A 54216-nucleotide genomic window follows, 5' to 3' on the forward strand; every position below is an offset into this window, starting at 1 on the left:
CCCCGCCGTCGCGCCACGCGGCGAGGCCGCCGCCGTCGCGCTGGGCTATGACGGCGTGCTGCACTGGATCACGCCGTCCGGCATCGACGGCAGTTGGAGCACCTGGCAGGCGCTGCCCCCGCTGGAAGGCGCCTCGGGCTCACCGGCCGCCGCGCGCGGTTCGGATGGACGTTACGTGGTGTTTGCGGTCGCCGCCAAAGGCGAACTCTTCTATACCCGCCAGCTCCCGGCCGCCAAGGGCCAACGGTCGGAATGGCAAGGCTGGCGCCGCGTCGCCGCGCCGGAAGCGGCCGGCGGACTGGCTGCCATCCGCAACCACGAAGACCGCGTCGAGCTTTATTTCCGCCAGCGCGCCAACAACCACCTGACCAAGCTGGTCGAAGCCGGCGACACCACCGACCTGAACATGGACTGGAGCGCGCCGGCCGACTTGGGCGTGCCCTACATCGGCCGCCCCGCCATCCACGCCGACAACGCCGGCAACGTCGTGCTCGCGATCCTGGAGCGCGCGGGCGGACAGCTCTGGCTGCTTGAACACGGCAAGCTCGGCAAGCTGGACGCCGAAGCCGCATCGCCACCCGCCATCAGCCTGGTCGACGGCACGCTGTATCTGGTTGCACGCGCCGCCGGCGCACCGCAGCGCTATCAGGTGCTGTCGCGCCAACGTGGCGTCTGGGCTGCCAACCTGACGCTGGACGGCGTTCCGGCCAGCGGCGGCGGTCCGTTCACGGCAGTGGCCGCACGGCCGGCCGATCTGCCCAATCTGGGCGCCGCCAGCGCAAACAAGGCCGTCGTGGTCCGGCCATCCACGGCTGAACCGGCTGCGCTGACGGTCGAGCGCATGCCCGCCCAGACCTCGCGCGCGGCGACCCCCACCCGCGTGCAATGACAAAAATGCCCGCTGGGTGCGGGCATGCCGCTTGCTGACCTCCGGGGCGTCTCAACCCGGAGGATACGAATATGTCAGACGACCTGAGCAAGCGTGGTCCCCAGGACCGTTCCCGGATCAACGTCAACGAAACGCACGAGCTGCGCTACTGGACCCAGGAGCTTGGCGTCAGCGAGACGCAATTGCGCGACGCCGTGAAGGCGGTCGGGCCATCCGCCACGGCCGTGCGCGAGCATCTCCGGAAGTGATCTGGGACAGGCCCCGCTTGCGGGGCCTGTCCTTGCGTCCCCTCTTGTCGAATCGCTCAAGAGGCCATCCTGCCGCAGATGCCGGCGCATTCGCGGCACACGCGCGCGCAGTCGGCCATGCCTTCGATGCCCTCGCAACTGGCGGCGCAGTCGTCGCAGATCGCGGCACAGGCGCCGCAGATGACCTTGTGATTTTCCACGCCCACCAGCATTGCATGTGCGGCGGTGCGGCAGATTTCGCTACAGCCCATCATCAGCCGGAAATGATGCGGCTCAACGTGCTCGCCCCCGGCTTCCAGGCAGTGATTCATTGCCGTCTTCACGCATGTGCGATAGCAGGTCAGACAGCTATCGATACAGCGCTCCATCTCGTTCGCTTCGGCCATCATGTCGGCTCCTTGCACAGTGGCAGTCCTTGCGGGTCAGCACATGGCGTTCCCGTCCGGATGCACGAAGCACACGTGCGCAAGCACCGCGGCGGGTATCCTGCGCGCCCGACGCAGCCCGCTGCCTTCAAGCCTCGCGATGCCGCTTGCGCGCCAGAAATGGCGCCATGCACCGCCGCGGCTCGTCGGTGGTGAAGGCCTCACCGAAGGCCTCGACGCTACGGTCCAAACCGGCCTGGATCGACGATTCCGCCCAGTAACGCAGCAAGGCCTTCTGCGACCGCACGGCGCGCGGGCCGCTGGCGGCAATTGGCGCCACGGTCCGTTCGACCAGCGCATCCAGCCCGCCCGGCTCGCATACGAATTCCAGAAACCCCCAATCCCGCGCCTGCGCCGCATCCACCGTTTCACCGGTGAGCAGCAGCCAGTTGGTGCGGCCCTGGCCGATCAGCGCAGGCAATAGCAGCGCATGGATCACCGAAGGTATCCCGACGCGCACCTCCGGCATGCCAAAAACGCCGTCCGCCGATCCCAGACGGATGTCGCAGGCCGCCGCCAGCTCCATGCCAGCGCCGAGGCAAAAGCCCGGCAATCGGGCAATGGTCGGCACGGGAATGTCCGCCACCGCATCGCAAAGGTCGCGCAGCCGCGTGATGAAGGCACGTGCGCCGGGCGGGTCCAGCTCGGCCATTTCATGAATATTGGCCCCGCCCACGAATGCCTTCTCGCCCGTCCCGCGGATCACCACCGCGCGAGCGTCATCCTGCGCCGCAATCCAGCGCGCCGCCTCGGTCAAACTCAGTGTGACGGCCGACGCCAGGATGTTCAGGCTCTTGGCATCGTGGATCTGCAGGGTATAGACGCCGCGAGCGTCGCGCGTCACCACGGCATGGGTGAATTCAGGAATGGGCGCAGTCATGAAGTCTCCGGTTCTTTTTTTACGGGTAGCCGCCGATGCTAACGGCCGGGTCCGGACACGACAACCCACAGCCTGCTCAAACCGATCGATTACGGCCTCGCCTTCCAGTGGCCGCGGAACGCGTTCCTCTCGTACACTTGCCGCATGCTACGCATCGACAATCTCAGCAAGCGCTACGGCGACTACGACGTGTTCCAGGGACTGACGCACACCTTTGCGCCGGGCTGCGTGGCACTGTGCGAAGAAGACAGCACCGGCAAGTCCAGCCTGCTGAACATCATCGCCGGCGCCCTCGCACCGGACAGCGGCGACGTGCACATCGACGGCCACTCGCTGCGCGACGCGCCGCAAGCCGCGCAGTCTCGCCTGGCCTACGTGCCGGACAACTGCATGGCGTTTCCCGAGCAGACGGGACGCGGCCTCCTGGAACAGGCGGCCCAAGCCAAAGGCGTGACGCTGGACGACTCGATATGGGAGCTGGCGCGACAGCTGGGTCTTGAGCCCCATCTGGACAAGCGTTTCGAGCAGATGTCCACCGGTACACGGCGCAAGGTCTATCTGACCGCCGCCGCGCTGGGCAATCCGGCGGTCGTCGTGGCCGACGGCCCCAGCAATGGGCTGGACGCGCAGGCGCGCGGCGTGCTGGCAGACGTGTTCAAGCGCTGGGCGCAAGACCGCGTCGTGCTGTTTGCCAGCCACGACCCCGAACTGGTGCAGGCCTGCGGCGCCACCACCGTCAACGTGGCCGACCTGCGCTGAACGCCCTGCGGGTCACGTTGTTCAAAACCGGATCGTCAGCCCCGCGATCGGTCCCTGCAACACCACGTCGTACTTGAAGCCATTGCGTTCGTAGTCCACGCCCATCGCGCGGTATCCCACCGTGGCCGACACCGACTTGTTGAAGTTGTAGCCCACGCCAAGCCCCAGGTCCCAGTCCGCCTGCGCGCCCCCTGCTCCGATCATGCCCCAGCCCGTCAGATAGGCCCTGGAATGAAAGTTGTAGGTGCCGCGAACGCCCACCATGGCGTCCACCCACGTCGCGCTGTCGCTATATTTTGTGCCGCGTGTCAGCGGGCCATTGAATTTGATGCTGTTGTCCACCGACCAGACCCGCAGGCCGCCCACCACGTCCAGGCTGTGCTCTGACCGGTCCAGCACGGAATAGCCCGCGCCGATCATGCCCGTGAACGACTCGTTCTTCACGTCCGCGCTGTCGGCCAGAATGCCCCGCGGCGTGTCGCCTTGCGCGCCGACCTTCACGTACAGCAGGTCGCCAAAGATGCTGTACCGGCCTTTGCGCGCATCGCCCATCAGCATGGCCGCGAAATCGAGGTTGTCGAAGATCTTGTCGAAGCTCGCATCGACATCGACGGGTGGCAGCCGGCGATGCGTGATCTTCCCGGACAGCGCAGGCGCCCATAAATAGGGCGACACCGAGAACTTCCATTCGTCGGAAGCCACCGCGTCAACGGCGGGTGCCGACTGCGGCTCGGCCGCGATCGCGGTTCCGGCATGCAGCGCCGCGCATGCCGCACAGGCAAAGACGTGCATTTTCATCGCGTATCCTCCGGCCCGAAGGCATATGCAGACGGGCGGACCGCACCCCGGAAGGATCCGAGGCGCGTTCTGCCGCCATAACCGCGTCAGCTCACGCGCCGCACCGGCGGCACCGTCCACGAGCCATTGATGATGGAAGGATCGCTTTCGTTCGGCCAATACAGACGCATCATCAGGATGAACCGGCCCTTGGGCGCCGGCAGCCAGTTCGACTCCATCTCCGGACCCGGCGATTCGTTCTGGATCAGCAGATCTATCGACCCGTCCGGCTTGCGCTTGAGCGGCTGGCGCTCGCTGATGGAATAGCGGTTCAGCGGGTTATCGACAAAGAAGTAGTTCTGGTCATACATGGTCAGCGACCAGAACCCTGACACCGGCGGCGTCATCCCCTTGCGGAACGTCAGCACGTACTTTTCCGATCCGTTGTATTCGCGAAGGATCGCCCCATTGGAGGACCGCAACGAGGTCGGATAAACGGCGTCCTGCGGCCGGTTCGCGCCCAGCCCGATCGCGGTGATCAAGGCCCGTTGCAGATAATTCGTGCCATAGATCCCCGTCTTGGTCGTGAAGCCCCAGCCGTCAATGTGCTGGATGTCGCCATCGTTGGATCGGAAGTGCGCCATGATGCGTGCGAACCCGGTCTCGGGCACCCGCTTGGCAAAATCGGCGGGCAATTTCGACTTGTCGAAATCCTGGCCCGGCACGATGCCGATCGTCGCCAGTTTCTCGACCATGGGCGCGTCGGCCACCGTCGGCGGATTGCGCTTGAGCAGTTGCGCGAACAGCGAAAAATACTCGGCCGCATCCATGTTGTTGACCTGATCCCGCACCGGCGTCTTCATGTCGATGGCCGAATCGACCTTCCCCTGCGGCGCCTTCCAATCCTTGCCCCAGCCGCTTAGCGGCGCGAGCTTTACCTGGTCCTGCAGCTTGTGCACTTCGGCGTAGTCTTCGGGCGTGCCTGTGCAATAGATGCGGCCCAACATCCATACGATGCTGGTCGGCGACTTGTACTGCTTCATGCCCTGCGGCACCGTTCCTTCCCAGCCCGGACCCGTCACGATGAAGGTCTGCGCGCCCGTGCCTGTGGTGCGCTTGCCAGGTACGTCGAACACAGTCGTCCAACCGTCCAGCAGCGGAAACAGCGCGTAGCGGCCGTTCAGGTCGGGCAGGCTGACGACCCAGGGCTCGTCGCCCACATCAAAGAATGCCGTGGTGTACAGCGTGTCGGCGTTCGGCGCCGTCACGTCACGGAACTTGGCGTCGGGATACTGGCGCAGCTTGATGAGCTGGCCCATCGGCGCGCGCGTGCCCTTGGGTTCGGCGACGTTGGTGATCACCCGGCGGGTCATCTCCATGGTCACCAGCGGGTATGCGTAGATGTAGGCGTCGGTGGCTGTGACGAAACGGTCGTCGGCTTCCGGCAGATTGGCCACCAGCCCTTCGGAGGCAGCGGCCGAGGCCCGGAACGCCGGCCCCAGCGATCCTGCAGCCAGCAGGGCCAATCCCCCTGCGTTCAGTTTGCGGCGAGTTAGCTTCATTGTTGTCGCTCCTAATGGATGTGTTTGGCGAAGTTCACTGAGGGGACTTCCAACATGCACGACGTTCTTTTCCGAGCTAAAGCGCATTCGGTTTTGATGTGGCGGGGCACGCTCCGTTTATCGAGTTCGGAAAGACTGCGGGAAACTGCGGCAACGCGCCGTTAGCCCGGTCAGCAAGCTGCCCGGTACGGCACGAATTGGGAATGAGGGGATGCGCGCGGGTGCGCTAAAGGAAGGGACTGGACGGCGGACTTCCATGCATAAGCTCCGTGACTGAGACAGAGGAAACGCACCACTGAAAGACTTCGGCTACCGACCATCCATTCGGCCTTTCCGCACGGCGGTTTGGCCTTGTTCAATCTATTCGCAGTCATTCGACCGCTCAAGTAGCCGGAAAGATTACGCCCATAGGACATTGGTAGCAATCATGCATTCGCACTGATGCGTTCATCACTATTTCGACGCTTTTATTCGGGGCCAAATGGTCATCCGGCTGCAAGCAGGTTAGGTTTACTCCTGAATCACCCGGTTCAAAGGAGCGATGCCATGCACACGCACTACAAGAAGCGATCGACCGAACTGGTCGCGATCGGGTCAGACGGCACCACGTACATCATCGAGCGCCGCAGCAAGGCACTCCCCTGCGACGACGGGGAACAAGCCTTCTTCTATTGCTGCGTGCAGGATGGCCGGCCGGTATCGTGGTTGGGCGAAAGCCGCTATGCGCTTCCCGACGGCACGGAGCTTCGCGCCATCGCGTGCCGGCTCGCGGACGCGCCGCCCACGCAGTAGGCAACGGTTCGGGCGGGTTACCCGCGGCGATCCTCCCTCGGCTCGCGCTCCGCGCGGCGCCGCGACACAACGCGCGACCGCCGCTTCTTCCACCAGATCACCACACCGGTCACGCTCAGCATCGCGACCACCAGCCCCAGCCCGGCCACGGCGACGCGGCCGGCAAGGCCGCCGATCTGGCCGCTGTGCAGCGGAAACTGCATTTGCGTGAAGACGTCGGCCGCGGTGCCGCGGCCGGGTTGCGTGACACCCACCAGCGCGCCGGTGTGCGCGTCGTAGTACAGCATGGGCGCTCCCAGACCCCGCCCCCGGTCGTGGTGCGACGGCCAAAGCAACGCCAGGTATAAGCCCAGTTCGCTGAAGTGGCTGACGCCGCTTACGCGCTGCGGCCACCCCTGCGCCTGGGCGTGCGCGTTCGCGCGGGCGCGGATGGCGTCAAACCCCACTAGGGGCAGCGCATCGCGCTCCGCAACCGGCGTGCTGGCCGTGGGAATTGGCGTCAATGTCGACACAGCCGACAAAGCCGGCCGGAACAATTCTTCGCGCAGGTTCAGATACGCGCTGCTCAACGCCAACAGCGCCAGCGCCAGCCATAACCACAAGCCGAAGGCGCGGTGCAGGTCCAGGGTAAGCCGGTACGATCCCGCGCCGCGCTTGATAAGCCACGCGGGCTTCCATTTCGCCATGCGCAGCCCGCCGCGCGGCAACGTCAGGTAAACGCCCACAAAGCTGTCCACCAGCCAGATCAGCGCGATGCCGCCCATGAACCACCACCCCCACAAGCCCGGCACATACAGGCTGTGATGGATCTGCAGCATGAAGGGCACGAAGCTTTCGGCCTGCAGGCAACAGGCGCGGCGCGCGCGCCTGCCCTGGATCTCGCCGGTGCCGGGATCGAGGTACACCTCGTCATAGCCCAGCGGCGGACGTCCGGCCCGCGCCGACACGAACGCCAGCGCCGTGCGGCCTGGCGTGCCATCGTGCGTCACGTAGTCGACACGCAGCGCGGGATCCGATGCCTCGATGCGCGCCGCCAGCGCATCAAAGCCCAGCGGCGGCGCAGTGGAACGCGCCTGGTGAAAACCGGGATTGAGCCACGCGTCGATGTCGTGGCCAAACGCCAGGATGCTGCCGGTCAGCCCCGCCACCGTCAGGAACAGCGCAGTCAGCAACCCAGCGTAGCGGTGCAGCCAGACCCAGGTCTGGCGCTCGCCCAGCCAATGCCGGCCTGCGGCCATCAGAAGTCGACGCTGGCCGACAACATGTACGTGCGCGGCGCGGCGGACGTGACCATCTGGTACGCGGGCGACGAATCCCAGTAGCGGCGGTTGAACACGTTCTCCACAGCCGCGCGGAACACCACGTTGCGGTCCGCGATGCGGGTCGCGTAGCGGGCGCCCACGTCGAAACGCGTCCAGGCCGGCACGGTAGCGTTGTTGTCGGCGTCCCAGGGAATCGAAGACGTGTAGATCATGCGCGCCGTCGCGGTCAGGCCGCGCACCTGCGCGATGTCGTATTCCGCGCCCAGCTTGACCGACCACGTCGGCACGCCCGACGCCTTGGCGCCGTTGAATTCACCGCCCGGGGTTTCGGTCAGGATCGCACGCGTCCACGCCACGCCGCCCAGCAGCCGCAGGCCCCGCGTGGCTTCGCCGGCGACGGACAGCTCCAACCCGCGATTGCGCTGCTCGCCCGCCAGGCGATATACGTTGTCCGCGCCCAGGAACCCGCTGGGCCGTTTGATCTGGAAGGCGCTCAGAGACGTGAAGAACGTGCCCCAGTCCATCTTGGCGCCCACTTCAAACTGCTTGGATACGAACGGTTCAAACACCTCTCCCGCGTTCACCGCGGTGGCCGGCGCCACGGCGCCCTGCGCCAGCGCCTCGACGTAGTTGGTGTAGAGGGAAAGCTTGTCGGTCGGCTTGACGACGAGGCCCACTGCCGGCGTGTTGGCGCTGCGGGTGTAGTTGGACTGCCACGCGCCGGTATTCCAGACATAGGAATTTACGTCGATCTTCTGATGGCGCACGCCCAGCGTCAGGAGCACGCGCTCGTCCAGCATCGACAACGTGTCGGTGATGGCATAGCTGCGCAACGTCATGTCGTTCTGCGGCACCATCGTGCCGTCCAGGCTGAAGTTGTCGGGCTCGGACAGGCTGGTCGGATGATAGATGTTGCTGAACTCGTTCCACGACGACTGCGGCTGATAGCCGCTGACCTTCGAGTCATAGTCGGTCACCGCCAGCACAGCGCTGTGCTTGATGGGGCCGGTGTCGAACTGGATGCGCGTGTTCAGCTCGCCGCTGCGCGTCTTGTTGCGTTCCTTCAGCCCGAACGCCGTGAAATCCAGGTCGCCGGCGTCGTTGATGACGACGCCCCACGGCGAATTAGCCTTGCGCGTCGTCTCGGCCAGACCGAACGCGCCGCCGATGCTCCAGTTGCGGGTCAGGTCGTACTCGGCGCGCACCATGGCGAACGCATAATCCTTGTCCTGGTACGACCACGACGGATACGGATTGATGTCGCCGCGCGGCGCCGACGGCGGAAACGCGGTCGTGACAAAGTAGTTGTTCCGCGCGCCGCTGACCTTCTGGTTGCTGGCGCCCAGATCCGCGCTGGCGCGCAGCCGGTCACCACGGTAATCCAGCCCCAGCGTCACGTTCGAGGCGCGCGGCTTCTCGTTATCCACCGAGCCTTCGCCGTCGCGATAGGCCGCGTTCAGCCGTACGCCAAACTTGTTGTCCTGGCCGAAACGCCGGCCGATGTCCACGTTGGCGCCCAGATTGGCGTCGCCGACATAGCTGGTCGTAAAGCGCGTCAGCGGCGTGTCATCCGCCCGCTTGGGCACCAGGTTGATCGCGCCGCCCGCCGTGCCGCGCGGCGCGCTGCCATTGAGCAGCGTGCTCGGCCCCTTGAGGACTTCGATGCGTTCCAGCCCCTCGAGCTGCACGCCCTCGGAATTGGCGATGCCGTACAGGCCGTTGAAGCCGATCTCCGCGCGATTGACGACAAAGCCGCGGATATTGAAATTGTCGAAGAACCACGGCCCCGCACTGACGACGCCGGGATCGTTCGCCATCACGTCCGCCAGGCTGCGCGCCTGCTGGTTCAACACCAGCTCCGACGTGTACGACGTCACGTTGAACGGCGTGCTCATCATGTCGACATTGCCCAGCATACCCAGCCGCGCACCGCGCGCGATCTGGCCGCCCGCGTAAATCGGCGGCATTTCATCCGACTTGTTCTCGCTGGCGCCCGTCACGGTGACGGCGGGCAATTGGGGCACCGGCGGATTGGCGCCGGACGACTGCGCGAAGGCGGAGGGGCCGAAAGCGGTGGGCGCGCCCAGGGCGGCGGACAAGGCGATCGCGAGCTTGCGGCGACGGGTGGGGACAGGCATGCAGTGCTCCAGGTTCTGTACGAAGGACGGCGGGCGCGGCGGACGTTCGACGGTCAATCGTCGATGCGTCGTCGCTCGAAAATGCGCTTGGGTGATGCTGTCAATCGCGCTCGCCTGCGAGAAAACCTTCGATGGCCCGATGCGCTGCCGCCGGGCAAGCGCAATGCGCCCGCCCGCGCGCGACCGCGAGACGATGCCGGAACTTCCCTCTCGAAAAGCGAGCGGCCTTGCTGGTTTTTATTGTCTTTATGCGCCGGCCCGCCGGCGTACCGAAGCGTTCCGCCGAAGCCGAAACGCCCGCTGCATTGGTACGTAGACCGGAAATCCGCACGAACGGCATGACCGCCCGCACAGATGTGTCCGAGTATAACTAAGAATCAAACTCATTCAATATGAAATTGTCGCGATCTGCTTATGCGCGAAAACGGATGCCCTGCACTGCCGCTTGATTAGCGGCGCGCAGCTTTCGGAACGATGCGCCCTACTTCCGGTTGCCCAGCGACAGCGGCACGCCCCACACCGGATCCTGCATGCCCTGCTTGCCCAACGGCGTGATCTGCATCGGCTTGAGCTTGTTCAGCAGCTCTCGCTGCGCGTCGGTCAGGTTCGTGCGCTGGGCGAAATATTTCTGCGCGAAGTCCATCGGCGCGGGCCACGTGTACACCGTGAAGTCCTCCAGCGGGCATTCGATCATCTTCGGATCGACCGCGCGGCACGCGGACTGCTTGAACTTGTAGCTGGGCGTCTTCATGTGCATGCGCTGGCTCAGCACCAGGTCGCCGCCCTTGAGCGTGAAGCTGGCCAGCGCCAGCTTGGGCACCACGCGCGACTGCACCTTGATGGCGGGGATGTCGCGCGACGTGGTGTCTTCGTAATAGCCGGCACGCGATCCCGGCGTGGTCTCGGTAACCTGCTGCTCGCCCCAGGCCACGCAGGCGCCGGATGCGCGGTGCACGGCCGTGCAGACCTTCTCGGTTCGGGTCTGGCTGCCCGTCGTGCCTTCGTGCCAGTTGGTCTCTTTGTAGAACTCGCGATACAGCTCTGGCGACAGATAGGTGGTGCCGTTGGCGCCACGGCCCGAGCCCACCGCGCCGGCGCGCGCGCCGATGTCGTCCAGCTTGGCACTGAGTTTGTAGTCGTCCCCGCCCGTCAGCAGGTACTTGCCGGGCGGCAGGATGTGGACCTCGAAGGCCTTGAACAGGTACGTCGTGTCCTTGTCGCGTTGCAGCGAATTGTTCTGGAACTTGCGCCCGAACGTGATGCGCGGATCGGGCTCGAACATCCAGACCGTATTGCCAGTCCACGTCGTCATTTTCATGGCGTCCTTCAGTGTGGCGTGCGGCATCAGGTCCGCCACCAGCACCACCGCCATGCCGTCCTTCATCGCCTCGCCGATCAGATCGACCAGTTGCCCATAACGCTTGTCGTCCGCGGTGCCCGCACCGTTCGAATCCGGGATCGTGACGCAGCCCGACAGGGTCAGGGCGAGCATCAGGGCAGAAAGGGCAAGTCGCGGGCGCGGCAGGGACATGGGATCGATCCTCGGTGAAATGGGCTGGAGCAATGTGCGCGCATCCTACCGGGTTGCATACGGATCGCAACATCTGGATTGGCGGCTGAAACAGGTGGTGGCAGTTCAGAAGGAGGCGTCGTGGCCGGACTACGGGCCAGGCGTGCCGCGCCCGTCGTAAAACGTTGTTGCGAATGTTTCGCTTCCCCGCGCGGTCACAGGACTTCTCACCGGCTTGTCCGCCATCAACGCGCACGGCAGCGAAGGCCGTGCCACCGTGGCCCGGTTCGTTACACTCGCGCTCTTTGCGGCCGAGCGGCGCCGCCCGAGCGCCCGCCACAGAAGTCCTGGGACCGGACGAGGGGCTGGCCACGCTGACCGGCCGCATCGACGCCGCGCGCCAGGAAAAAGACCAGCACGTGGCGCGTCAGAAGGCGGCGTTGGCGCAATTGCAGGCGCTAGGCCTGCAGGGCGACGCGTTCTCGTTGCAGGCGACGTCGCTCTACGGCAGCGCGCGCTGGAAGGTGGCGGTCTTCGCGGATATGGATGCGTTGCGACAGGACGGCGCCATGCTGGACGACGCGGCGTGGCGGCGCTGGGCCGCATTGCGCACGCGGGTCTTGCCCCAGAACCGACGATCAGCCTGCTCCCCGTAGCGCAACGCGGCGAGTATCGGGCTGTGCTCGACAAGGGCTATCACGGGCGGATCGAGTTCGTCAGCGGCGAGCCGGCGACCGTCCTGCAAAGCCTGGAAGACGGGGCCGACGCATGGTGGATGGTCGATGCCGCCGCCCTGCCCGCACCGCATATCGTGACAGAGCGGCAAGCGAGCCTGCGCGAGGCCTGCTATCGGGCCATCGCCACGCTGCGCGCCGACAATCACTTCAAAGCGCGCCACGGCATCTATGTGCAGCCGCGCATGAACGTATTGCAGGCGTATCGCATCGCAGACCGGCTGCGCGACGCCGGTCTGCGCCAAGGCCACACGGCCTACGCCGTGCTGGACCGCGTCGATGGCCGCACTGTGCTGCGCGGCATCGTCGCGGAAGACGCGCCGCACGGCCCCGACGCCTACGCCATCGACGCCGTGTACGCGTACGAATTCGCCTTCGCCACTGGCACGCTGCAGGTCCGCCGCCTGCCGGGCTGATGGCGACAGGCTTTAACCGTCGGCGCGCACGAATAGCGCCAGGCGATTCCAATAATCAACCCCAAGCAGCAAGCGGTCACCCAGCGGCTTGAAGACGAAGTCCCCGCCCTGGTTGTGCTGCAGCTTGATCAGGCCGCCTTGCCGACGCACCTTCATGGTCAGCGATCCGTCGTCCTTGACGACGCCATCTGCCCCGAAGACCAGTTTGCGCAATGTGCCGATGGGACGCTTGAAGGTGCCCTGCGGCAGTTGGGCCGGCGCGGCCTGCGCCAACGCCTCGGCGGTCAGCGGCGCCAGGCTGTCGGCCAGCGTGCACGCATCGGAACTGGCGATCGGCGCCGCGCACGCATGTTGCAGCATGGGCCGGGCATCCAGGTAGCGACCCGCGGTCCAGGCTTCTTCGGCCGCCAGCGTGCACGTGCTGGCGGAGATGCCCTTCAGGCACGCGGCCTGCAGCGTCTTGTGCGCCGCCTCGCCCAGCGGCGCGGGCTGGCCGCCTTCGCCGGGTTCCAGTCCGGCGGCTTCGCGCCAGGCGTCCGGCAGCTTCTTGCACACGAACGGCAGGCCGCTCGCGCACATGCTTTCCAGTTCCTTGACGGACGTCTCGTTGTAGGCGTTCAGGCATTCCATCAAGCCGGCCTTCCAGCACAGCGGCCAGACCTTGCTCTGCGGCAGTTCCGTGGGCGCAGCGCACGGCGCGGGGGTCTTCAGCGCGTAGACCTGTTCAAAGCCCACGTCGATCGACTTGCCATCCGGGGCAAGCTTGTATTCATCGTCCAGGCCGAGATCCAGGTTATAGAAGCCCAGCTTGCCGTTTTCGACCTTGTAATAAAGCAGCTCAGGACCGTTCAACGCGCTCTTGCGGATCAGGTTGGAACTCAGCACCCGCATCTGGCCCTTTCCGCCGTCGTACTCGTACAGCCCGCATTGAAGCGGCGCGGAAGATTGCGCGTGCGCGGACGGCGCAAGCAGCGCCGCCAGCAGAAGGACAGGCAACACCGCGCAAAGACGATGGAGCGATTGCGCGATGCGGCTGCGCAAGCGGGGGTGACGGTACATGAGTGATCAAGCCTTTTAATGATTCGAGACGCGCGGCATGACCGCGCGCCGGGCGGTCTGCGCCCGCCGGCATTCTAATTAGGCTTGACATCTGTTTTCCGCAATGAGGCCCGACATTTTGATTTGGGTAGAACGGAGCCAATATTTGCGGGCACTAATTGATTTATGCAGATGAAAATGCGCCACGACACCTCAAGCGATATTCGCAACCCATCACGCCTCATCAGCTAGCATTCCGCGCTTTCTCACATGCGTGATACATCATTTCCATCGAATGGCGGCCAAAATGCGACACTTGGGTTTCAGTACTGCAAAAAAATAGATACACTTTGCACATTAACGAAATCGCAATTTGTATCGCACCTCTAACTAAGGCCGTGCTCGCTCAAACAGCAGCGAAGCGCAGCGGTCCTGGTCGATGCGCCAATTCTGCGTTTTTTTCGCTGGCCAAGTTACATCTCGGCAGCAAAACGCACAACGGTAAGCGCCGGCTGCATTATTGCTCGGCCCCTGCCCCTCGCAAAAGCAAATAATGAATAGACAATCCACGTCAAGTGGCACGTCCTCGCACTGCACATTTCAGCGTAAGGCCTGCGCCGGTCAGGGGCGCCGCAGCGCTCACCGTCTCTCGGCAGCGGCTCCGCGGCAAGCGCGTTGAAGCGAGCGCTTTCGCCCCAGCGTTACCCGTTCATTGTTTTCGCCGCCATGCCTTCGGCAGGTATGCGCGCGCGTGTTCCCCTCATTCGTAGTTGCTCCGTAGCGGACCGCCCCTTTGTGCGGCGCGCCCACCCATCGCGCGGAAGCAGCAAGGACAGTACATGGCAAAGCGTGTAGCAATCCTGGGACTCGCATTTCGATTCCCCGGAACCAACACCGAACAATATTGGCCCGACCTGTTGGAAGGCAAGGACCTGATCACCCAGGTCGACTCCTCGCGCTGGTCCGCCGACGCCTACTTGCATCCTGAGAAAGACCAGCCCGGCACGGCGTATACGCATGCAGCGGGTTCGCTGGGCGACGTTTCCGGCTTCGACGCCGACTTCTTCAGCATCTCGCCCCGCGAAGCATCCTTGATGGATCCGCAACAGCGCCTGTTGCTGGAAATGAGCTGGGAAGCCATGGAGGATGCGGGAATCAAACCGTCCGGGCTGCGGGGCACCGATTGTGGTGTTTACATTGGCATCTCCAGCGCGGACTACGCATACCGGCTGTCCGAAGACCTTGGCGCGGTCGAGGCTTCGACCGCCACCGGCAACACCTCCAGCATCGCCGCAAACCGCCTCTCGTACTTTTTTGACCTGCGCGGTCCCAGCATGGCCTTGGATACGGCGTGCTCCTCATCGCTGGTCGCATTTCACCAGGCGTGCAGTGCGATCCTGAACGGCGAGTGCACCTATGCCCTTACCGGCGGTATCAGCCTGCACCTGCATCCCTACGGCTTCATCATTTTCTCGAAGGCGTCGATGCTGTCGCGCCAGGGTCATTGCAACGTCTTCGATGCATCGGGCGACGGCTACGTCCGCTCAGAGGGCGGCGGCGTCTTTCTTCTGAAAGACTATGACCAGGCGATTTCCGATGGAGATCGCATTCTGGCGGTTGTCGCCGGCTCCTCGGTCAACACGGATGGCCGTAAATCCGGCCTGACCGTCCCCAGCGCCGACGCTCAAGCCGACCTGATGCGCCGCACGTACGAACGGGCGGGCATTTCCCCTGAGAAAATCGACTACCTGGAAGCGCACGGTACCGGCACCGCGGTCGGCGATCCCATTGAAACGCGCGCTATCGGCGCAGCGCTTGGTAAGGCGCGGCCGATGACCACGCCGCTTCCGATCGGTTCAGTCAAGAGCAACATGGGCCACCTTGAACCGGCGTCCGGCGTGGCCGGCCTGGTAAAAGCCATCTATGCGCTGAACCATCGCACCGTGCCCGCCACGATCGGCGTGCGCAATCCGAACCCGAAGATTCAATTCCAAGAGTGGAACATCCGGGTCGTCACGCAAAACCTCCCTCTAAAGCCTGAGGGCACGCTCGTCATCGGTGTGAACTCCTTTGGCTTTGGCGGCGCCAACGCCCACGTCATTCTTGAAAGCGCTCCGCCCTCCGCTCAAGCCACCACCTCTACGCCAGACAGCAATCCGCCCGTGCCCCTGGTGGTGACCGGCAAGACGGAAGAGGCGTTGAAAGAGGCCGCCGCCGCCTTGGCCGCCCGTTTGCGGGCGGACACCGGACACTCGCTGTACGACATCGCGTATCACGCCGTTCATCGCCGCGATTGGCACGCTGAGCGTGCGCTTGTGTTCGCTGACGACGCGAGTCGTGCAGCGGCCGATCTGCAGGCGTTCGCCCTCGGCAATTCGACCCGTCATCGTGTTTCCACTGCCTCTGCCGTCAAGAACGCCAGTGGCCCGGTCTTCGTCTACTCCGGCAACGGATCGCAATGGGCCGGCATGGGGAACCGACTGATGGCAGATCCCGTATTCGCCGCGGCCGTACAGGAGGTAGACGCACTGTTTTCCGCGTACACGGATTTTTCTCCCGCCGCGGAACTCTCAACCCGCAGCGCAGACCGCTACGACCGCACGGAGATCGCGCAACCTGCCCTGTTCGCGCTTCAAGTCGGGCTGACCCGGATGCTTGCCCACCGGGGTGTGATGCCCGTGGCCACCATGGGGCATAGCGTGGGCGAAGTCGCGGCCGTATGGGCAAGCGGCGCGCTATCGCTGCCTGAGGCGGTAAAAGTCATCTACCACCGCAGCCGCCTTCAAGGGCTGACCAAGGGCAAGGGCCGCATGACGGCAGTAGGTGTCAGCGGCGCCGAGACGCAAGCCCTGATCGACGAACTCGGCTTGGCCCACGGCATCGCCATGGCGGGCGCCAACAGCCATCGCGGCGCCACGGTGGCGGGTGACCCTGCACTGCTCGACATTCTGGAATCCACGCTGAACGAACGCGGCGTCTTCAACCGCCGCCTAAACCTGGATTACGCGTTCCACGGCCCCGCCATGGATGCCATCCAGGACGGCGTCCTGCAATCATTGGCCGGCCTCACGACGCAAGACGGCATTGTCCCGTTCTATTCCACCGTGGACGGGCATGTGCTGCCGGGCCAGACGCTCGACGCCGCTTACTGGTGGCGCAATGTGCGCCTGCCTGTTCAGTTCGAAGCCGCCGCCGGCGCAGCGATCGCCGACGGTCACACTGTCTTCGTGGAAGTGGGACCCCACTCGATCCTGCGTGGCTATCTGAAAGACGCGCTGGACCATGCCGCGTGCGCCGGTCTTGTTCTGTCGACGGCGACGCGCGGAGAAGACGACCCGGACCGCATCTACGACGCCGCGGGCCAGGCCATTCTGACTGGCGCGGCCGTGGATTGGACCACGCTGCTCCCCAATCGTGGCGAACACGCGTCCCTGCCCAGCTACCCTTGGCAACGCGAGCGCTATTGGCACGCGGTGACGCCCGAATCCCCATCCCTGCTGACGCGGCGCCTTGTCCACCCGTTGCTCGGTTATGCCCAGCAGCAGCAAGAGGGGCTGTGGGAAAGCCGACTGGATACCACGCTAGTACCGATGCTCGCCGATCACGTGGTCGGCGATGCGGTCGTTTTCCCTGGAACGGGCTTCGCCGAGTTGTCGTTGGCAGCCGCGCAGATCTGGCAGCCGGGTGAATACTCGGACATCGAAGAGCTCGAAATCCATGCGCCCCTCATCCTTGGCAGTTCGCCAAGCAAGCGCGTGCGCTTTGATCTGGACCACGAAGACGGGCGATTCCGGATCCTCGGGCGCGAGCAAGGAAGCGCTTCGCCTTGGACGGAGCATGCCAGCGGGCGCATCCGCGAGGCCAATGCCGTTCCCCTGCGTGACGGCGTCGCGCTGAACCTGCCGCAGCGTGCTCCCGATTTCGTCGAATCCGACCACCATCGACTGACTTGCGCGGTAGGCTTGGCCTATGGCCCCGCCTTCCGCGCCGTCCTGCATGGCTGGCGCGAATCCGCCGAAAGCGTGATCGCTGTCCTGCAACCTCATTCTTGCCTGGATGCGGAACTCGCTTCGACGCACATCCACCCCGCGCTGCTGGACTGCAGTTTCCAACTCATCGTCCAACTGCTCAAGGACGACCCGTCGATGGGTCAGGGCATCGCTTTCGTACCTGCCAAGATCGGTCGCCTTGTCTACCGCAGCGCTCTTGGCCAGCTCCGATACGCCCGGGCTCGCATCCGCCGGCGGGCGCCCCACTCTCTCACTGCGGACTTCGATCTGTTCGACGCCGACGGCACGCTGTTGGCCAGCGTGCGCGAAGCGCGCTTTCGCAGCATTCGCCTGCGCAAGGCCGCGGATGATCGGCTTGACTTCGTCGAGAGTGTTTTAACGCCACGCCCCCATCCCTTGGCGCCGGTACCGGAAAGCCCGGTAGCCGCGTCCGACCTTGTCCGTGCATTGCAGGAATTGGCTCAGGAGCTGGAACGTGCGGGCAACGACCGCTACAGCCTCGAAGTGGAGCCATTGCTTGAAAGCCTGTGTGATCGTCTGGCGGTCGAAGGTCTGCGCAGCCTGGCGTCATCGGGCAAGACACTATCGGCCTCTTTGATCGAACGCGAGCAACGCAGCCAGCCCGAAGCTGCGGGCATCTTCCAGCACATGATCGATCGTGCGCTTGCCGGCGGCTACGCACAAACATCGCCGAGCGGCTGGGAGTTGCTGCCCGACGAGGAAGGCCATCCTGCCGCCGTCCAAATCTGGAACAGTCTGCTACGCGAATACCCCGACTATTTCCCGGCAATTTACGCCGTCGGACGCATGGGTCTGCATCTGCCAGATCTGTTGCGGGGCCTAGCCGGCGTTGATCAGGTCATCCCCTCGGCCATGACGCCGGCTGCGGTGAGTCGCCTGACGCTTGGCGCCGAACGGGGCCAGCGCCTGGCCGCTGCGGTGGCCCAGGCGCTACGCGATGCAACCAACCGCCTGCAACCGGGCCAACGCCTCGCCATGCTGGAAATCGCCAAGGACGCGCCGCTGTTCGGACCTGCATGCTGCGCCGCGATGGACTTCAACGTGGCGGACTACCGCTATGCGTCCGTCGATGGCCAGGCTGTTGAAGACGCCCGGCATACCCAGCTCGACACCTATCCGCAAGCCAGCGCAATTCGGATCGGGGATGAGCCTGACGCATCCGATATTGGCCGCTACGACATCGTCGTTGTGCATGGCGAATTCGACACCCTGACCGACACGCTTCATGCGCTCAGCTATGCCCGCACCTGCATGAAACCCGGTGGCAAGCTCCTGTTGCGCGGCGCGCATCCGGCGCCGTGGTCCGACTTCATATTCGGCGCACGCACAAGCCGGCAACAGGGCGAAGATGTCTTGGGGTATAGCGCCCCTCCGGCCGCGGATTATTGCCAGACGTGGTTGCGCGAGCATGGCCTCGCCTGCGAACCCATCATTGAACTCACCACGGGATTGCAGTCCGGCCCCTTCCTGATCGTCGCCAGCGCCCCTGGTCTGACAGTTGCCGCCCCGGCTTGCGGGCCTCGCATCCGCTTGTTGCTGTCTGGCGCGGCGGGCGGTAGCGCCACGCTGACCGAAATGCTCAACCGGCATCTGAGGGATGCTGGCCAGCCAACCGCAGTGGCAACCGGCGCCACCCCCGAGCGCATGGACGCGATCCTTCGCGAAGCCCGCTCCCGCCACCAAACTGTGCACGACATCGTGCTCGTGGATGGCTGGGGTGGCGACGGCGAATCGGACGAGGCCATTCTGGAAGACCAGGTTCGCCGTTGCGCGTTGGCCGCTGCAATCATCCAGGCTTGCGAACGCGCGGATATCGCGGCGACCGTGTGGCTCGTCACCCGCAATGCAGGCGCGCCGATGCATGCCGCGCACGCCGGCGATGCATCCATTGCCGACGCCGCCCTCTGGGGCTATGGCCGAACGCTGGCCAATGAAGCATCCAACTATCGCGTTCGCCTCGTTGATCTTCCGGGCGGCGAGCTGGCGGTAGAGGCTTTTGCCCGCGAATTGCTCTACCCCGACGCAGAAGACGAAGTGTTCATCGGCGCCGGTGGGGAACGGCTGGCCCCGCGCCTGCGCATCGTCGAACGCCCTGCCGCCACGGCTCACGCAGTGCAGACGCCGGCCACCCGGCTCGGCTTCGACTTCCCGGGACAATTGCGCAATCTGCGCTGGGAATCCTGCGAAGCGCCCGAACCGGCAGACGATCAGATCGAGGTCAACATCAAGGCCACCGGCCTGAATTTCCGCGACGTCATGTATGCGCTTGGCCTCTTGTCCGACGAAGCCATCGAGAACGGCTTTGCGGGGCCGACGCTCGGGCTGGAATTTGCCGGCGTCGTGGAGCGCGTGGGTCGGGCAGTGACGGACTACCGCCCCGGCGATCGCGTGGTCGGTTTCGGCCCCGCCAGCTTTGGCGACCGCGCGCTCACGCGGGCGAGCGCCATCTCTCTAATTCCCGGTGGCTTCTCCTTTGAAGCGGCGGCCACGATTCCCAGCACGTTCTTCACGGTGTATTACGCATTGCACCATCTGGCGCGGCTGGAAGCGGGCGAAAAGATCCTGATCCACGGCGCGGCCGGCGGTGTTGGCATTGCCGCGATCCAATACGCGCAATGGGCTGGCGCCGAAATCCACGCAACGGCCGGCTCCGACGAAAAGCGCGACTTCCTGCGCATGATGGGCGTCACCCATGTCTATGACTCACGCTCACTGTCCTACAGCGACGAGATCCTCGCCGCCACGGATGGCAAGGGCGTCGATATCGTTCTGAATTCTCTGGCGGGCGAAGCCATCAACCGCAACCTCCAGGTACTTCGGCCCTTTGGACGCTTCCTGGAGCTCGGCAAGCGCGACTTCTACGAGAACACACGCATCGGACTGCGGCCCTTCCGCAACAACATCAGCTACTTCGGCATTGATGCCGACCAGTTGATGTGCGAGCGGCCCGACCTGACCCAGCGATTGTTCGGCGAAATGATGCAGCTTTTCGCCGACGGCGCATTGCATCCGCTGCCCTATTCGATATTTGATGCGAACGATGTCGTCGACGCCTTCCGCTACATGCAGCAGGCGCGGCAGATCGGCAAGATTGTCATCACCTACCGCAACGGCATCCACGAGTCGCGCCAGACCCGCCTCGCGCCGCCGAAGTCGCTGACGCTTTCCGACGACGGGACCTACCTGGTCACCGGCGGTCTGGGCGGCTTCGGTCTTCGCACCGCGCAATGGCTGGCCGACAAGGGTGCGCGCAACCTGGTGCTGATAAGCCGCTCCGGGCCCTCCAGCGACAGCGCGCGCAAGGCCGTCTCCGCGTTATCCGCGCGTGGTGTGCGCGTCCACGCGGTGGCTTGCGACGTCACCGACCGCAACGCCTTGGAACTGCTATTGGCGTACACAGCCCGCGATATGCCTCCATTGCGAGGAATCGTCCATGCCGCTGTGGTGATCGAGGACGGCCTGGCGCGCAATGCCACCGCGGCCAACATCGAGCGCACGATGCACGCAAAGGTATTGGGCGCATATCACCTGCACGCGCTCACGCGCGATCTGGACCTGGACTTCTGCATCTACTACTCCTCGGCCACCACCCTGTTTGGTAACCCTGGGCAGAGCAGCTACGTCGCCGCCAACAATTGGCTGGAAGCGTTGGCGGCTCACCGCCGCGCGCTTGGCTTGCCGGCCACTTGCGTACGCTGGGGCGCCATCGACGATGTGGGCTTTCTTGCCCGAAACCAGAAGATCAAGGAAGCGCTGCAGGGACGCATGGGCGGTTCCGCATTGGGATCGGACGTCGCACTGGACGCTCTGGAAAGTATGCTGTTGGCCGACGCCAGCGGCCTCGGGGTTCTGGAGCTCGACTGGAACGCGCTTGGACGTTTCCTGCCGTCGGCCGGTGCGCCAAAGTTTTCAGACCTGGCGGGCGACGACGCCGCCGGCGATGACGATCAGGGCAACGACATTGCCCTTCTCCTCGCCACGCTGGACACGTCGGCCCTGCACACCGCATTCAGCGATATTCTCAAAGCGGAGATCGGGGAGATCCTGCGTATCTCGCCGCAAAAGATCGACCCGGAGCGCCAGATCTACGACATGGGCCTCGATTCCCTGATGGGCGTGGAGCTCATCGTTGCGCTGGAAAGCCGCTTCGGCATACGTTTGCCGGTCATGGCGCTGTCCGAAAGTCCCACCGTGAACAAGCTGGCCACCCGCCTGATCCAGCTTCTGCGTGGCGAAGATACTGGCACTTCTGCCGATCAAGTCACATCCCTGGTCGAGAAGATGGTCGCAGATCATGCCGTGGAGGTATCGCCAGGCACCATCACGGAGTTTGTCGGCGAGATCAAGCGTGCCGAAGCCTCGTCCACGCACCGCATGATTCCCTGATCCAGACTAGCCACTTGCCTGGGCACGGTGATCCGTGCCCGGCAACCTATCGATTGCCACACCTGTCATCGTGATGAAACCGAAGCTCCCCGGCCTGGCGGCCGGCTTGAAAGACAAGCTGATTCAACAGGCATTGGAGCGCAAGCTGCGCCAAGCAGCCACACCGCCCCAGCAGACCACATCCACGGCATCGCCCGCGGGCGCACGCAGTGCGATTCCGGAAGCGTTCTACCGCTTTCATCTGCATCCCAGCTATCAGCAATTGCGCATTCTGAATGACGGCGCCGCCCGCATGGGCTTGCAGAACCCGTTCTTCAAACTGCACGAAGGCGCCGCCAGCGACACGACACGAATCGATGGCAGCACCTACGTCAACTACTCCAGCTACAACTACCTCGGCCTGTCCGGCGATCCCGTTGTCACCGAGGCCGCCAAGGCGGCGATCGACCGATATGGCACATCCGTGTCGGCAAGCCGGTTGGTATCGGGCGAGCGTCCCATCCACCGGGAGCTGGAGCTTGGTATCGCACAGCTTTATGAGGTGGACGATGCCATCACGTTCGTCAGCGGCCACGCCACCAACGTGTCCACGATCGGCCACCTCTTCGGCCCGCGCGATCTCGTGCTGCACGACGAGCTGATCCACAACAGTGTGCTGCAAGGCATTCAGCTATCCGGCGCGCGCCGCCTGCCGTTTCCGCACAACGACTGGAACGCGCTGGACGGTCTGCTCACCGAACAACGACACGAATTCGAACGTGTGCTTATCGTGTTGGAAGGCATCTACAGCATGGACGGCGATTATCCGGATCTCCCGAGATTCGTCGAGATCAAGCGCCGTCACCGTTGCTTTCTCATGGTCGACGAGGCCCACTCGCTCGGCGTCATGGGCGCGCGCGGCCACGGCATCCGAGAACACTTCGGGATCGCCGGCAGTGAGGTCGACATCTGGATGGGCACACTGAGCAAGACCTTGGCTGGTTGCGGCGGCTACATCGCCGGCGAAAGCGCCCTGGTGGAGCATCTGAAGTTTCTGGCGCCCGGCTTTTTATATAGTGTCGGCATGCCGCCTGCGGTTGCTGCGGCATCGCTTGCGGCATTGCAACGCTTGCAGGAGGTTCCCGAACGGGTAAAGGATCTTCAAGAGCGCGGCCGGTCATTTCTCAAACAGGCGCGGGAAGCCGGCATAGACACGGGCACCAGCGAAGGCCTGGCAGTTGTGCCCGCCATCGTCGGCAGCTCGCTCAAGGCAACTCGCCTGTCAGCCCAGCTCTTCGAACATGGCATCAACGTCCAGCCCATTCTCTATCCCGCTGTCCCCGAGAAGTCTGCGCGCCTGCGCTTTTTCATCTCGTGCACGCACACCGAAGCGCAGATCGGACAGACCATCAAGGCGCTGTCAGCGCTCATCTGATTTCCGCTGCCCCTCCTGCTTCACCTGCGGCCCGACGCTTCCTTCCACGACCAGAAAAGCGTCATGCCGAATCCCACGCACACGGTGAAGTTCAGCGGAAGGAGCACAAGATTGTGTTCCCGCACCGCGACAAACACCGCCGCCATCGAATAGAAAAAGGTGAAGGCATCGCCGGCCAGCAGCACGGTATTGATGCGGGGCATCCGCGAGGCCATCTCGTCCTGGCCTTTGGGCGTACGATGAAACTCCCCGTAGACGCCGCAAAGCGCGCGGATTCCCCCCGCGAAGTAATACCACGCCATGGGCAGAAACATGGCGATGTACAGATAGTTGTGCCATAGAGTGCGCAAGACACTGGGCCGATCCTCAAGACGCGCTCCCTTGCGCGCCCCAAAGGCGTTATCAAGCGACCAGACCGTCACCAGCACAAAAAAGACCAACGCGCCCCACTTGAAGATGTCCTGGTCGAAGTCCACCAGATAGTTCAAGGGCAGACTAAGCAGCACCAGCACATGGATCGACGCCAGCAGGACGGCTGAGAACATCATCGAGACCGCATGCAACCGCTTCATCACGGGCATGCGCTGGCGCAGCATGTGTCTTACGTGCTTGAATGCGCTGTGGATCAACCCCCTGCCCCAACGTTCGCGCTGAACGCGGAACGCACTGATCGTCTCCGGAAGAATCGACATGGAGACGACATCCCGCAAGTACGCATACTTCCATTCGCCGATCTGCGCGCGATATCCAAGGTCGACATCCTCCGTAACGGTGGACGCATTCCATCCTCCCAACGCCTCCACGCAAGTCCGGCGCCAGACGCAAGAACTACCGCTCAACGAAGCCATGTCGCCGTCTGCACTCAATCCGACGGTCATGTATTGCTGGTGTCCCATCTCCATCGCCTGAAAGCGGGTGAGGAACGACGCGTCGCGATTTTCGTAACCGATGCCCGTCTGCAGGAATCCAAGTTGGGGATCGCCGAAGCAAGGAATGGTCTTGAGCAGGAAGTCTTCTGGCGGCACAAAATCCGCGTCGAAGATGGCAAAAAAATCTCCGCAGGATTGCTGGATGCCATGCACCAGATTTCCGGCCTTGTAGCCAGCCCGATCGGACCGCCGGATCAAACGCACATTGATGCCCTTTGCCGCGTGCAGGTCTACCCGCGCCTGCGCAAGATCGGAAGTGATGTCGGAAGAGTCATCCAGGACCAGGATCTCCAGCGCCGGCGCCGGATAGCGCAACCGACATGCCGCATCCACCAACCGCTCCACCACCGCGGATTCATTGCAGATTGGCAACAGGACCGAGACCGTCGGCCACGAATCCACATCGCGCGTGTCCCGCGGCAACGCAAGGTCGGTCAGCTCGCGCCGCTCAGCCTTGCGCTGTTCGACGCTGCGGGAGATGAGCAGGACGCGCAGCTCCAGCAGGACGTACAGCGCGAAATACACCACCACCAGCAGAAATACGGCCTGGGCCAGATAGGAAAGCAAGGCAAGCATCGTCGTTGCGCGCCCCTCAGACCTTTACCACGGCACAAATCTCTTCCAGCCGGTGCTCCCACGTATGCAGCGCGCGGACATACGCCGCCCCCGCCTCCGCCCTGTCCATGTCTTCCTGCGACGGTCCATGGCGGAGTCTGGCGAACAGTTCGCTCGCTTGCTCGTGCGTATGCACCACGTGACAGTAGTCCCGGAAATGACGGTCTACCGCGCGGCTGGGATTCGTCACGGCAATTCCCCCGCACGCAAGAATCTCAAGCAGGCGGCGCGAACACATCGTGTCTGAGTCCGTGACGGAGTTCACGTTGACCGAGGCCACGTGCGATTTGTATACGCGTGCGGTCTCTCCGTGCGCCACCTTGCCGTGCAGGCGCAGGTGGCTCTTCTTGGGAAACCTGAACTCGAAATGCCGGGACAACCGATCATGGTTCCGGTCGTACACATTGAGCGCCAGATCCGCCGCTTCGCAGGCATCGAACACCAGATCCAGAAACCGCCGGCGCTCATTCAGGATGCGCCGATAGTAGCTACCCGTGAAACAGGCTTCCTTGCGCGTGAACGCAAACCCCGTGAAATTATGGAACAACGGCTGGTAGGGCATGATCAGCGAATTCACGGGAACATGAGGCGCTACATGCTTTCGGTATCCTTCGATGCACTCCGCGTCGGTGGTGAAGACAAAGTCAAAAACTTTGGCCACATCAATGAAAGCATCAAAGAACGCCCCATCGTCCTTATTCCAGAACACCGTCGGTATGCCCCGAGCCTTGGCCGCTTGCACGAGGTCGAAGATCGCAGTCGGCTTGCGCAACCGCAGCCACCGAGGCTGCTTGGCCAGCTCGTAACGCCAGCTTCCACCAGCACCATGAAACGCGGACTCCACGAAAACCAGATCCGGCTTCCATTGATCCATCACCTCGGCATAATTTGCCGGCGTGAGCGCCCGGACCCGGCATTCCGCCGACAGACAGTCGGTGGTGAAGTTGTCGGCGACCAACGCAATCTTCAGCCGGCCAAAAGGTCCCGGCTGCTGCACATCCTCCGCGACTTTTGGGTAGTCATACACCCAGGATCCCAGCTTCCTGATCGCCCTACCGACCATACAACCTCCCATTGGACGTTGATGGCAACGCCTTGATGACAAACTCGTGCCAACTGCGATGCGTCGTCGCATACGCCCGAGCGCGCGCACCCGTTGCCGCCAGCCCCTCGCGATCTTGCAACGCCGCCGAAAGCACTCGCGCCAGATCTGCCGCATCCCCCGCCTTGAAGAACCAGCCCGCGGGGCTGCCCCCCATTTCGTCCCGAAATACCGGCAAGTCCGGAATCACAACTGGCTTGCCCATTGCCATCGCCTCAACCAGCTTGATTGGAGGGACAATCCGGCAGACCTGGAACGGCTTGCGCGGAATGCAGATCAGCGCGCAGCGCCGGAGCCTGTCCTGCACGCTGTCCGGCGGCACTTTGCCGGCAAAGTGAACCTGCTTGTCCAGGCCAAGCTGCCGCACAAGAGCCTCAAGATGCGGCCTGGCTTCTCCGTCTCCAATCAGGGTGACTTTGACCGGGACCTTGGCGCGCACCAGAATCCCGGTAGCCTCGATCAGCGTGTCCAGCCCCTCATAGCCAATCAGCGTGCCGGCATATCCGATGGTCCATGGCTCGGCCTCGGACGCATCGGTATTCCTGAAGCGCCCGGCATCGACACAGTTCGGCAAGAGTGACATTCGTTCGGCGGGTACTCCCCACTTTTCGTGCGCGTACTTCCCCAGCTGCTCCGAAATAACGAACAGCCGATCGGCATGGCCGGCAACAAGACTTTCGAGCCTCAGGCCTTGCTTGTACGCCTGCCCATTCTCGTAAGCCGGCGTTCGCGAAACACGCGTCAGCTCCCACAATCCCCGCATCTCATATTGAAAGGGGATTCCCAACTGCCGGGCAGCCAACAACGCCGGCAACGCATTCACGTGATTGGACGCCGCGTGAATCACGGCAACGCGGTGCCGGGCCGCCACCTGCGCCACCGATGCTGCCGCCTGCAGCACGTACTGCAACGCAGGACGATTGTTCAACGGGCGGCTGGAATGCTGGTAGCGAACGTCGCCGACACAGGTTTCCTCTGCTTGGGCGTTCGATTGGCGATCCTTCCGGTCCCACGGATAGCCTGGCCGGGTCATCGCGTGCACGTCGGCGCCGGCGCTCATCAATGCACGGATGACCTCGTGGGTGCGCGTCGTATAGCCGCTGGTGTGATAGGGCAAGGCGCTGGCCGCCACATACAGCATGCTGCCGGAGCTCGGGTCATATTGCGCCTGCGACTGGCGCTTGCGCAGCCGCCACCTGAGCGTACTCACCGTCAAATGGCGGTTTACGGCAAGCCACGGTTCACTCAACGCGGCTTGAAAGGATCTCGTGATCATGCTCATGCCTTGGCGGGCGCTGCCCTGGCCAGGGACGTGTCAACCGTGTGCGTCGTCTGGATCTTGCCGCGCGCATGCAGATCGAGAAAGTCGGCCGTCGTGATGATGTCGTAGTCCTTGGACAGCTTTCGCATCAGCTTGCGGAAATCTTCATGGCGTTGATCATCCCGGTAGACGCCATGGCCGTTCTTGTCCCAGTACAGCAGCGACCAGGAGTGCAGCAACATCACCAGCACGTCGGTTCGGCGCCCCAACGTGTAGGGCCACAGTACGCGCCAAGGTGAATCGCGATGCCGATTGGACGAGGGAAAGGCCAATCGCCCCCACCAGACCCGCTTGTCGAAAGTCGGAAACTTGCGTTCCGTGATCGGAACCTCGATGACGCCGTTTGACCATCGGTACGGATGGTTGGCGCGCTCGGCGTGCGGGCATACGCCGTCGACCAAAGCGCGCATCGAGTTGTTGAACGACAGCGGGATGCCCAACTCGGCCTGGGCGCGCAGCGTGCCCGCATTCCAGCGGAATGAGCCCGCACGGAACGCCCTGACCGGTTCGCCGGTGATGCCGGCCAGATAGTCGCTGAAATAACGGATCGTGAAGGCCGAGCGGTCCTCGTCGTACTGATTCATGAGGCGCGGCCGAATGGGGTACCCGTGTTCAACCCAGAAGGAATCCGGCAGAAACTCGGAGTGCGTGTGCAACTGGACGTCGTGCCCCGCCTGGACCAGCCAGCGTGTGGCCTCGGCAAAAGGCTCGCCCAGCAAATAGATGCCGCAAGAATCGACAAAGTGCACCAGTTTGGCGCCCACGTCGTCCGCCGCCGCACACATCTCCCGGATGCCGGCGGTGCCGTTTTCGTGTTCGCCCCAGACCAATCGCTTTACGTGGTCTTCGGCGGCTCGCTTCGGCTGCGCCTCCACATCGATGGTTACCAGCGCATATCGTGACTTTGTAAACATGCAATCCAGTTAAAGAAGGTTCAGTGCAGATACTTCTGCAGAAAGAGGAGGTATTTGCCGCGGGCCGTTCGCTCCACCGACGGAACAAACTCCGTGCGATAGATCAGTTCTTCGCACAGATTGCGGCGCAGACTGTCTTCAATGAAACTCTTGAGCCGCACCCGATCGGTTCCAGGGAATGGCACGATCCGAACAGTTAACTCTTCGGCGCAAGTTTGTTCGAACTGAATCTGCCGGAACATTTCCGGCGCGTACCACAGCTCGTCATACACGTCGCCACCGAAGTAGACGGTGTCACCTCCTGGGAGTGCAACGCGGCTGCGCTTGCGGCCTGCCAGCCGCGCCAGGCGCCGGTGCTGCCGACCGCATGGGCATGCGCCGAAGTCCCACTCCGCCAGATCGCCGGTGCGGTAGCGGATCAGCGGCATCGCGTAGTTCAACAGCGAGGTGCCCACCACTTCGCCCATGCGTCCAGGTTCGGTGATTGGTTGGCCGTCGTCGTCCAAGATCTCGACATACGCGTAGCCGGGATACACGTGATATGCCTCGGACGCTTCACACTGCATTGCCAGCACGCAGTGCTCTGTTTGCCCATAGAATCCCAGGCACGGAACGGCGAATGCCCGTTCGATGACGGCGCGTTGATTTGGAAGAATGTCTTCGGAACTCAGCGATACACCCCGCAACGAAGGGAACGGCGGCACGCCCTGCTCAATCATCGCTTCGGCCATCTCAGCAACGATCGATGGAAAACCACGGACCAGCACCGGCTCATGCTGGCGAATCCGCGCCAGAATATCCGCCCAAGGTGGCGCAGCGTCGCGCGAAGGGCGATGAACCCACAACATCGCGTCCTTGACACGATGCGCGACATAGGTGCGCTCCGGCGAAGACGTATGCCCCATCCCCACCAGCGAAACAGAAGCTCCCCCTGGCTTCACCCCTAGCCGGCGCCACTGCGCCCAGTTGTAGGCATTCTGCACGCTGGGATCATCCCGTTCGGTAATGACGCGGAATGGCTCCCCGGTAGAACCTCCCGTCTGGACGACGCGCGAAGCAGCGTCGTCAAACAAGAACGATCTGAACTGCTGCGGTCTGCGCAGGATGCTTGACTTGTCCATCAATGGCAGCTTCCTGATATCGTCAAGCCGCCTCATGTGCGCTGGTTCGATGCCAGTCGACGTAAACGCAGCGGCATGGAAAGGCACAGAATCGCGCGCATGGCAAAGCAGCCTTCGAAGCATACTCAGCTCAAGCTCGTCGATCTCGGCGGCGGACATACTGTCGTAGGCTAAGACTGACTCGTAGGGAATCCGGTCAACCATGTCGTTAACGGCTGGCGTACTTCACGGTCATTTCCCCATCGGCGGGCCGCTCGATCGAAAGTTCGTGCGTTTTGTTCGAATCCCTCCAGCGAAACTGCCCCTTACGGCCGGACTGATTGACTTTCGACCACTCAGTGTCGGGCATCAACACATCCGAAAAGCTGAACAGCGTTGCGAAGGCGCCGGTCGCAGCGTCCGACACCGCATAGTTGAACGCGTAGTTCGGCACGATGTCGCGCTCCCGGGGCGACCACCAGCCCTGTATTGCCGGCTGTTCCTCACCGATGTGAGGATGCGACGGCTTTGGTCCGGCCAGCAGGGATGCAACGCGGAGAAACTGCGCACTTCCCGGCACCGACGCCAGAAACTGTTCCCGGTCGGCAAGCAACTGAAGCTCATGCCCAAGGTGAAACCACTGTTTCACGGCGTGCCGGGAATTGGCGTTGTCATGGAACCAGTCGAATACAACCAGCCACTGCCCTGGCATGAAGCAAAGCACGCGGGCATGACGAATGGAGGAGAACTGCTTGCATTCCGCCTCCGCCCAGACGAGACCAGACGCATCGCTTCCGGTTCGGCCCAGGGCGCTGCCATATGGCTTTGCGCCCTTGCGCACCGCATTGCGCCCATCGAACTCCAATGTATTGTGAGCGCGCGTCGACTCGCAATAGACGCGCCAGGGATCCGAGTACCAATGCCCCTCCTTCCAAAGCGCCGATCCCTGCTCGGTCTTGCCGATATAGCCATAGCGGCCGGCATCCACCAGCAGGTTCGCCTTCCGGTCGAACCACACGAAACTTAGATCATCTGCGTGCTTATGAGTGCGGGAATGGAACGCGGCATTCAGCGCTAGGTAGCTGTATGAAGACAGGTCGCTCGCATCTTCGCCAGGTTGTCTGGCGACCCAGTAGCCGCCTTCCTTGAACGCGCGAGTTACCTCTCCCGACAAACCACCGATCGCCCCGCCACTGACCCAGAAGCGCATTTCTGGCGTCGACCATTTTCCTTCCGCTTCGCGCGGTGTCCGGGTGAGCAGACGGTCATCGGAGTCACCGAAGTTGACGATATGCTGGTTCGGGTACACGAACCACGACAGCGCCTCCTCAATGCGCGATGCAAATGCGATAGTCGCCTCGTCCTCGACCAGACCCGAGTCGATCAAGGCCTTCAACGTGTCGTAGACCATGCGGTGATAGTCGGGAGAATGCTCGCGATGCACGCCGTCCGACGCGAACTGCTGCGCAAGCATCACGGTCAAGCGGGCGCGGCCCTGCTCCTGCGCCTGCGCCATGAGCGCAGACTGATCCGCAAAGCGCCTGCCCATCGCGATCTGGCCCGCCACTTGGTAATAGCCGTGGTTGTTGTGGAAGGCGATGTTGGCATCATCACCAAGGTAAGCGGCGTGCTGCTCAAGCGATGCCCAAAGCGAGCGGCGTGCGTCATCCGACAGCATTCCCGCCTCCAGACTCGCCTGAAACAAGTATGCGAGGCGAAACGCGCGCATGCCCACCGACATGTCATACCAGGCGAAGGGGGAAATGCCGACCCGATCAGGGTCGGAGTGCTGGCGCACCCACTCCTGCGCCACGGTCAGTGCCAGCCTCAGGAATCGCTGATCGCCGCTCTGGGAGTGAGCCCGCAACAATGGGTCGGTCATATCCAGGCATTGGATATAAAAGTTGTGCGACCTCTTCTCTTGGCTTTCGAGCGCCCACGGGATATCACCGCGAAGGTCAACGACTTCGTAGCCTCGCCGCTGCCAACCCTTCTTCAGGATTTCTTCCGCCTTCGGTATGACGCCCGACTTGGCAATGTTGTTATCCAGCTTTTCAAATGCGATCACTTCACGATTTCCGTAATGCTTACGCGGAAAATTCCGCGCTTGGCCGGATCCATCAATACCGCGCCCGAAGCGGGAAAGAATCCGACACCGCCCAAAAGATTCGCCGAACCCCGGGAGTCAGTCACGGTCTGACTTGTCTGGCCAAGATTGGGCAGCAACAACGACGTCAGCCGCTTGGTCGTCGCGTCATAGACGATGCAATCGGCCGAAGACCTGTCATATTTGGATTCGGAGAGCAGCAAGAAGGTCTGGCCGTTGCACGAGGCGATGTTCCTGACGCAGTCCTTTCCTAGCCATCCTTCATGAAAGAATTCGGGACGGCCAGACGCCAGTGACAACCGCATCAAGGCAGCCCGGTCCGCATGCGTGGTGTCATCGGTGCCCCAAATCAGATCGCCGTTCGCCAAGGTGGAAAACTGCGTGAACCGCAAGACGCGCGGGAGGCTTTCGACGGACACGCCGCCCATGATCGAATCCGGCAGCAGTATTTCGTTCCACGTTGTGCCGTCATCGACGCTGAACCATAGTCTGCAGTGCTCCCCGATGTCTCCCGAAGCGAGAACCCATTCATCGGGACGATGCGGATTTGGCCGGCATACGTGGAAGTGCCTCAACTGCCCCTGGGGCGGACGCGCAGCCGCGGGCAACGTCAACACCTTTTGCCAACCGTCCCCGCTCTGGCTTGGCCGATAGCGCCACACGCTGACCTCTTTCGTGCCATCCTCGACACGAAGGGGCGCGTACTCGGCATACATCACCGTGCCATTGCGCGATTCGCCGATGCCTTGCGAGCCGTGCCAGGGCCACGGCCCAGTCTCCAGGACATTGACAACTTCACCACGCGTATCCAGATGATGCATCTGGCCGGAAAGAGTCCGAACAATGCGCCCGCCCTCCGACAGGGAGAACACTGCTCTGATCTTGCTGTCGAACTCGATCCCATCACATTCCGGCGTCCATGATGCGCCGAGATCCCGGGACACCAGCAGCCGGTTCCGAGATCCGTTCGTTGCGACGACCTCCCGGATCTCGCCTCCGCCGTCCGGCGCCAGCACCTGATGATCTTCCAGAAAGATCAACGATGCGGAGGTGGACTCGATCAATTCGAACTTCAGGTTCGCCAGCCCCTCCGCGCCAAACGGAATTACCGATTGGAATGCAACGCTGGTTCGGGTAATCACAGGTTTGACCTGCGGCAATTCCCGCTGCTTGTTGTCGGACACAGACGCGATCGATCCCGGCTTTACCCCAATGAACCACTCCGAAACCATGCCGGGGGCAGCATCCTGCACTTTGAGCAACGTGGTCGCAAATCCGACTCGCCGCATGGCGTCGAGGAACCAATCCCGCCCCACGCGAACGTCAGGCAGCTCAGTCTTATCCGGCAAGTAATCAAAGTAACCTGGCCGGGACTTGATTGCGCCCTTCAGCGCCGGCTCCGCATTGCCGTCCAGCAACCGGTATGGCGCAATATGCGTGATGAAGACGCCACCCGGCGCGATGACTCGAAAACACTCCTCCAGCGCGCGTTCGTGTTCCGGGAAATAGTCGAACAGTAAACAACCAAAAACGCCGCAGAACGCGTTTTCAGCGTATCGGGACAAATCCCGCATGTCCACGCCGGATTCGTGCTGCGACGAATAGTTGCCGAACAGCGATGCTGACTTGAAGCTCTTGAAAAGTTTGGCAAGGATCTTCCGTTCTGCCCCCGTCATGGCGAAGCCGAGCAGCGGCTGGGGCGCGGCGCCCAACCCAGACATTTCCTTGCTCAGAAATTTATCGACCACGGGCACCATGGAACGCAACCGCGCGCGGCATCCGCACCCCTTGCAGTTCTGGCCAACCTCGACCTCGCGCAGAGAATCTCCGCACAACGGACATTCATTCACTGACAGATGTACTGCCTTATGCTCCGAGATCATCGGGTTTCCGCTCGCTTTGATAATGGAATCGACTGAGTACTTCTCGAACAAGCCAACGGATTCCCGGATACCATGGTTTTTTCCGTGGGTATCCTGAGGCCGCACCTCCAGGTAGAACCGGGCGCCGATTTCGTTCAGATGGGAAACGAACGCGAGCCCTTGCTCTTTGAAATAGTCATGCTTCTCAAGCTGGTTGAAGCATAGAAAGTACTGGCACCGGTTTTCCTTCACGACATGCTTGAGGTCGTTGAATTCGCCCAGCCGATTGCCCGGAATCTTCTGAAAATACCTCTTCATTCCCGCCTTTTCGGCGTAGGAGGATCCAAGCAGCACCGTCTGAGGGATATTTGCGTAAACGGCTTTCGCGTAGTTCAGGTAGCCATGCAGAATGGCGCCCCAGCCACCCATGCTGGAGCCCCAGAAATAAACGTCTTCCGCCCCGCTGTCACGAAACGCTTTGACGAGGGTCGCCATCGCTTCGATCCAGAAAAAATCGCCATCTTCTCCCAGCCACCAGCTCCCTGCCTGGTTAACGCCAAAGCGGTCCATCGGGCAGACAACGTGGTATTCCTCGCTTCTGAAGCTGGAAGGCGCTGCAGCATGATTATGGCCATGGAGGATGAACAGGACCGGCGCGTTGGCGCGCTTTGCTGGCTTGCAAAAATACTCGATTTCGCGGCCAGCAACGTCGAACGTGTGCCTGCCTTCGGCCGTCATTGCTTTGGACACTCAATACCTCCGCCTGTGCAGTCGCTCATGGAACTCAAGCCCTTGCGTTTTCGTCGCGCTCAGCCGCAAGGGCTGCGTAGACCATGCCGCACACGCTCCCGGCAACATCCCAGCTTCTTTCCCGCTGGATCCATGCCCGTGCGTCCGCGCCCAGGCGCGAACGAAGCAGTGGGCCGGCAAGCAGATCGTCCAGCTTTCTTTCAAGATCGGCAACGTCGCCCTTGGCGAACACCAGGCCGTTCTCGTCGTGGGTCACGATCTCCTTGAGCGCACGGGTGCCCGACACAACAACCGCCTTCTCCAGCGCCATGGCCTCATACGGCTTCAAAGGCGAAACAAGTTCGCAGACTTCCCACGGCTTGCGCGGGAAGGGAGCAATGTCGATCAACGAGTAGTAATCTTCGACCAGATCATGCGGGACGCGGCCGGTCATGATGGTCTTGTCTTGAAGACCCGAGGACGCCACCTGGCGCGTCAGGTCATCGAAAACGGCGCCGTCGCCCACGAGCAGCAACCGGAAATCGCGTCCCGCCGCCTTCAAGCCCGCAGCCGCGGTCACGAGATCGTCCAGACCCTCGTAGTCCACAAACGAGCCCACGTAGCCGATCACCGGCACGTCTGCCGGAATTCCCAGGGTCAGCGCCAGCTCCTGGCTGCGGCTGCGCGGCATGAAGCGGCCGGGATCAACGCTGTTGTAGGCAATGTCGACGCGATTTGCCGGGACGCCCCGGCTGACCAGTTCCTCTTTCATGGCCGTCGTAATCGTGATGACGCGGTCCGCGTGCGTTGCCGTCAGCGCCTCGAAAAGCTGCATGAAGCGATACTTCGCGGTGTGCTCGAATTTGTCATCGCGCGATGACCGCGTCACCTCCCAGAAGCCGCGCACCTCGTACACAAATGGAACGCCCAGCCGCCGCGCAGCAATCAGAGCCGGCAACGCCGTGACGTAGTTTGATGCGGCATGGACGATCTCCGGCTCTTCCCTGGTGATGATGCGTTCGTAGTGCTCGACCGCCGCCAGCGTGTACTCCACTTCGCTCATGCCTTTACGGTTGAAATCGAAGATGCGGCCATAGGTCACGCCATCGATGTCGTCTGCGGCGGGCAGGCTCTGTCCTTCAAGTTCCGTCTTGAAATCGTAGGGAAAGCCTGGACGCGTGTACGGCCGGATATCCCATCCCGCGTTCTTGACGCCCACGGCCAAACCATGCGAACGGGTGGCGTATCCCACCGATGTGTACGGCAGGCTGAACGCCAGAATGTTGAGTACCCGGCGCGGTTGCAGCGGCACCTTTCTCGTGCCCGCAGGTAAGGCTGCCAGCGCTGCAAGTTGCGCACGGCCAATGATCTCGTCGAGGAACTTCCTGTCGTTCGGCCGCACCTCGCCGAGTTCGTGCTCCAGTTCTTTGGCCAGCGCCAATGCGTTGTCCAACTGAGCGGCGTTCAGATACAGCCTGGCCGCACTGCGCAATGTCGTCACCGACCGATCCGCGGCAAGCGCGGCTTCGCCGAGCGTGATCGCCTCGGCTTGTCTGCCCGCATCCAGGCAGGCGTGAGCCGCGCGTAGTTGGACGAAGGCCTCAAGCCGCTTCGGCATGCCCAGGCACTGGGCCGACACGAAACTCAACAGCGCATCAATGCCGACGGCCAGCGCCTGCGCGAGCTTCTGGTCAAGCAGCAGCTTGGCTTGGTCATCGAAGCCGCCCTTCCCCGCCTTGACCGGCACCGGCGCCAGATCCGGGGTTGCCTTCTCTGGCGAATGAACCGCACGGTCCACAGGCTGGGACACAGCAAGTTCGCGATAAATGCGTGCAATGGTTTGCGCAACCTGGTCCCAGCGCCGATTCGCGGCAACATGCTGTCGCCCGTTCTCCGCAAGCTTTGCTTGAAGGTCGGCATCCTTGGCCAGCACCTCGATGCTGTCAGCGAGCGATCTCGCATTGCCGGCAAGATGCACCAACGCGGTCTCGCCATCCACCACCATTTCCTTCAGCGCCGCCACATCGGACACGACGAGGGGTATTCCCAGCGCCATCGCCTCAAGCGGCTTGAGCGGAGATACCAATTGGCAGACCGTCACGGGCTTTCTCGGCAGCGCAATGGCATTCATCATTGCGTAGTAGTCCCGAACCGAATCGGGCGCCACCTTGCCGCAGAACATGACTCGATCCACGACACCGCGATCCTCGGCCAGCTTGCGCAGGCTGGGCAAGGCATCGCCGTCGCCCACGATCAGCAAGCGCGCATGGGGCAGCCGGTCTTGCAGCAGAACCAGCGCTTCAATAAGGTCATCCAGACCTTCATAGCTGACCGCCGCTCCCGCATAGCCGATGACGAAGTCCCCGTCGGCCAGTCGCAAAGTCTGCGCGAGTTCGGCCTTGCGGGGCACGGGCGTGAAGGCGGAGGAGTCGATGGAGTTCGGTGCCAGCGCAATCCTGGACGCCTGCACGCCGCGCGAACCCAGTTCTGCGGCCAGCGCTTGCGTCAAGGTCAACACATGATCGGCATTCGCAGCAGTGAAAGATTCAAGCTGGCGATCGAGTGCAAAGCGTTCACTTTGTTCCCAGCCCGACTTCTTGGATGCCGACGTGTACTCCCACAGCCCTCGTACTTCATACACGAACGGGATGCCAAGCTTGCGTGCGGCCATGAGCGCGGGCAGCGCTGCCTCATAGTTGGATGCGGCGTGAATGGCCTCGACATTCTCGGCCATTGCCTTGCGCGCGATTATTTCCGCGGACTCCGACAGATAGGCGTCAAGGCCAAGCTTGCGGCGGTGCGGGCCGGGCAGCGATTCGTAGGCAATGCCGTCGATCGTCTGCACAGCGTTCCCATCCGCCGCTTTGCTATCGGACCTGTCAGCCGGATAGCCCGGACGGGTCACGCATCGTACATCCAGGCCTTCAGCATGCAAGGCGCGCAGCAGCGCATGCGTGCGCAGCGTGTAGCCCGTTGCGTGATAGGGCAATGAACTGGCCGCGACATAGAGCACTCGTCCGGACACCGGCGAGAAATCGGGACCCGGGTTCACGGCGGGCAATGTGAGACCGCCATGCGCGAGGCGATGGCACCCTGCGATGAACTCGCCTTTGTTCCTCTCAGAAGCTTTGAATTCGACGCTTTCCGGCAACGACGCCAGTAGTTCCTGCGCCGCGTCGATATGCCCTGCATCGAAGTACATGAACGCAAGCCATTTGCGCCGGAACGGGCGCGGATCGGCCTGAGCCGCGTCTATCGCCAATCGCAGGGCGATCGCGGGATCCTTGGCTGCCGTGAGACGCGCTAGCTTGGTCAGACCTGACGCCAGGTCGCTAGGATCTCCGGCATTGATCCGCACGAAGTCTTCGCTGGCACGTACGCCACCGTTGTCGAAAATTTCGTCGATTTGCGCCAGCCACACATCCGCCGGCGGACGGCCGTTTGCGCCGGCCGATCCCAGCGCGCGCCACACGGCCGACGGCAGTTTAATGAACCCTTTCCAACTGGTGAAGCCGGCTGCCACCGCGCTGCCGATCTGACGCCCGCGCCGTGCCTGCACCGCACGAAGCTGCCGCTCCGCCGCAACCATCGCGCCTCGATACGACTCTCGCTCGCGCTGAATCTGGTCTGCGTGCGCCGCAAGGAAATTCTTTTCGTCGCTCAACCGCAGCGCTTGCTGCTGGAGCTGACGTATCTCCGCACCCAGTCGGAGGCGATGCTGCTCCAGGCGGCCGGCCTCCTCGCGCAATTGCTCGTTCAGCTTAAGCCGCTGCCGTTCAAGGTCGTCGCATGACGCGGCCAGCGCCACCGCCTGAGCTTTCGATTCGGCGCGGGCAAGCTCCAACCTCTGCTTGGCTTGCTCCGCGCCAACCAGCGCTTGCTCCAAGCCTGCCACTTTCTCGGCCAGCGCGCGCTTGTCGATCTCGAGGGACTTGCGATCCTGCGCGCCACGCAGCTCATCGGCCCGCAGGCGCTCGAACAACGCACTGCGTTCCCGGTCCAATGCGTCGCGCAAGGCTTCGGCGCGCGACAATTTCTTTTCCTGCTCTCCGAACCGTTTGACGGATTCCAGAACTTCCTGCCGGACAGCATTGAGTTGCGCATTCAACGTGGCGACTTCGCCACGATGCAGTTCATCCTGTTCTGCGAACCTGTCCGCGAGCGTCTCAAGCTCGTCTTCCGCACGCAAACGACCGGACTCAATCTGACGGATGCGCTCAAAGTGCTGGAGCTGGATCCTATGAAGCTCTTCGCGATGCATCGCTTCCAGGCCCGAAGCCAGCAAGCTCAAGCGGTCCTCGGAATCTTTCTCGGGAGCCTCCGTCGTTTTGCGTGCGTCCATTGCTGCCTCAGCCGAGGAGCCCGACCGCATCCACTACGCACGCGTGTTGGGCGATCAGTTGTTGTTGCTCGATGAACTCACGATGCTTGACGAGGACGCACACCACATCCGCGTCAGCGACTGCATCCTTCAGCAAACCGAGTTGCAGATTTCCCTGCTTCAGACCGCTCGGCAGCTCGTCGATATTGGGCTCGACCGCAACAATCTGGCAGCCCAGTCCCATAAGCTTTCCGGTGATGCCCACGGCGGGGCTTTCGCGCAGGTCGTCGATGTCCGGCTTGAACGCAAGCCCAAGGCACGCAATCTTGATGTCGGCCATGCTGCTGCCCGGCTTACGACCCAAGGCGTCGGCCACCGCCGCCTTGATCTTGTCCACCACCCATTCCGGCTTGTGATCGTTGACTTCCCGGGCCATGCGAATAATGCGGGCCTCTTCCGGGCTGGTGTCGACGATGAACCACGGATCGACGGCGATGCAATGGCCGCCAACCCCGGCGCCCGGCTGCAGGATGTTGACGCGGGGGTGGCGGTTTGCCAGGCTGACGAGTTCCCAGACGTTGATGTCGAGCTTGTCGCAAATGATCGACAATTCGTTCGCGAAGGCAATATTGACGTCTCGAAAGCTGTTTTCAGTCAGCTTGCACATTTCGGCGGTGCGGGCGTTGGTGGCGACCAGTTCGCCTTGAACGAACGTCTTGTAAAGCGCCGCCGCCATGTAGTTCGCCATCCGCGTCATGCCGCCGATGATGCGATCGTTGGAAACCAATTCGTGCACCACACGTCCCGGCAGAACCCGTTCCGGGCAATAGGCGATCTGAATGTCCGCCGTCTCACCCGCCTGCTGCGGAAAGGTCAGGTCCGGCCGGGCATCGGCGAGCCACTGCGCGAGCTTTTCGGTGGTGCCCACCGGAGACGTCGATTCCAGAATGACGAGATTGCCTTGCTTGAGCACAGGGGCGATTGCCTGAGCGGCCGCCTCGATGTAGCTGAGGTCGGACTTGTACCCGTCGGTGAACGGCGTGGGCACTGCGATCAGAAATGCGTCGGCCGGCTCGGTCTTCGTCGTGGCGCGCAGATAGCCTTCGGTCACGACTGAGTGCACCAGCATGTCGAGCTCGGGCTCGACGATGTGGACGCGCCCCTGGTTGATCGTTTCCACCGCCTGCTGATTCACGTCGACGCCGATGACTTTCTTCTTGCGCGCAGCGAACAGGGTTGCAGTGGGCAGGCCGATGTAGCCGAGACCGATTGTGGAGATGGTGCCGAACATGGTTTCTCGTCAGTAGATTGATGTGAGGACGTCGCGAATCCGCAACGCCGCCGTCCCGTCGCCGTAAGGGTTATGGGCGCGTGACATCGCTTGGTAGGCGGCTGGGTCATCCAAAAGACGGAATGCCTCGGCCACGATGGAGTTGTGATTGGTGCCGACAAGCTTGACGGTCCCCGCCTCGACCGCCTCGGGGCGCTCGGTGGTGTCTCGCATCACCAGCACGGGTTTGCCCAGCGACGGCGCTTCTTCCTGCACCCCGCCGGAGTCGGTGATGATCAGGAACGCGCGGTCCATCAGGTAAACGAAAGGCAGGTAATCCAGAGGCGCGATCAAGTTGACGTTGGGCACGGCAGAGAGAATGCGCCGCACGGGCTCCTGCACGTTCGGATTCAGGTGCACCGGATATACAACCTGGACATCGGGACGCGACGCGATTTCCGCAAGCGCTCGGCAGATATTCTCGAAGCCCTGTCCGAAGTTTTCGCGGCGGTGTCCTGTAACGAGGATCAGGCGCTTGTGCGGATCAATGAAATTGAAGCGCGCCTCCAGAGCCTCACGCATTGCCGTGTCCTGCCGCAAGCGTTGCACCACGTCCAGCAGCGCGTCGATCACCGTGTTTCCCGTGACGTGAATCACGCTGTCGCCCACGCCCTCTCGTAACAGATTCGCCCGCGCCTGCGACGTCGGGGCGAAGTGGACGTCGGCAAGCCCGCCCGTGAGATGACGATTCATCTCCTCGGGCCAGGGCGAGTACTTGTTGAAGGTGCGCAGGCCCGCTTCGACGTGCCCGACCTTGATCTTGCCGTAGTACGCGGACAAGCTTGTCGCGAGCGTTGTCGTAGTGTCGCCGTGCACCAGCACGATGTCCGGCTGCCACTGCTTGTAGACCTCACGCATGCCCAGCAGGACGTTGCTGGTGATGTCGCTCAAATCCTGGCCCGGCTTCATGAGGTCAAGATCGAAATCGGGGCGGATGCCGAAGATCTCGAGTACCTGGTCAAGCATCTGCCGATGCTGGGCAGTCACGCAGACCTTGGTGTCGAATGACGGGTCGGCGGCCAGCGCCTTGACCACAGGCGCCATCTTGATGGCCTCTGGTCGGGTTCCAAAAACGTTGAGGACTCTCGTCACAGCTATCAATCCACGTGGTCGAGAACAATGCTCTCGAGCAGCTTGAGAATGCCGACAATCAGCAGCGCGACCAGCAGCGTGACCACGATGTTGTAAAGCCGGCGCGGCTCCAGGGGATACTCGGGCAGCGTCGGCGCTTGCAGCACCGACACTTTTTCGAGCATGCGGGTAGCGTCCATCCGCCCCTTTTCGAGACCGGCAAGGGCCGCCTTGTACATATCCTGGGCGAACGCGACCTCCATCTCGAGCCGATGGAACTGCTCGACCGTGTAGTTCAGCGTCTGCCCGGTGGGCGAAGCCAGCCTGGCCCTCTCCTGGGATATCTGCTTGTCCAGTGCCTGAATCGACTGGGTCAACATCAGGATGTTGGGATGGTCGCGCGCAAGATTCTTGGGCAGCGACGCCAGTTGCGTCTGAAGTTGGGAGCGCTGCTCTTCCAGCTTGCCGACGATCACGCTGATGCTTTCGGCAGTAGCTTGCGGCGACACAAGTCCCTTGGCGTTCTGAAACGAGAGCAACGCTTCGCTGGCCTTCTGAAAGCGCTTCTGCGCCTCGTCGACCTGGTCCGTGAGAAAGGAGACTTGAACCTGCGCCATCTCATGGCCAATCTGGTTCATGTAACGCTCGCCTTCCTGGACCAGCATGCTGACGATGGCTTTGGCCGTGGCCGGGTCGTACGCTTGGGCGCTGATGCGCAGGACACCGGCAAAGTCGTCATAATCGACCGCCGTACGCGACAGATAGTGGCGATGGAACCATTCCATGGAGCCATCCTTGAACCACATACGCGATACGAGGTCGTGTCCCGAGCCGCTGTAATGCGCACGCAAATCGAGCTTTTCATCAAGCTTTCTGAGCATGTCGACTGACAGCAGATACTCCCTCAACAGAAGCTGGTCTGCCCGATTCACGCTAGGCACACCGGCGACCATCATCGGGATGTCCAGCGACGCAACGCCCACCGAATCCGTCTTGCGGATGATGACGTTCGATTCCGACACGTAGCGGTCGGATGCCACGAGCAGCCAGTAGATGGTCGCCAGCAAGGCCAATAAGAAGATCAGGCGGATCGTGCGGCGGAACGCGGCGATGGAGAACAGCCCACCCCGCACGCCCTGATATGCCGCATCGAGCGCGGAAGAGAATTTTCCGGTGAAAGTCACTTTTAAATACTGTCCTTGTAAGCTCTTAGTCCATCGTCGATCTGGTCGAACCAGTGCGCCTGGCCATTCGTGATCCAGATTCCCGCTTGGCAGAACTGCTTGAGCGTCGATTCATCGTGCGCAACCATGATCAAGCCAGCGCGGCTGGCCATGTCCTTGAACGCCGCCGCGGTCTTCTTTCTGAAACCTGCATCGCCCGCCGCCGTTACCTCGTCCGAGATGTACACGTCGAAGTCGAAGGCGAGAGACAACGCAAACTGCAGCCGCGAGCGCATGCCGGACGAATAGGTGCTGACGGGTTCGTCAAACGCCACGCCCAGTTCCGAAAAATCCTTGATGAAGGCAAGCCTGTCGGCCAGATCGTCCTGATGCCCGTGCACGCGGCAGACGAACTTGGCGTTCTGGCGTCCCGAAAGCGTGCCTTCCAGCCCCCCCTGCCCCATGGGCCAGGAAACGCGGCACTGGCGTTGGACTCGCCCCTTGGTGGGATAGTCCACGCCGCCAATGATGCGGAGCAGCGTCGATTTGCCTGCGCCATTCACACCAATGAGGCCGACGCTGACCTTTGACGGTATGGTCAGGCTGATCCCTTTGAGAACCCACCTTCCCATCCCGTGCTCGGTCTTGTACCGCTTGTGGATGTCTTCGACGACGATCATTGCATCACCAGCCGCAAAGCAAATCGCCGGTAGAGCAGCAGCCCGATGAAGACGTACACCAGCGCCGAGCCGTAGAGATACGCGAGGCTCGTTTCAGGCGCGGCATGGTAGTAGGGAACAAAACCTTGACGAACCGTCTCGAGGCCGTGCGTGATGGGATTAAGCATCAGCAACTCGCGCCACGCCGCAGGCACTGTGGCCAAGGGCCAGATGACGCCTGAAATCAGATACAGCGGCAACATGAGGATGTTCAGGATGTGCTCGAGTTCGGGAACCAGCTCCATCAGCACCGATGCGATCAGGCCATATCCAAGGGCGAACATCCACAAGCCGAAGACGGCGGCCAGCACCAGCAGCGGGTCCGCGGGAATCGCATCGTGGCCGAGCAGGTTCGCTACCACCAGTATCGTGATGGCAACCAACGCCATCAAGAAGGCTTCCAGCACGCCGCGAACGATGGCCGGGTCGAAGGGCTTGACCTGCCGGTAGTTGAACAGCGGGCGATTGCAGTCGATGGCATACATCACCTGAATGGCCGTACGCCGGAACAGGAAGAACGACAGCAGGCCGACCATCAACCAGATCACGACGTCAATCCCGCCCATCGTATGAACCCGCACGACCGTCCAGATCCACGCCAGAAATCCTATATGCAGGATCGGCTCGATCAGAAGCCAGAACCAGGCGGCCCGCTCACCAAAAAGGCGATCGAGCGACTCACGCAGGAAGATGGCGCGCCAGACCGAAAAGGTGATGGATAGCGAACTACGCATGATTACGCGATCAACCGATCGCTACTGCAAGGCGCGGTTGATGGTGACATAGGGATTCAGAGGCATGACCACAAGCCTCAAGAACTTTTCAAATTCCGCAGAGGGCGAATTGGCGACATAGATGACATCCCGGTTCTGGACTGGGAAGTTCTGCGTCACGAAGAAGGACGCCGGATCTCGCAGATCGATTTGATAAACCACGGGTACCGTGCCATCCGCCGCCTTGGTGGCTTCTTGCTGCCCATCAACCAGCGCCGCATCCTCAAACCGGAACACGAACACGCCTCGCGCGTCGGCGCGGGCGTCGTTGAGTCCGCCGGAGCGAGCCAGCGCCTGCGCCAGCGAAATCCCCTGCGCCTCGAACGGAATTTCCTCATTCTTGCCGGTGGCGCCCAGCACGGAGAAGCTCTGCGGCTGGAAGAGCGCGGTGACCACATCGCCCGGCTTGAGCAGAATGTTCTGCTTCGGGTCGCGGATCACGGCATCCAACGGCATGATGGCCGTCACATTCTCCCTGGAGAGCTGAATTGCCATGCGATTCACGGGCTGTTTGACGCCACCGCCCGCTGCCAATGCATCGAGCAGCCGCTCGCCCTTGGGCGTAAGCGGCAGCAGCAAGCTGTTGCTGACCTCGCCCACTACGGTGACGTTGGATGTGTTGTTCTTGATGACGCGAACCAGCACCTGGGCCTGGTTCGCCTTGCCTTCCAGACGCCGGGCGATGTCCGCCTCGATTTGCTGCGTCGTGCGGCCTCGCACCAGGACGCGGCCGGCAAACGGCATGGTGATCATGCCGTCGGGCGTGACCATCTGCTCAGGGAAGGTAACCGCGCGCGATGCCGTGGGGCCAGCCGTGGGATCGAGAACGACTGAACCGAAAAGCATCGCCGGCGGCGCTTCCCAGATTGACACCTCGACAATGTCGCCCGGACCGATCAGGTAGTTGTTGCTGCCTGCAGCCGGAAAGATCTTGTCGAACTCCCCCAACTGCTTACCGTGCGCCAGCTTCCGCGCCAGCGCGTCATTGACGTCGATGATCTGGATGCCTTCGACCCGCCCCGAGACGCTGGCTTCCTGCGCTTCTTGCACCTGCTGCCGGCTGGCGCCCGACGATGCGAGCCATCCCGGATACGTCCCACACGCCGTCAAGGCGATCAGCAGACTCAAACTACCCAGCGCCTTGCACGTTCTGGTAATGCGACTATTCGAATTCATTGGCGACGTCTTGCTAAAGCCCGTGTCGCATGTCTTTGCATGCATCTCTAAAAAACCTGCGGCACATCGCCGGCAAGCCAGCTGATTCACTTCCCGACTTCGGCAAAACGTTGTCGGCCCAATTTCAATTGCCTTTTTTCACTGCCCGGTGCGATATCGCCGAAAAATACCAATGGCATTCGCCGGGCAATATCCGCCCGCGATACTCGAGGTTTGAAAACTCCGAGGTTTCTCGGCGAGACTGCGTCGACTCTCGCCGCGCGATGTTATTTGTCCAATAGCCGGAGATAATCCGGCTGGATGTCGAAAGCTGAAACGGGAATATCACGGCCAATACCGCTTAAACCGATTCCCGATTCCCGCATTGAACGGGGAGCCCACGATTCCAAATCAAACCAGACCAAAAAACCCATACCCAATCGAGAAAACTTTAATTACAATTAGGCATTCGCGCTATACGCAACTTCGCGCACATTGAGCTAAGTACCTGAGACTCCAGGCAATTGGCAGAAAATTTTTGTGACGATTATCCGCGATTTACCCGGCGTTGGCAACGACGAGGGTTTCAAATTCTCACGAGCGAAATAATGCGTTGGAGAAAGGCAACCCTGCCAGCCAAGCCCGTCGGATAAACGACTTTAGAATCAACCGGTTATTGCGGATGCCTGTGAGGCTCGAAGTTTTTGTTTGGTCCGCCATTGACATGCCCTGAAAGAACCTTCTTCCAGAGGCGCCCGCCCGCAGAACGGGTATTCCGGGGAACACACGCCCGAAATCCCGGCTGATCAGTGGATCGGATTATTCGGGGAGATGTCGTTAACCTGGTACCAACATTTAGCCGATCTCAGCCCATACCCTCGATCGGTGACGTGGCCCTTCAGATCAAGCCAAGCCGGCTGAGAAAGTCGCGAGCGAGTCGGGTGATGCCGTGCGGACCCGTCTCGCCGTCCGCGCTCTGCTCCCCCGTCGTCCAGATCACCATGTCCGTCGCCCCGCTGACCGCGCCCAAACTGCCATAGACCTTGGGCATGATCGGAACGTGATCGCCGTAGATGCACAAACCGGCCGGCCGGCCATTGGTCAGCAGGGTTCGCCGTAGATCGGAGAACATTGCATCGGCATTGCGTAGGTGTCGCGCATAGGCCACCAGGTCCTCACAGCCTTTCGGCAGTGGTCCTGAAAGGAATTCTTCCGCATCCTCATCCGTCACCGGCTCCCAGTGAAGCGGGCCATGGTTCTCCATCGTGATGACGTGGATGTACAGGGGCTGCTGGCCATTCCGCTTGAGCAGGGACGAGACGAATTCGCCCAACGCGCGATCGCTGACGTAGGCGCCGGCCTTCTCGGCGCCTTCGAATGCCTTCAGATCGAAGAACTCATCAAACCCCAACTTGGGCAAGACCTTGTCCCTGCGGTAAAAGCTGCCATGGAAAGGGTGCACGCAGATGGTTCGATAGCCCAGGTTTTTCAGATAGGACGCCACCGTCGGGACCCCCTCGCCTGCGAAGCGCCGGTAGGGGTTGTATCGATGCACGCCCAGTGCGTCCACATCCATTCCTGAGAGAAAGGCGAACTCAGTGCGGACCGTGTTGGCGCCCCGGGCAGCTACGTCCAGCTCACCCCAAAGCAATGATTCCTGCCGCAAAGCGTCGAAGCCGGCCAGCACCTCGTTTTTTACCAGGGGGTAGGACCGGCGGACGTCGAAAAAGGATTCGCTCTGCACGCTGACCAGATCCGGGAGTGAGCTCGGCAACCAGGATGGGCGGCGCGGTTGGAAGGGAGCGGCAGCACGCGCCGTGGCGGTACATTGCCGTTCGGCCCGGCCGTACGCCCACAGCGCTGAAAAAATTCCCAATCGTCGAAGGTCCGAGGCTGCGTCGAAATCGACTTTCAGACCCTTTGCCGCCCACGCAGCCAAAGCGGTGCCGGCGGCAACCGTCAAGGCGATCCCTGGGAAAAACAGAGGTCCAGCCTGCGTGGCGATTTCCGGCTCGACCGATAACCCAACCCACAGCGCGCCACCGAAGCCGGCTGCCGTGGCCAGCGCGTTGCCCCACCCAAAAAAGGGCAGATACAGCCTCGGATGCCGAATGGCGTCGGTGAAGTATTCAAAATCGGGAAAGACGAACGGTTCCTGCAGCGCGTGGTCCTTTGCCCGGCTCACAAGCACCACGACGAGTTCCAATGCCAGGACATTGGCCATCGCGAAATAGGGCCTGCGAAAGAGCGCGAGCTCCAGGGAGAACCCGATCAGTAACACCCCCACATGCGTGAGGTTGGCCCGAAAGGGGCGGCGCCAGGCCATCACCGGACGCGGACGCAGCAGCCCCTCGATTGCCCAGCTAGCGGCAAGGCCGATGAAAAATGCCGGCAATATTCCCCAGCCAAGAACCTCAGCCACCGTAACCCAACCTCCTCAGGATCCAACCTGAGACCGCGGGATGAATCACAGAAAGCAGAAACGTGCCCAGATTGAGTGGGAATGGAAAGCTGATCCGGGCTCGGTTGGCCTGCAAGCCCCGCCGGATTGCGGAAGCTGCCCGTTCCGCGCTCCACAGGAATGGCTTGGGACCGGGCATGTCGAAGCACATCTGCGATTCGACGTAGCCGGGCATGATGACGTTGACGCGAACGCCCCGCTTGGCCAGGCTGTCGCGCATGGCTTCACCATATGCCTTGACCGCCGCCTTGCTGGCGCAGTAGCTCGGGGTATCCGGAAGACCGCGCCACGCTGCCAGGGAGCTGACCAGGGCAATCTGGCCGTCACCGCGCGCCTGCATCGCGGGCAGAAGGCCGTGCACGGTGGCCAAGACGGCGCGAACATTCACATCCAGCAGACGCTGCACATCGTCCCAGGACTCGCCCGCCTGATCCGGTCCCGTATTGATGTTCACGCCTGCATTGGCAATGACAAGATCGGGAGCTTCGCTGTGGCCGATAGCCTCCAGCCATTCAATCAGCGCGGGCAGATCGCGCAGATCCAGAGGCTGAGCGATGACCCGCACGCCCAGTGCGGCGCATCGCGCCTCGATTTGATTCAGGCGCGCCTTGTCGCGGCCTTGAAGTATGAGCGTGCGCGTACCCGCGCGCGCATATTCGTAGGCCAGCGCGGCGCCGATTCCGCCTGTGGCGCCAGTGATCAGTACGCAGCGGGGAACTGCCCCCTTGCCGTTTGCAGCTTTTTTCATACCGTCGGCAAAAGGAGGGCAGTTTACGGCGAATCGACGAACCGCGTCTTTTCACTTCTCCCGAGCGCCAGCCAGTATGCGCGGCAGATCCGTACCGTAATCGTCATGGGCATACACCATCGCCGGCAAGGGCGACACGAGGCGGCCGCCTTGCTCCCATAGCGATTCAACCCAATCGGCCGCCACGTCGGCAATCGCGTCCTGCACGCAGAACGCCGGCTCGCTGGAGAACATGGGCACCGGCGGCTCCAATCCCGCTTCGCCGTGCACGACGTCAAAGAGATCGCGGTAGCCCTCGATGGCCTTGTTCAGCACGTACAGGTCCGGCCCTTCCAGGCCGATCACCACCGAGAAGGTCCCCTCGCCGCCCTGGTCGGGAAAGATGCCGAACTGGATTTCGCGCGCCTTCTCGGGCAATCGCGCAAACATCCCGGCCAGCGTGCGCAGAGCGTCCGCCGTTTGCGCGTCCAGGATGCGGCGCAGTGCGTCTTGATAGTCGTGTTTCGTCATCGCGCCAGCATAGCGCATGGCGGCATCGCATCACGCGTCGGACGGCATCTGCGCCAACAGCTTGTCCAGCGTCACCGGATAGTCCCGCACACGCACGCCGGTCGCGTTGTACACCGCATTGGCAATCGCCGCCGCCACACCGCACAGCCCCAATTCGCCGACGCCCTTGGCTTTCATGGGCGAAGACACCGGATCGTCTTCGTCCAGAAAGATGACCTCCTGGCGCGGAATGTCGGCATGGACGGGGACCTCGTAACTTGCCAGGTCATGATTGACGAAGAATCCCGCGCGATGGTCGACCGCCAGCTCCTCCATCAACGCCGCGCCCACGCCCATGGTCATGGCGCCGATGACCTGGCTGCGCGCGGTTTTGGGATTGAGGATGCGGCCAGCGGCGCAGACGGCCAGCATGCGGCGCACGCGGGTCTCGCCGGTGGCGGCGTCCACGGCCACTTCCACGAAGTGTGCGCCGAACGTGGATTGCTGGAATTTCTTGTCCAGGTCGCCGAACTCGATCGCGTCTTCCGCGATGAGCTCGCCGCCCGACACCGCGCGCGTCAGCGGCGCGCTGCGCCCGCTGGCGTCCGTGACCACGCCGTTGGCGAACACCGCGCCCTGCTCGTCGAATCCCAATCGCTCCACGACCAGCGTCCGCAGTTTTTCGCAGGCGGCATACACGCCCGCCGTGGAACTGTTCGCGCCCCACTGCCCGCCCGAGCCTGCGGATACGGGAAAGGCCGAATCGCCCAGCCGCACCACCACGCGGGACAGCGGCACGCCCAGCATCTCGGCGGCGGTCTGCGCAATGATGGTGTAGCTGCCCGTGCCAATGTCGGTCATGTCGGTCTCGACGATGACGCGCCCCGCCGCATCCAGCCGCACGCGTGCGGCCGACTTGGTCACCAGATTGTTGCGAAAGGCGCTGGCGACGCCCAGCCCGATGAGCCAACGCCCTTCGCGCCGCGTGCCGGGCTTGGGATCGCGCTGGTCCCAGCCGAAATGCCGGGCGCCCGTCTGCAGGCATTCGACGAAACGCCGCTGGGAGAACGGCCGGGATGGATCGGTGGGATCAACCTGCGTGTCGTTGAGCACGCGAAACTGCACGGGGTCCATGTCCAGCGCTTGCGCCATCTCGTCGATGGCAATTTCCAGCGCCATCATGCCGGGCGCCTCGCCGGGTGCGCGCATCGCATTGCCTTCGGGCAGATCCAGCGTCATCAGGTTCAGCGCGGTGCGCTGATTAGCGCCGGCGTATAGCAGCTTGGTCTGCTGCACGGCCTCTTCGGGCTGGCCGTCCGGCAGGTCGCCGGACCAGCTCTCGTGCGAGATCGCCGTCAGCTTGCCGTCGCGCCCCGCGCCCAGCCGGATGCGCTGGATCGTGGCGGGCCGGTGCGTCGTGTTGTTGATGATCAGCGGACGCGGCAACGCCACCTTCACCGGCCTGCCGGCCGCTCGCGCGCCCAGCGCAGCCAGCAAGGCGTCCGCCCGCACGAACAGCTTGCCGCCGAAGCCGCCGCCGATGTAGGGCGAGATCAGGCGCACATTCTCCTTGGGAATGCCCAGCGTCCTGGCCACATCGGACCGCCCCCAGGCGATCATCTGATTCGAAGTCCATATCGTGAGCTTGTCGCCCTTCCAGACTGCAAGCGAGGCGTGCGGTTCCATCATCGCGTGCGACTGGTCGGGCGTGGTGTAGGTGTGATCGACCGTGACCGGCGCCGCGGTGAACGCAGCGTCGAAGTCGCCCGCGTCGGTCTTCGGGATGTGCTTGCCGGATGCGCCGTGGTCCCGCTTCTGCGCTGCCAGGTCGAACGCGCCTTGCCGCCGCTCGTACTGCACACGGATCAGTTTGGCGGCCGCGCGGGCCTGCTCGAACGTGTTGGCGACCACCAACGCAATCGCCTGGTGATAGTGCTGGATGTCCGGACCGCCCAGCAGCGTGGCCGTGTTCATCTTGCCCTTGCCCAGCTTGCCGGCATTCTGCGCGGTCACGATGGCCAGTACACCCGGCGCCCGGCTCGCAAGCTCGGTATCAATGGCCGTGATGGCGCCCTTGGCAATCCCCGCGCCCACGACGTAGCCGACCGCGGGATTGGGCGCGATGTCGTGGTGCTCATACGCGTAAGGGGCCTGGCCGCTGGTCTTGAGCGGTCCATCGATGCGATCGACGGGCTGGCCCACGACCTTGAGCTGATCGATCGGGTTCTGTGTCGCGGGAGTATCGAATTTCATGAGTTCACGCCCTCGCTTCCATCAAGACCGAACCGAGCGCGCGGCGCGCCAGCGTCAATTTGAAACCGTTATCCGGCGTCGGCTTGGCGCCGGACAGCAGCGCATCGGTCACGCGCGCCGCGCCGTCCGGCAAATACGCTTCCGCCGCTTCGCTGCGCCAGGGCTGCGGCGCCACGCCGCCCAGCGCCACCCTGCCGGTGCCATCGTCTTGCACGACGGCGGCCACCGCCACCAGCGCGAAGGCGAACGACGCGCGATCGCGCACCTTGCGGTAGAGGTGTTTGCCGCCCAGCGGTTTGGGCAGCACCACCGCGGTGATCAGTTCGCCGGCCGCCAGATGGGTCTCGATGTGCGGCGTGCCTTCCGGCGGGCGATAGAAATCGGCAATGGGAATCACCCGCCGCGTGGCGTCGGGCCGAACCGTCTCGATCTTCGCGTCCAGCAGGCGCATGGCCACAGCCATGTCGCTGGGATGCGTGGCGATGCAGGCGTCGCTGGCGCCGATCACCGCCAACTGGCGCGAGACGCCGCCGATTGCGGAACAGCCGCTGCCGGGCACGCGCTTGTTACAGGGTTGGTTGGTGTCGTAGAAATACGGGCAGCGCGTGCGTTGCAGCAGATTGCCGGCGGTCGTGGCGCGGTTGCGGATCTGCCCCGACGCGCCAGCCAGCAGCGCGCGCGCCAGCACCGCGTAATCGCGCCGCACCACCTCGTGGGCGGCAAGGTCCGCATTGCGTACGACGGCGCCGATGCGTAGCCCGCCGTCGTCCGTGGGTTCGATGCTGTCCAGACCCAGGCCGTTGACATCGACCAGGTGGACGGGCGTTTCGACTTCAATCTTCATCAGGTCCAGCAGATTGGTGCCGCCTGCAATGAACCGCGCGCGCGGCTCGCGTGCCGCGCTGGCAGCGGCCTCGGCATCGGTGCCGGGACGCTCGTACGTGAACGATCTCATGCCTTGCCCTCCGCGACGTCTTCAATGGCGTCCAGGATGTTGGAATACGCCCCGCAACGGCAGATGTTGCCGCTCATGCGTTCGCGGATCTCCTCGGGCGTCAGCAACGGGCGCTCGGTCAACGAGTCGGTGACATGGCTGGGCATCCCGCTTGCGGCCTCGTCCAGCATGCCGACGGCAGAGCAGATCTGCCCCGGCGTGCAGTAACCGCACTGGTAACCGTCATGCTTGACGAACGCGGCCTGCAGCGGATGCAGCGCGCCGGGCGTGCCCAACCCCTCGATGGTCGTGATCTGCTGGCCGTCGTGCATGACGGCCAGCGTCAGACAGGCATTGATCCGCCTGCCATCCAGCAGCACCGTACAGGCGCCGCACTGGCCATGATCGCAACCCTTTTTGGTGCCGGTCATGTGCAGGTGCTCGCGCAGCGCGTCCAGCAGGCTGGTGCGCACATCCAGCGCCAATTCATGCGTGCGGCCGTTCACATTCAGCGTGACCGTGGTGGTCAGGTTGTGCGCCGGCGCGGCGCTTTGGGCTGCGGACATGGTTGTTGTCCCGAGTGCGGTGGCTGAGGCGGCGCCCGCTTTGAGCAGGTTGCGCCGCGAAATCTTGATATCGATGGAATTTTCCAAGGCTGGAACTCCTTTGAGCATTCGGCGGGCCGCAGCTCGCCATCAGCGCGCGCTATCAGCAAACCGTGTTCCTGGCGGCGCCGGCCACGGCATGCCGGGTGCCGCGCTACCGCGCGCGTGAAAACGGGGCGGATTTCCCGATAAGATCGTCGTCAATCGATGATAGCGACGGGAACCGCCCGGCCGCCACGCCCGTTTGACAAGAAAATGTTCGATCTCGAAACCAATCCGGACAACGCCGATCGCAACCGCTGCGTGGGCATCCTGCTAGCTGCCGGACACGGCCGGCGCTTTGCCAGCGCAGCCGCGGGCCAGGACAAGCTGCTCGCGCCCCTTGCAGACGGCACACCTGTCGTCATGGCGGCCGCGTCGTCCCTGCTGGCTGCGGCGGCCGGCGTTGTGGCGGTCGTCCGCGCGGGCAACGACCGCGTCGCGGCATTACTGGCGCAAGCCGGATGCGAGGTGGTCACAATCGGCCCGAACGCCGAGGGTAAGAACGCAGGCATGGGCGACAGTCTGGCCGCGGCCGCACGGCACGTCATGCGCACCGCAAGCCCGGACGTGGAATCCTGCCTTGTCGCGCTTGGCGACATGCCCTGGATCCGCGCGGATACCTTTCTGCGCGTTGCAGAAGCGGCTAGTGTGCATCCCATCGTCGCGCCGACATGGCAGGGCCAGCGCGGCCACCCGGTCGCGTTTCAGCGATCGATCTGGCCGGCGCTTGCGGCGCTGGCGGGGGATGTGGGCGCACGTTCCGTATTGGCCCGTCATGGTGTGACCGAGCTGGCGGTCGATGATGCGGGCGTATGTGCCGATGTGGATACGCCGGATGATCTGTCCACCGCAGAATGCGGTGGACGATCTGCGACGCCCTAGGCGGGCGTCGCGTCGCCGCGTGGCCGGGCGATCACCGCCGCGCCGGCCGAAGCCGCCCGCCGCGGCAGGACCACGCGGAAACTCGTCACGTCGTCGCGCGAGTCCGCGCTGATGCAGCCGCCATGCGACACCACGATCTGCTGCGCAATGAAAAGCCCCAAGCCCAACCCGTGGTGACCGCCGGGTCGCCGCGCGCCGCTGCGGAATGGGTTGAACAGATGGGGCAGCAGCTCCGGCGGAATGGTGCCGCCATTGGAAACAGTGATGACCACCTCGCCGGCGTCCTCGCCATTGACCTCGACTTGCACCGGGGCGGTCTTGCTGCCATGGTGCAAGGCGTTGCCCACCAGGTTGGCGATCACCTGCGAAATGCGCTGGCCGTCCCATGCGCCGGCCGCGTCGCCACGGCAGTGCGACGCGACCTGGCGATCGGGAAAGCCCGTGCGCACCTCGTCCAGCGTGCGCTCGACCAGCGCCCCCATGTTCAGTTCCGAGGGCGCCAGCGTCAGCCCGCCCGCCTGGCGAATGCGCGTCACATCAAGCAAGTCTTCGATCAGACACGACATGCGCTCACTGCTTTGCAGCATGCGCCGCGCCAGGCTCGAAGTGCGTTCGTCGTCGCCCTGGCGCTGCAGCACGGTGGCGCCCATGATGATGGCCTGCAAGGGCGTGCGCAGATCGTGGCTCAGCACCGCCATGAACATTTCGTTGACCCGCAGCGCTTCGGTGCGCTCTTCGAGTTGCTGCGCCAGCGCACGCTTGCGCTCGTGCAATTCGAAGAACACGTTGGCCTTCGTGCGCAGCATGTACGGGTCGACGGGCTTGTACAGAAAGTCCACCGCGCCGCTTTCGTAGCCGCGAAACTGCCAGTTCTGTTCGCGCGAACCGGCGGTGATGAAGATCAGCGGAATGTGGCGCGTGCGCTCGCTGCCGCGGATCAGCTCGGCGAGTTCGAAGCCGTTCATGTCGGGCATCTGCACGTCCAGCAGCGCCAGCGCAACGTCGCCGTGGCGCAGCAGCAGTTCCAGCGCCTGCGGGCCGGACTGGGCCTTCAGCACTTCGACACGGTCGCTGGCGAGCAGCGCCTCTAGCGCAATCAGATTCTCCGGAACGTCGTCGACCAGCAGGCACTTGATGCGGTCGTCGTGAGATAGGGCTGATGTCGGGATCATGGTGTCAATGCGTTTGGGTTTCAGGGCAGCCGCCTTGTGGGCAACTGCGCGAACACGGCGGCAATCTCGTCGGGCGTCAGCGCCCTTGCCGCCGGAACCAGCGCCAGTGCGGCGTCGGGCATCGTGGGCGCCGCTGCCGACGCCGCCGCCTGCACCAG

General features: G+C 62.9%; 37 protein-coding genes and 1 pseudogene. 9 read left to right on the forward strand and 29 right to left on the reverse strand.

Annotated features, from left to right (window positions below; genetic code table 11):
• Together B3446_RS22495 and B3446_RS22500 are read left to right on the forward strand one after the other, a co-directional pair.
• Nucleotides 1-889 (forward strand): annotated as a pseudogene (locus B3446_RS22495) (PIG-L family deacetylase); the annotation flags it as partial.
• 71 nt (nt 890-960) lie between these two features.
• Nucleotides 961-1137 (forward strand): DUF3606 domain-containing protein, encoded by a 177-nt coding sequence (locus B3446_RS22500; protein ID WP_286897668.1) that lies wholly within the window; start codon nt 961-963, stop codon nt 1135-1137.
• A 56-nt stretch (nt 1138-1193) separates the two neighbouring features.
• On the opposite strand, the gene B3446_RS22505 is transcribed toward B3446_RS22500, so the two are convergent.
• Both B3446_RS22505 and B3446_RS22510 read right to left on the reverse strand, forming a co-directional pair.
• Entirely contained in the window at nt 1194-1526 is a 333-nt protein-coding gene (locus B3446_RS22505; RefSeq protein ID WP_291385141.1) for a four-helix bundle copper-binding protein, read from the reverse strand.
• Between the two features lie 124 nt (nt 1527-1650).
• Nucleotides 1651-2442: an enoyl-CoA hydratase gene (locus B3446_RS22510; protein ID WP_291385143.1), complete on the reverse strand. Its 792-nt coding sequence runs from the start codon at nt 2440-2442 to the stop codon at nt 1651-1653.
• A gap of 144 nt (nt 2443-2586) precedes the next feature.
• Between B3446_RS22510 and B3446_RS22515 the strand changes: the two genes are divergently transcribed.
• The gene (locus B3446_RS22515) at nt 2587-3201 is read left to right on the forward strand and encodes an ABC transporter ATP-binding protein (RefSeq protein WP_291385145.1); all 615 of its coding nucleotides are present in this window, start codon (nt 2587-2589) and stop codon (nt 3199-3201) included.
• A 21-nt stretch (nt 3202-3222) separates the two neighbouring features.
• On the opposite strand, the gene B3446_RS22520 is transcribed toward B3446_RS22515, so the two are convergent.
• Nucleotides 3223-3999, reverse strand: a complete 777-nt coding sequence (locus tag B3446_RS22520) for a hypothetical protein (RefSeq protein ID WP_291385147.1) — start codon at nt 3997-3999, stop codon at nt 3223-3225.
• 86 nt (nt 4000-4085) lie between these two features.
• Complete coding sequence (locus B3446_RS22525; protein ID WP_175184514.1) at nt 4086-5540, reverse strand: DUF1254 domain-containing protein; 1455 nt, start codon at nt 5538-5540, stop codon at nt 4086-4088.
• Between the two features lie 546 nt (nt 5541-6086).
• Between B3446_RS22525 and B3446_RS22530 the strand changes: the two genes are divergently transcribed.
• Nucleotides 6087-6332: a hypothetical protein gene (locus B3446_RS22530; RefSeq protein WP_175184515.1), complete on the forward strand. Its 246-nt coding sequence runs from the start codon at nt 6087-6089 to the stop codon at nt 6330-6332.
• A gap of 17 nt (nt 6333-6349) precedes the next feature.
• Here B3446_RS22530 and B3446_RS22535 read toward each other — a convergent pair whose 3' ends face one another.
• The 3 genes from B3446_RS22535 to B3446_RS22545 all read right to left on the reverse strand — a co-directional run bounded on the left by B3446_RS22535 (nt 6350) and on the right by B3446_RS22545 (nt 11263).
• Nucleotides 6350-7570 (reverse strand): PepSY-associated TM helix domain-containing protein, encoded by a 1221-nt coding sequence (locus tag B3446_RS22535; protein ID WP_291385151.1) that lies wholly within the window; start codon nt 7568-7570, stop codon nt 6350-6352.
• Nucleotides 7570-9732: a TonB-dependent receptor gene (locus tag B3446_RS22540; RefSeq protein WP_291385153.1), complete on the reverse strand. Its 2163-nt coding sequence runs from the start codon at nt 9730-9732 to the stop codon at nt 7570-7572. Before B3446_RS22540 ends, B3446_RS22535 begins: the two co-directional genes overlap by 1 nt.
• 481 nt (nt 9733-10213) lie before the next feature.
• Nucleotides 10214-11263: a hypothetical protein gene (locus tag B3446_RS22545; protein ID WP_291385155.1), complete on the reverse strand. Its 1050-nt coding sequence runs from the start codon at nt 11261-11263 to the stop codon at nt 10214-10216.
• Between the two features lie 284 nt (nt 11264-11547).
• Here B3446_RS22545 and B3446_RS22550 point away from each other — a divergent pair, with 284 nt between their 5' ends.
• On the forward strand, nt 11548-11898 hold the full coding sequence (locus tag B3446_RS22550) for a hypothetical protein (protein ID WP_291385157.1): 351 nt from the start codon (nt 11548-11550) through the stop codon (nt 11896-11898).
• Nucleotides 11899-11921: 23 nt separating this feature from the next.
• On the forward strand, nt 11922-12392 hold the full coding sequence (locus B3446_RS22555) for a hypothetical protein (RefSeq protein WP_291385159.1): 471 nt from the start codon (nt 11922-11924) through the stop codon (nt 12390-12392).
• Nucleotides 12393-12404: 12 nt separating this feature from the next.
• On the opposite strand, the gene B3446_RS22560 is transcribed toward B3446_RS22555, so the two are convergent.
• Complete coding sequence (locus B3446_RS22560; RefSeq protein WP_291385161.1) at nt 12405-13451, reverse strand: hypothetical protein; 1047 nt, start codon at nt 13449-13451, stop codon at nt 12405-12407.
• A gap of 818 nt (nt 13452-14269) precedes the next feature.
• Between B3446_RS22560 and B3446_RS22565 the strand changes: the two genes are divergently transcribed.
• Both B3446_RS22565 and B3446_RS22570 read left to right on the forward strand, forming a co-directional pair.
• Nucleotides 14270-21847, forward strand: a complete 7578-nt coding sequence (locus tag B3446_RS22565; RefSeq protein WP_291385163.1) for a type I polyketide synthase — start codon at nt 14270-14272, stop codon at nt 21845-21847.
• A 73-nt stretch (nt 21848-21920) separates the two neighbouring features.
• Complete coding sequence (locus B3446_RS22570; RefSeq protein WP_291385165.1) at nt 21921-23261, forward strand: aminotransferase class I/II-fold pyridoxal phosphate-dependent enzyme; 1341 nt, start codon at nt 21921-21923, stop codon at nt 23259-23261.
• Between the two features lie 20 nt (nt 23262-23281).
• Here the strand turns inward: B3446_RS22570 and B3446_RS22575 are convergent, their stop codons facing one another.
• From B3446_RS22575 to paoA, 20 genes are all read right to left on the reverse strand, one after another.
• Complete coding sequence (locus tag B3446_RS22575) at nt 23282-24766, reverse strand: glycosyltransferase (RefSeq protein ID WP_291385167.1); 1485 nt, start codon at nt 24764-24766, stop codon at nt 23282-23284.
• A 16-nt stretch (nt 24767-24782) separates the two neighbouring features.
• Nucleotides 24783-25832, reverse strand: coding sequence for a CgeB family protein (locus B3446_RS22580; protein WP_291385169.1), 1050 nt, complete (start codon nt 25830-25832; stop codon nt 24783-24785).
• A gap of 25 nt (nt 25833-25857) precedes the next feature.
• Nucleotides 25858-27183 carry a glycosyltransferase family 4 protein gene (locus B3446_RS22585; protein ID WP_291385171.1) on the reverse strand — a complete coding sequence of 442 codons (1326 nt, stop codon included), beginning with the start codon at nt 27181-27183 and terminating at the stop codon, nt 25858-25860.
• A gap of 2 nt (nt 27184-27185) precedes the next feature.
• Nucleotides 27186-28142, reverse strand: coding sequence for a polysaccharide deacetylase (locus B3446_RS22590; RefSeq protein ID WP_291385173.1), 957 nt, complete (start codon nt 28140-28142; stop codon nt 27186-27188).
• Nucleotides 28143-28162: 20 nt separating this feature from the next.
• Nucleotides 28163-29467: a phenylacetate--CoA ligase family protein gene (locus tag B3446_RS22595; RefSeq protein ID WP_291385175.1), complete on the reverse strand. Its 1305-nt coding sequence runs from the start codon at nt 29465-29467 to the stop codon at nt 28163-28165.
• Between the two features lie 4 nt (nt 29468-29471).
• The gene (locus tag B3446_RS22600; RefSeq protein ID WP_291385177.1) at nt 29472-31310 is read right to left on the reverse strand and encodes a heparinase II/III domain-containing protein; all 1839 of its coding nucleotides are present in this window, start codon (nt 31308-31310) and stop codon (nt 29472-29474) included.
• On the reverse strand, nt 31307-33961 hold the full coding sequence (locus B3446_RS22605) for a methyltransferase domain-containing protein (RefSeq protein WP_291385179.1): 2655 nt from the start codon (nt 33959-33961) through the stop codon (nt 31307-31309). Before B3446_RS22605 ends, B3446_RS22600 begins: the two co-directional genes overlap by 4 nt.
• Nucleotides 33962-33995: 34 nt before the next feature.
• Nucleotides 33996-38282: a glycosyltransferase gene (locus tag B3446_RS22610; protein ID WP_291385181.1), complete on the reverse strand. Its 4287-nt coding sequence runs from the start codon at nt 38280-38282 to the stop codon at nt 33996-33998.
• A 7-nt stretch (nt 38283-38289) separates the two neighbouring features.
• Nucleotides 38290-39552: a UDP-N-acetyl-D-mannosamine dehydrogenase gene (gene wecC, locus B3446_RS22615; RefSeq protein ID WP_291385183.1), complete on the reverse strand. Its 1263-nt coding sequence runs from the start codon at nt 39550-39552 to the stop codon at nt 38290-38292.
• A 9-nt stretch (nt 39553-39561) separates the two neighbouring features.
• Nucleotides 39562-40683, reverse strand: coding sequence for a non-hydrolyzing UDP-N-acetylglucosamine 2-epimerase (wecB, locus tag B3446_RS22620; protein WP_291385185.1), 1122 nt, complete (start codon nt 40681-40683; stop codon nt 39562-39564).
• Between the two features lie 5 nt (nt 40684-40688).
• Nucleotides 40689-41846 (reverse strand): chain-length determining protein, encoded by a 1158-nt coding sequence (locus B3446_RS22625; protein WP_254594185.1) that lies wholly within the window; start codon nt 41844-41846, stop codon nt 40689-40691.
• A gap of 2 nt (nt 41847-41848) precedes the next feature.
• Nucleotides 41849-42505 carry an ABC transporter ATP-binding protein gene (locus B3446_RS22630; protein ID WP_175184534.1) on the reverse strand — a complete coding sequence of 219 codons (657 nt, stop codon included), beginning with the start codon at nt 42503-42505 and terminating at the stop codon, nt 41849-41851.
• A complete protein-coding gene (locus B3446_RS22635; RefSeq protein ID WP_175184535.1) occupies nt 42502-43278 on the reverse strand; it encodes an ABC transporter permease in 777 nt (258 codons plus the stop codon). The genes B3446_RS22630 and B3446_RS22635 overlap by 4 nt, the downstream gene beginning before the upstream one ends.
• Nucleotides 43279-43299: 21 nt before the next feature.
• The gene (locus tag B3446_RS22640; protein WP_409558274.1) at nt 43300-44493 is read right to left on the reverse strand and encodes a polysaccharide biosynthesis/export family protein; all 1194 of its coding nucleotides are present in this window, start codon (nt 44491-44493) and stop codon (nt 43300-43302) included.
• A gap of 877 nt (nt 44494-45370) precedes the next feature.
• Nucleotides 45371-46894 carry an LTA synthase family protein gene (locus tag B3446_RS22645; protein ID WP_291385192.1) on the reverse strand — a complete coding sequence of 508 codons (1524 nt, stop codon included), beginning with the start codon at nt 46892-46894 and terminating at the stop codon, nt 45371-45373.
• Nucleotides 46887-47681 (reverse strand): SDR family NAD(P)-dependent oxidoreductase, encoded by a 795-nt coding sequence (locus B3446_RS22650; protein ID WP_291385194.1) that lies wholly within the window; start codon nt 47679-47681, stop codon nt 46887-46889. Before B3446_RS22650 ends, B3446_RS22645 begins: the two co-directional genes overlap by 8 nt.
• Nucleotides 47682-47732: 51 nt before the next feature.
• The gene (locus tag B3446_RS22655; RefSeq protein WP_291385196.1) at nt 47733-48191 is read right to left on the reverse strand and encodes a DUF6389 family protein; all 459 of its coding nucleotides are present in this window, start codon (nt 48189-48191) and stop codon (nt 47733-47735) included.
• Between the two features lie 30 nt (nt 48192-48221).
• The gene (gene paoC, locus B3446_RS22660; RefSeq protein ID WP_291385198.1) at nt 48222-50423 is read right to left on the reverse strand and encodes an aldehyde oxidoreductase molybdenum-binding subunit PaoC; all 2202 of its coding nucleotides are present in this window, start codon (nt 50421-50423) and stop codon (nt 48222-48224) included.
• A gap of 4 nt (nt 50424-50427) precedes the next feature.
• On the reverse strand, nt 50428-51378 hold the full coding sequence (locus B3446_RS22665; protein WP_291385200.1) for an FAD binding domain-containing protein: 951 nt from the start codon (nt 51376-51378) through the stop codon (nt 50428-50430).
• Nucleotides 51375-52010 carry an aldehyde dehydrogenase iron-sulfur subunit PaoA gene (gene paoA, locus B3446_RS22670; protein WP_291385201.1) on the reverse strand — a complete coding sequence of 212 codons (636 nt, stop codon included), beginning with the start codon at nt 52008-52010 and terminating at the stop codon, nt 51375-51377. Before paoA ends, B3446_RS22665 begins: the two co-directional genes overlap by 4 nt.
• A gap of 207 nt (nt 52011-52217) precedes the next feature.
• Between paoA and B3446_RS22675 the strand changes: the two genes are divergently transcribed.
• Nucleotides 52218-52886, forward strand: coding sequence for a nucleotidyltransferase family protein (locus tag B3446_RS22675; RefSeq protein ID WP_291385203.1), 669 nt, complete (start codon nt 52218-52220; stop codon nt 52884-52886).
• Here the strand turns inward: B3446_RS22675 and B3446_RS22680 are convergent.
• Entirely contained in the window at nt 52883-54058 is a 1176-nt protein-coding gene (locus B3446_RS22680) for a hybrid sensor histidine kinase/response regulator (RefSeq protein ID WP_291385205.1), read from the reverse strand. The two genes, B3446_RS22675 and B3446_RS22680, sit on opposite strands and share 4 nt — an antisense overlap.
• Between the last annotated feature and the right edge of the window lie 158 nt (nt 54059-54216).

This window comes from Achromobacter sp. UBA5777 (assembly GCF_002418565.1).
Taxonomy (GTDB): Bacteria; Pseudomonadota; Gammaproteobacteria; order Burkholderiales; family Burkholderiaceae_B; genus Achromobacter; species Achromobacter animicus.

Excerpts from the sequence above, each read along its gene's own strand:
- B3446_RS22500 (WP_286897668.1), top strand. The coding sequence starts at position 961 with ATGTCAGACGACCTGAGCAAGCGTGGTCCCCAGGACCGTTCCCGGATC.
- B3446_RS22505 (WP_291385141.1), bottom strand. The coding sequence starts at position 1,526 with ATGATGGCCGAAGCGAACGAGATGGAGCGCTGTATCGATAGCTGTCTG.
- B3446_RS22510 (WP_291385143.1), bottom strand. The coding sequence starts at position 2,442 with ATGACTGCGCCCATTCCTGAATTCACCCATGCCGTGGTGACGCGCGAC.
- B3446_RS22515 (WP_291385145.1), top strand. The coding sequence starts at position 2,587 with ATGCTACGCATCGACAATCTCAGCAAGCGCTACGGCGACTACGACGTG.
- B3446_RS22520 (WP_291385147.1), bottom strand. The coding sequence starts at position 3,999 with ATGAAAATGCACGTCTTTGCCTGTGCGGCATGCGCGGCGCTGCATGCC.
- B3446_RS22525 (WP_175184514.1), bottom strand. The coding sequence starts at position 5,540 with ATGAAGCTAACTCGCCGCAAACTGAACGCAGGGGGATTGGCCCTGCTG.
- B3446_RS22530 (WP_175184515.1), top strand. The coding sequence starts at position 6,087 with ATGCACACGCACTACAAGAAGCGATCGACCGAACTGGTCGCGATCGGG.
- B3446_RS22535 (WP_291385151.1), bottom strand. The coding sequence starts at position 7,570 with ATGGCCGCAGGCCGGCATTGGCTGGGCGAGCGCCAGACCTGGGTCTGG.
- B3446_RS22540 (WP_291385153.1), bottom strand. The coding sequence starts at position 9,732 with ATGCCTGTCCCCACCCGTCGCCGCAAGCTCGCGATCGCCTTGTCCGCC.
- B3446_RS22545 (WP_291385155.1), bottom strand. The coding sequence starts at position 11,263 with ATGTCCCTGCCGCGCCCGCGACTTGCCCTTTCTGCCCTGATGCTCGCC.
- B3446_RS22560 (WP_291385161.1), bottom strand. The coding sequence starts at position 13,451 with ATGTACCGTCACCCCCGCTTGCGCAGCCGCATCGCGCAATCGCTCCAT.
- B3446_RS22565 (WP_291385163.1), top strand. The coding sequence starts at position 14,270 with ATGGCAAAGCGTGTAGCAATCCTGGGACTCGCATTTCGATTCCCCGGA.
- B3446_RS22570 (WP_291385165.1), top strand. The coding sequence starts at position 21,921 with ATGAAACCGAAGCTCCCCGGCCTGGCGGCCGGCTTGAAAGACAAGCTG.
- B3446_RS22575 (WP_291385167.1), bottom strand. The coding sequence starts at position 24,766 with ATGCTTGCCTTGCTTTCCTATCTGGCCCAGGCCGTATTTCTGCTGGTG.
- B3446_RS22585 (WP_291385171.1), bottom strand. The coding sequence starts at position 27,183 with ATGATCACGAGATCCTTTCAAGCCGCGTTGAGTGAACCGTGGCTTGCC.
- B3446_RS22590 (WP_291385173.1), bottom strand. The coding sequence starts at position 28,142 with ATGTTTACAAAGTCACGATATGCGCTGGTAACCATCGATGTGGAGGCG.
- B3446_RS22595 (WP_291385175.1), bottom strand. The coding sequence starts at position 29,467 with ATGGTTGACCGGATTCCCTACGAGTCAGTCTTAGCCTACGACAGTATG.
- B3446_RS22610 (WP_291385181.1), bottom strand. The coding sequence starts at position 38,282 with ATGGACGCACGCAAAACGACGGAGGCTCCCGAGAAAGATTCCGAGGAC.
- wecC (WP_291385183.1), bottom strand. The coding sequence starts at position 39,552 with ATGTTCGGCACCATCTCCACAATCGGTCTCGGCTACATCGGCCTGCCC.
- B3446_RS22630 (WP_175184534.1), bottom strand. The coding sequence starts at position 42,505 with ATGATCGTCGTCGAAGACATCCACAAGCGGTACAAGACCGAGCACGGG.
- B3446_RS22635 (WP_175184535.1), bottom strand. The coding sequence starts at position 43,278 with ATGCGTAGTTCGCTATCCATCACCTTTTCGGTCTGGCGCGCCATCTTC.
- B3446_RS22640 (WP_409558274.1), bottom strand. The coding sequence starts at position 44,493 with ATGAATTCGAATAGTCGCATTACCAGAACGTGCAAGGCGCTGGGTAGT.
- B3446_RS22650 (WP_291385194.1), bottom strand. The coding sequence starts at position 47,681 with ATGAAAAAAGCTGCAAACGGCAAGGGGGCAGTTCCCCGCTGCGTACTG.
- B3446_RS22655 (WP_291385196.1), bottom strand. The coding sequence starts at position 48,191 with ATGACGAAACACGACTATCAAGACGCACTGCGCCGCATCCTGGACGCG.
- paoC (WP_291385198.1), bottom strand. The coding sequence starts at position 50,423 with ATGAAATTCGATACTCCCGCGACACAGAACCCGATCGATCAGCTCAAG.
- B3446_RS22665 (WP_291385200.1), bottom strand. The coding sequence starts at position 51,378 with ATGAGATCGTTCACGTACGAGCGTCCCGGCACCGATGCCGAGGCCGCT.
- B3446_RS22675 (WP_291385203.1), top strand. The coding sequence starts at position 52,218 with ATGTTCGATCTCGAAACCAATCCGGACAACGCCGATCGCAACCGCTGC.
- B3446_RS22680 (WP_291385205.1), bottom strand. The coding sequence starts at position 54,058 with ATGATCCCGACATCAGCCCTATCTCACGACGACCGCATCAAGTGCCTG.